At 65.1% G+C, this 43,725-nt stretch carries 45 protein-coding genes and 3 tRNA genes (1 of these 48 running past the window's edge); 23 read left to right on the top strand and 25 right to left on the bottom strand.

The annotated features are described in order from the left end of the window. Nucleotides 1-29: 29 nt before the first annotated feature. Nucleotides 30-1,237 (bottom strand): IS3 family transposase gene (locus tag U1H82_RS15780; protein WP_322962882.1). Its coding sequence is split into 2 segments (ribosomal slippage): nt 30-913 and nt 913-1,237, totalling 1,209 coding nucleotides; the frame shifts between segments, so codons are not numbered across the junction. A 56-nt stretch (nt 1,238-1,293) separates the two neighbouring features. Continuing rightward, nucleotides 1,294-1,596 (bottom strand): hypothetical protein, encoded by a 303-nt coding sequence (locus U1H82_RS15775; RefSeq protein ID WP_322965877.1) that lies wholly within the window; start codon nt 1,594-1,596, stop codon nt 1,294-1,296. A 359-nt stretch (nt 1,597-1,955) separates the two neighbouring features. Between U1H82_RS15775 and U1H82_RS15770 the strand changes: the two genes are divergently transcribed. The 3 genes from U1H82_RS15770 to U1H82_RS15760 all read left to right on the top strand — a co-directional run bounded on the left by U1H82_RS15770 (nt 1,956) and on the right by U1H82_RS15760 (nt 3,355). Then, nucleotides 1,956-2,141: a helix-turn-helix transcriptional regulator gene (locus U1H82_RS15770; RefSeq protein ID WP_322965876.1), complete on the top strand. Its 186-nt coding sequence runs from the start codon at nt 1,956-1,958 to the stop codon at nt 2,139-2,141. Next, the gene (locus U1H82_RS15765) at nt 2,138-2,599 is read left to right on the top strand and encodes a hypothetical protein (RefSeq protein ID WP_322965875.1); all 462 of its coding nucleotides are present in this window, start codon (nt 2,138-2,140) and stop codon (nt 2,597-2,599) included. The genes U1H82_RS15770 and U1H82_RS15765 overlap by 4 nt, the downstream gene beginning before the upstream one ends. A gap of 171 nt (nt 2,600-2,770) precedes the next feature. Continuing rightward, the gene (locus tag U1H82_RS15760; protein WP_322965874.1) at nt 2,771-3,355 is read left to right on the top strand and encodes a hypothetical protein; all 585 of its coding nucleotides are present in this window, start codon (nt 2,771-2,773) and stop codon (nt 3,353-3,355) included. A 251-nt stretch (nt 3,356-3,606) separates the two neighbouring features. On the opposite strand, the gene U1H82_RS15755 is transcribed toward U1H82_RS15760, so the two are convergent. Further along, nucleotides 3,607-3,990, bottom strand: a complete 384-nt coding sequence (locus U1H82_RS15755) for a GIY-YIG nuclease family protein (protein WP_511073014.1) — start codon at nt 3,988-3,990, stop codon at nt 3,607-3,609. A gap of 213 nt (nt 3,991-4,203) precedes the next feature. Here U1H82_RS15755 and U1H82_RS15750 point away from each other — a divergent pair, with 213 nt between their 5' ends. From U1H82_RS15750 to U1H82_RS15735, 4 genes are read left to right on the top strand one after another with little or no spacing between them, the layout of a single operon-like run. Further along, the gene (locus U1H82_RS15750; RefSeq protein ID WP_322965872.1) at nt 4,204-7,668 is read left to right on the top strand and encodes a class I SAM-dependent DNA methyltransferase; all 3,465 of its coding nucleotides are present in this window, start codon (nt 4,204-4,206) and stop codon (nt 7,666-7,668) included. Further along, nucleotides 7,665-8,120, top strand: a complete 456-nt coding sequence (locus U1H82_RS15745; protein ID WP_322965871.1) for a hypothetical protein — start codon at nt 7,665-7,667, stop codon at nt 8,118-8,120. The genes U1H82_RS15750 and U1H82_RS15745 overlap by 4 nt, the downstream gene beginning before the upstream one ends. Continuing rightward, nucleotides 8,117-8,605, top strand: a complete 489-nt coding sequence (locus U1H82_RS15740) for an ImmA/IrrE family metallo-endopeptidase (RefSeq protein ID WP_322965870.1) — start codon at nt 8,117-8,119, stop codon at nt 8,603-8,605. The genes U1H82_RS15745 and U1H82_RS15740 overlap by 4 nt, the downstream gene beginning before the upstream one ends. Before the next feature lie 15 nt (nt 8,606-8,620). Beyond that, complete coding sequence (locus U1H82_RS15735; protein WP_322965868.1) at nt 8,621-9,679, top strand: beta family protein; 1,059 nt, start codon at nt 8,621-8,623, stop codon at nt 9,677-9,679. Here U1H82_RS15735 and U1H82_RS15730 read toward each other — a convergent pair. From U1H82_RS15730 to dapB, 4 genes are all read right to left on the bottom strand, one after another. Further along, nucleotides 9,671-10,291, bottom strand: a complete 621-nt coding sequence (locus U1H82_RS15730) for a sce7726 family protein (RefSeq protein WP_322965867.1) — start codon at nt 10,289-10,291, stop codon at nt 9,671-9,673. The genes U1H82_RS15735 and U1H82_RS15730 overlap by 9 nt on opposite strands. A 334-nt stretch (nt 10,292-10,625) precedes the next feature. After that, nucleotides 10,626-10,702: transfer RNA gene (locus U1H82_RS15725), tRNA-Arg, on the bottom strand. A 46-nt stretch (nt 10,703-10,748) separates the two neighbouring features. After that, on the bottom strand, nt 10,749-11,417 hold the full coding sequence (gene nth, locus U1H82_RS15720) for an endonuclease III (RefSeq protein ID WP_322965866.1): 669 nt from the start codon (nt 11,415-11,417) through the stop codon (nt 10,749-10,751). Between the two features lie 11 nt (nt 11,418-11,428). After that, entirely contained in the window at nt 11,429-12,157 is a 729-nt protein-coding gene (dapB, locus tag U1H82_RS15715; protein ID WP_322965865.1) for a 4-hydroxy-tetrahydrodipicolinate reductase, read from the bottom strand. Between the two features lie 333 nt (nt 12,158-12,490). Between dapB and U1H82_RS15710 the strand changes: the two genes are divergently transcribed. Both U1H82_RS15710 and U1H82_RS15705 read left to right on the top strand, forming a co-directional pair. Then, the gene (locus tag U1H82_RS15710) at nt 12,491-12,952 is read left to right on the top strand and encodes a GNAT family N-acetyltransferase (RefSeq protein ID WP_322965864.1); all 462 of its coding nucleotides are present in this window, start codon (nt 12,491-12,493) and stop codon (nt 12,950-12,952) included. A gap of 92 nt (nt 12,953-13,044) precedes the next feature. Beyond that, the gene (locus tag U1H82_RS15705) at nt 13,045-13,746 is read left to right on the top strand and encodes an NAD-dependent deacylase (RefSeq protein WP_322965863.1); all 702 of its coding nucleotides are present in this window, start codon (nt 13,045-13,047) and stop codon (nt 13,744-13,746) included. Here U1H82_RS15705 and U1H82_RS15700 read toward each other — a convergent pair. The 3 genes from U1H82_RS15700 to U1H82_RS15690 all read right to left on the bottom strand — a co-directional run bounded on the left by U1H82_RS15700 (nt 13,736) and on the right by U1H82_RS15690 (nt 17,640). Continuing rightward, nucleotides 13,736-14,527: a 3'(2'),5'-bisphosphate nucleotidase CysQ gene (locus tag U1H82_RS15700; protein WP_322965862.1), complete on the bottom strand. Its 792-nt coding sequence runs from the start codon at nt 14,525-14,527 to the stop codon at nt 13,736-13,738. The genes U1H82_RS15705 and U1H82_RS15700 overlap by 11 nt on opposite strands. Beyond that, nucleotides 14,514-15,860 (bottom strand): TldD/PmbA family protein, encoded by a 1,347-nt coding sequence (locus tag U1H82_RS15695; protein WP_322965861.1) that lies wholly within the window; start codon nt 15,858-15,860, stop codon nt 14,514-14,516. Before U1H82_RS15695 ends, U1H82_RS15700 begins: the two co-directional genes overlap by 14 nt. A gap of 73 nt (nt 15,861-15,933) precedes the next feature. After that, nucleotides 15,934-17,640, bottom strand: a complete 1,707-nt coding sequence (locus U1H82_RS15690; RefSeq protein WP_322965859.1) for a methyl-accepting chemotaxis protein — start codon at nt 17,638-17,640, stop codon at nt 15,934-15,936. A gap of 295 nt (nt 17,641-17,935) precedes the next feature. Between U1H82_RS15690 and U1H82_RS15685 the strand changes: the two genes are divergently transcribed. Further along, the gene (locus U1H82_RS15685) at nt 17,936-18,100 is read left to right on the top strand and encodes a hypothetical protein (protein ID WP_322965858.1); all 165 of its coding nucleotides are present in this window, start codon (nt 17,936-17,938) and stop codon (nt 18,098-18,100) included. 3 nt (nt 18,101-18,103) lie between these two features. Here the strand turns inward: U1H82_RS15685 and U1H82_RS15680 are convergent, their stop codons facing one another. Further along, nucleotides 18,104-18,733 carry a DNA-3-methyladenine glycosylase family protein gene (locus U1H82_RS15680; protein ID WP_322965857.1) on the bottom strand — a complete coding sequence of 210 codons (630 nt, stop codon included), beginning with the start codon at nt 18,731-18,733 and terminating at the stop codon, nt 18,104-18,106. Nucleotides 18,734-18,802: 69 nt separating this feature from the next. Between U1H82_RS15680 and U1H82_RS15675 the strand changes: the two genes are divergently transcribed. Beyond that, the gene (locus U1H82_RS15675) at nt 18,803-19,120 is read left to right on the top strand and encodes a 2Fe-2S iron-sulfur cluster-binding protein (RefSeq protein WP_322540123.1); all 318 of its coding nucleotides are present in this window, start codon (nt 18,803-18,805) and stop codon (nt 19,118-19,120) included. Between the two features lie 206 nt (nt 19,121-19,326). Here U1H82_RS15675 and rlmB read toward each other — a convergent pair whose 3' ends face one another. Together rlmB and U1H82_RS15665 are read right to left on the bottom strand one after the other, a co-directional pair. Next, entirely contained in the window at nt 19,327-20,070 is a 744-nt protein-coding gene (gene rlmB / locus U1H82_RS15670; RefSeq protein ID WP_322965856.1) for a 23S rRNA (guanosine(2251)-2'-O)-methyltransferase RlmB, read from the bottom strand. Then, nucleotides 20,070-21,683, bottom strand: coding sequence for a M20/M25/M40 family metallo-hydrolase (locus U1H82_RS15665; protein WP_322965854.1), 1,614 nt, complete (start codon nt 21,681-21,683; stop codon nt 20,070-20,072). The genes rlmB and U1H82_RS15665 overlap by 1 nt, the downstream gene beginning before the upstream one ends. A gap of 171 nt (nt 21,684-21,854) precedes the next feature. On the opposite strand from U1H82_RS15665, the gene U1H82_RS15660 reads away from it, so the two are divergent. From U1H82_RS15660 to uvrB, 7 genes are all read left to right on the top strand, one after another. Then, nucleotides 21,855-21,940: transfer RNA gene (locus tag U1H82_RS15660), tRNA-Tyr, on the top strand. Between the two features lie 43 nt (nt 21,941-21,983). Next, nucleotides 21,984-22,057: transfer RNA gene (locus U1H82_RS15655), tRNA-Gly, on the top strand. Between the two features lie 118 nt (nt 22,058-22,175). Further along, nucleotides 22,176-22,484: a polyhydroxyalkanoic acid system family protein gene (locus U1H82_RS15650; RefSeq protein ID WP_322965853.1), complete on the top strand. Its 309-nt coding sequence runs from the start codon at nt 22,176-22,178 to the stop codon at nt 22,482-22,484. A gap of 102 nt (nt 22,485-22,586) precedes the next feature. Next, nucleotides 22,587-23,039, top strand: coding sequence for a DUF2721 domain-containing protein (locus U1H82_RS15645; protein ID WP_322965852.1), 453 nt, complete (start codon nt 22,587-22,589; stop codon nt 23,037-23,039). Next, nucleotides 23,036-23,437, top strand: a complete 402-nt coding sequence (locus tag U1H82_RS15640) for a DUF4345 domain-containing protein (protein ID WP_322965851.1) — start codon at nt 23,036-23,038, stop codon at nt 23,435-23,437. The genes U1H82_RS15645 and U1H82_RS15640 overlap by 4 nt, the downstream gene beginning before the upstream one ends. 46 nt (nt 23,438-23,483) lie before the next feature. After that, nucleotides 23,484-24,659 (top strand): MBL fold metallo-hydrolase, encoded by a 1,176-nt coding sequence (locus tag U1H82_RS15635; protein ID WP_322965850.1) that lies wholly within the window; start codon nt 23,484-23,486, stop codon nt 24,657-24,659. A 43-nt stretch (nt 24,660-24,702) separates the two neighbouring features. Then, nucleotides 24,703-26,895, top strand: a complete 2,193-nt coding sequence (gene uvrB / locus U1H82_RS15630; protein WP_322965849.1) for an excinuclease ABC subunit UvrB — start codon at nt 24,703-24,705, stop codon at nt 26,893-26,895. 181 nt (nt 26,896-27,076) lie between these two features. Here uvrB and U1H82_RS15625 read toward each other — a convergent pair whose 3' ends face one another. Then, a complete protein-coding gene (locus tag U1H82_RS15625; protein WP_322965848.1) occupies nt 27,077-27,448 on the bottom strand; it encodes a PRC-barrel domain-containing protein in 372 nt (123 codons plus the stop codon). Nucleotides 27,449-27,577: 129 nt separating this feature from the next. Here U1H82_RS15625 and U1H82_RS15620 point away from each other — a divergent pair, with 129 nt between their 5' ends. Continuing rightward, entirely contained in the window at nt 27,578-28,105 is a 528-nt protein-coding gene (locus tag U1H82_RS15620; RefSeq protein ID WP_322965847.1) for a hypothetical protein, read from the top strand. A gap of 475 nt (nt 28,106-28,580) precedes the next feature. Here the strand turns inward: U1H82_RS15620 and U1H82_RS15615 are convergent, their stop codons facing one another. The 4 genes from U1H82_RS15615 to ruvB all read right to left on the bottom strand — a co-directional run bounded on the left by U1H82_RS15615 (nt 28,581) and on the right by ruvB (nt 33,208). Beyond that, nucleotides 28,581-29,873, bottom strand: a complete 1,293-nt coding sequence (locus tag U1H82_RS15615) for a hypothetical protein (RefSeq protein ID WP_322965846.1) — start codon at nt 29,871-29,873, stop codon at nt 28,581-28,583. Continuing rightward, nucleotides 29,870-30,604 (bottom strand): hypothetical protein, encoded by a 735-nt coding sequence (locus U1H82_RS15610; protein ID WP_322965845.1) that lies wholly within the window; start codon nt 30,602-30,604, stop codon nt 29,870-29,872. Before U1H82_RS15610 ends, U1H82_RS15615 begins: the two co-directional genes overlap by 4 nt. A gap of 4 nt (nt 30,605-30,608) precedes the next feature. After that, a complete protein-coding gene (locus tag U1H82_RS15605) occupies nt 30,609-31,823 on the bottom strand; it encodes a toxic anion resistance protein (RefSeq protein WP_322965844.1) in 1,215 nt (404 codons plus the stop codon). A gap of 359 nt (nt 31,824-32,182) precedes the next feature. Continuing rightward, nucleotides 32,183-33,208 (bottom strand): Holliday junction branch migration DNA helicase RuvB, encoded by a 1,026-nt coding sequence (gene ruvB / locus U1H82_RS15600; protein WP_294270815.1) that lies wholly within the window; start codon nt 33,206-33,208, stop codon nt 32,183-32,185. A 143-nt stretch (nt 33,209-33,351) separates the two neighbouring features. Here ruvB and U1H82_RS15595 point away from each other — a divergent pair, with 143 nt between their 5' ends. Beyond that, nucleotides 33,352-34,257, top strand: a complete 906-nt coding sequence (locus tag U1H82_RS15595) for a 2-hydroxyacid dehydrogenase (RefSeq protein WP_322965843.1) — start codon at nt 33,352-33,354, stop codon at nt 34,255-34,257. A 7-nt stretch (nt 34,258-34,264) separates the two neighbouring features. Here the strand turns inward: U1H82_RS15595 and ruvA are convergent, their stop codons facing one another. The 4 genes from ruvA to U1H82_RS15575 form a co-directional block, all read right to left on the bottom strand. Further along, on the bottom strand, nt 34,265-34,864 hold the full coding sequence (gene ruvA / locus U1H82_RS15590) for a Holliday junction branch migration protein RuvA (RefSeq protein WP_322965842.1): 600 nt from the start codon (nt 34,862-34,864) through the stop codon (nt 34,265-34,267). Nucleotides 34,865-35,228: 364 nt separating this feature from the next. Beyond that, nucleotides 35,229-35,747 (bottom strand): crossover junction endodeoxyribonuclease RuvC, encoded by a 519-nt coding sequence (gene ruvC, locus U1H82_RS15585; protein WP_322965841.1) that lies wholly within the window; start codon nt 35,745-35,747, stop codon nt 35,229-35,231. Nucleotides 35,748-35,848: 101 nt separating this feature from the next. Beyond that, nucleotides 35,849-36,592 carry a YebC/PmpR family DNA-binding transcriptional regulator gene (locus U1H82_RS15580; RefSeq protein WP_322965840.1) on the bottom strand — a complete coding sequence of 248 codons (744 nt, stop codon included), beginning with the start codon at nt 36,590-36,592 and terminating at the stop codon, nt 35,849-35,851. Between the two features lie 27 nt (nt 36,593-36,619). After that, nucleotides 36,620-37,159 (bottom strand): DUF1003 domain-containing protein, encoded by a 540-nt coding sequence (locus U1H82_RS15575; RefSeq protein WP_322965839.1) that lies wholly within the window; start codon nt 37,157-37,159, stop codon nt 36,620-36,622. 71 nt (nt 37,160-37,230) lie between these two features. Here U1H82_RS15575 and U1H82_RS15570 point away from each other — a divergent pair, with 71 nt between their 5' ends. Further along, a complete protein-coding gene (locus U1H82_RS15570) occupies nt 37,231-38,694 on the top strand; it encodes a helicase HerA domain-containing protein (RefSeq protein WP_184104788.1) in 1,464 nt (487 codons plus the stop codon). 520 nt (nt 38,695-39,214) lie between these two features. Here the strand turns inward: U1H82_RS15570 and U1H82_RS15565 are convergent. Together U1H82_RS15565 and U1H82_RS15560 are read right to left on the bottom strand one after the other, a co-directional pair. Beyond that, nucleotides 39,215-39,475 carry a DUF2312 domain-containing protein gene (locus tag U1H82_RS15565; protein WP_058746354.1) on the bottom strand — a complete coding sequence of 87 codons (261 nt, stop codon included), beginning with the start codon at nt 39,473-39,475 and terminating at the stop codon, nt 39,215-39,217. Nucleotides 39,476-39,619: 144 nt separating this feature from the next. Then, entirely contained in the window at nt 39,620-39,922 is a 303-nt protein-coding gene (locus tag U1H82_RS15560) for a DUF1244 domain-containing protein (RefSeq protein ID WP_322965838.1), read from the bottom strand. A 72-nt stretch (nt 39,923-39,994) separates the two neighbouring features. Between U1H82_RS15560 and pyk the strand changes: the two genes are divergently transcribed. Next, nucleotides 39,995-41,467 carry a pyruvate kinase gene (pyk, locus tag U1H82_RS15555; RefSeq protein ID WP_322965837.1) on the top strand — a complete coding sequence of 491 codons (1,473 nt, stop codon included), beginning with the start codon at nt 39,995-39,997 and terminating at the stop codon, nt 41,465-41,467. Between the two features lie 83 nt (nt 41,468-41,550). Then, nucleotides 41,551-42,132 carry a GNAT family N-acetyltransferase gene (locus U1H82_RS15550; RefSeq protein WP_322965836.1) on the top strand — a complete coding sequence of 194 codons (582 nt, stop codon included), beginning with the start codon at nt 41,551-41,553 and terminating at the stop codon, nt 42,130-42,132. A gap of 207 nt (nt 42,133-42,339) precedes the next feature. Here the strand turns inward: U1H82_RS15550 and lpdA are convergent, their stop codons facing one another. Beyond that, nucleotides 42,340-43,725, bottom strand: partial view of a dihydrolipoyl dehydrogenase gene (gene lpdA, locus U1H82_RS15545; RefSeq protein WP_322965835.1) — the 3' portion only. It continues 9 nt past the right edge of the window; the window shows 1,386 of its 1,395 coding nt (coding positions 10-1,395); its start codon lies off the right edge, out of view; it ends in the stop codon at nt 42,340-42,342.

The following is a 43,725-nucleotide window of genomic DNA, read 5'->3' as shown; positions in this document are numbered from 1 at the left end:
TGATCTGGCCCCCGTTTGGCCGGACGGATTCAAGCGGTTGCAGAAACCATTGCGCGATGCTCGCGCGGGGAACGCATTTTGAGCCCTGAATGAGGGTGGTTGTCGTTGTAGTCTTCGATCCATCCGGCAAGCGATGTCAACGCGGTGAGTGCATCGGGTAGCGACGAGACGCGGACGTAATCGCGTTTGAGGGTATGCACGAAGGCTTCGGAGATGCCGTTGGATTGCGGGCTGCGGACAGGGGTGAAGCAGGGTTTGAGCCCGAGTTGCCGGGCAAAGGTCCGCGTTTCGCGGGCGGTATAGGCCGAGCCGTTATCGGACAGCATCTCAACCGGCGCGACCGTGCGCATACCGCCGAAGCGGGCCTCCACGGCTTCCAGCATGATGTCGCGCACGTCCGAACCGCTGATGCCGGCATTGGTGACGGCGTGCCAGGCGATGATCTCGCGGTCGTGGGCGTCGATGATAAAGGCGCCGCGCACGACCTCGCCGTTCCAGCAGGTGAACTCGAACCCGTCCGAGCACCAGCGCAGGTTCGAGCGGATCGCCACCACGACGCCGTCATGACCGTAATCGGTTCGCTCGGTATAGCGCCGCGCCAGCAGCAGGCGGTTGGCTGCCATGATGCGGTAGACGCGTTTGTGGTTGACCGGCACCAGTCCTTCGGCGCGCTGCTGTCGATTGAGGACCGCCGCGATGCGGCGGTAGCCGTATGTTGGCCGCTGCGCGGCGATCTGGCGAATGCGGGGCAACAGGTCCGCGTCGTCGGCCTTCGTGTATGGCCCGCGCGTCTTGGTGCTGCCGGTCAGGCGGTCGTACACCGTCGAGCGTCCGACGCCGAGCGTGCTGGCGACCAGGCTCACCGGATAGTCTCCGGCAGCGGCGAGTGCATGAGCAAGCTCGCTTTTTTTGGGCGCGAGCGCTCCAGCGCCTCCTTCAGTATCTCGACCTCCAGCGTCTTGCGGCCGAGCTGGCGCTCCAGTTCGCGGATGCGGGCTTCCATCTCACGGACCTGACGGTTGCTGGTTACGTCATCGTCGCCGACGATCGCGACGCTTCCGCCTTCCAGCATCAGCCGCCGCCAGCGGTACAGCAGGTTCGGGGCCACGCCATTGCGGCGCGCCACCACCGATATGCTCTCGCGACCATCGAGCGTTTCCTCAACGATCCTCAGCTTCTCGGTGGAACCCCAGTGACGACGCCGACCGCCGTCGGTGATGATCTCGGACACGGACATAAGCCTATGCTCAGGGGATAGCCCCAAGCCTCCTTCTTAGGCTTGAATCCGTCCGGTCAAAACGGGGGCCAGCTCACAGCAAAGATCACGGCGTCGGCACCCATTTTCCTGCCACGCTCCCACAGTTCTTTATAAACCTTTTGTTCCGAGACGCGCTTTCCGAAAACGCCGTTCTTTTGGACGGTGGTGCGAATAGGCCCAAGGACCATATACGGCCGATCGACAATATCACCGGCCGTCACCGGAAATGGCCTCGCCAGCACAACGGCTGCGGGTTCGGTTGTGCGCGGTGTCACGTCTTGCGCCGCCGCTGGAGCAGCGGCGATCAGTAGTACGCTTGGGATAAGCCCTTTTAGCATTTCATGCTCCCAACCATTGTTAGGGGCAGCCCGGTCAAAGCCGGGCGTTCGTAACCCAAGCTCTCGCCAAGGCGCATGCGCCTTTACCGGCAAGCCGGTTGGACATGCGCGCATGCCGCCCGGCCGCGAAATCGCGACCGGCCGAGAGCTTTGGGGTTACGACGCCCCGCGCGCGGAATTGGCCGCAGCGCTCCACAGCCGTTGCACATTGAGCCCCGCACATCAACGAAGAACACCACGATGTACAAAGAAATTAACATTCCTCTGCACAACCGCGCACAACCACTAAGAACTTGCTATATCAGTGAAGAACACTGTGGCGTACTGCTCCGTTTAGCACAATGCTTATGGAGTTTGACATGAATACCACACCCTTTCTCACTGAGGCCGCCGCCGCCGAATATCTTGGCCTTTCGCCAACCACTCTTTCACGGTGGCGTTCCTGTGGCGACCGAGGTCCGGCATTCCGCAAGTTTGGTGGCGCAGTTCGTTATGCGCGCATTGATCTTGATGCTTATGCTGATGGCGCGGAGGTCCGGCGATGACCCCCGATCCACGCGGCCCGGTCGAAATCATCCAGCGAGGCACTGATTATTTCAGGCGCTATCGCCAAGGATGTGACAGCGACAGCTTTTACCTGAAGCCTGGGGAAACCGACTGGCACGGCCCCTATCCCTCAGACCCTCACCGGGCGTGGGAGCAGCGAAGCGAACTGAAATGGGCAATCCAGCGCGCCGTCAAAGCAGGCAAGTCAGGTATTTCATTGCAGGTACAGCGTGTCGGGCCATTCATACGCACACGCTGCCTGCCTCAAGGGCCAGCCAAGAAGTTGTCTGACTGGTATCAGCTTCCAACCGGCGTGCCGATGCTCTTAAACCCCCTTGCAACCGCCGAGGACGCCGAACGTGCAAGAGTCCGGGCAGGCTATGTGCGGCACAAGGGGCGGGGTAGCTTTCGTACATGGACCGATGAAGCCGGTGCCCTGTGGGTGGAGCGGCTTTAAGCCGCCCCGCCTACCTTACCGGTGTTCTCTGTACGTTCTTTTCAGGGGGCACTAACTTCATTTCAAGGACAGGTATTTTCCGATTTATCTTCTCTTATTTCTTATATCTGGCCTTCAACTAATAATAATAAGAGAAATAAAATCGGAAAATGAGTCCTTTAGGAACAGAGTTTGATCAAAATAGGAGAAAGAAAATCGGAAACTGATCAGCAAAAGGAGGGGCCGATTGGCGGTGCCCAGCTCGAGGATAACATCATGCGCAAGCGACGCGGCTACTTCGATGACCTGTTCAATTTGTCGGTTGGCGGCGAGCTGGCAATCGCCCCAGAGACCGGCGAGAGTACAGAGCGGGCCTTACGACGCCTTAAAGGATGGGCATCTAAACAAAAGGCGCACGATCGAGCTTATCGAATGAAAATCGACAGCGGAATCATACGGGTGCAGCGAACGCCTATGGGCCGCAACACCGTTCTGTCCGACTGGCTTTTGATGAAAGGGGGTGACCGGCTACTACTTAAGACGAAGCCCACCAAGGTGGATATCAAGCGAGCCTTGGGCACAGTCGATCATCTCGGAAGCCAGACGTACAAGCACCGCCTGCCGGGCCATACAGCGAAAGGGGCGTGGTACACTGGCGTTGACCGACAGGGCAGGCTTATCGCCATGTGCATACAGGACAAGGATGGGAACTATGCACCGCCCGATATCGAGGTCAATGGCCCCTTCGTAGTGGGATGGAATGGCGAATGGCCCTGAGACAGGCTAGGAAGATCGCATAGCGACTTCGGGCTGCCACTGGCCCCATGTGCCCGGCCGCCGCCGATCGCCGCTCCTGAAGAATCTGAGCGGCTTCTAGCATTTAGTCGGCCTCGTCCGCCAGTTCGGCTATTGGAGCGGCACCGAGCTGGGACAGTTTGCCCCCTCATACTCCCAGTAATCCATCCCGCTCACAGCCGACCAATCACACCCGAGATCATGCACCACCGCCAGCGCAGCCGCCGACGGGCTTAACGGAACACGACCTTGCGTGGCTGCGAAACGGTGCAGGTTATGTCCGGTTCGTTGGCGAACGTCAGCGTGGCGCCGATCGGGACGTTCAGACTTGTAAAGGTGCGCACCTCGCGCCGCCGCCGCAACTGCTCAATCTCGCGACGCTCCGCCGAGCCGATCGACTGCTCCACGTCCGTCACATCGACCTTGCTGTCGGCGACCAGCTCGATGATGGCCTTGTCGAGGTCAGGATCGATAGTGAAGAACTCGCGATTGCGGCGCGCCCGCTTTTCGCCGAACACGAAGTGCAGGGTCCGCTCCAGCTTGGCGCAGTCGGGGACATAGGCGGCAAAGTGTACTTCGAACGGCACGGGTATTGACGTCGTGTCGAGCTGGCGCACTCGATCGCCCAAATCGTTCTACCGCGTCAGCCCTATTTTTACATAGTCAGGCATGGCTTCGTTCGTCAGGATATAGACCATTCCAGCGCTCACGCTCCACCCCACCTATGTAGTAGGTGGATTATGTGCGAGGCAGGACATCAATAGCAACGAGCGCTAGTGCAGCGCCGACATATATCGCGCTGAATGCGACTAGGGGATACGCAACGATCTATGGCGACTGACACAGACATCGAAGCGTTCATCGCGCACTGGCGCGAGACTGGTGGGTCAGAGCTAGCAAACACGCAGAGCTTCATTGGCGCGCTATGCAAGCTGGTAGGCGTCGAGCCGCCGCAAGGTAGTCGCGCGGATGATACCCACAATGACTATGTGTTCGAACGCCGCGTGTTTCAGAGCAATGGTGACGGCTCGGTCAGCTTTGGGCGCATAGATGCCTACAAGCGCGGCAAGTTCATCCTCGAAGCAAAGCAGGGTAGCGATGCCGACCGGGCAGCCGCCGAGCGCGGCGAGGACGATCTCGACCTCTTCGGCCAAACCGCGACCGCCCGCATGAAGCGCGGTACCGCACGTCGTGGCACACCGGGTTGGGCAAAGGCGATGGTGCAGGCCAAGGGGCAGGCGGAGCGCTACGCCAAAGCACTTCCAGCGGACCATGGCTGGCCACCGTTCCTGCTCGTTGCGGATATCGGCTACTGTATTGAAGTATATGCCGACTTCTCCGGCACAGGTAAGTCATACGCCCAGTTTCCCGATCGCTCCCGCTACCGCATCATGCTCGACGACCTGCGCGACCAAAACGTGCGCGAGCGGCTCGCGGCGATTTGGGAAGCTCCTGCCAGCCTTGACCCCGCCGCTCGTGCTGCCCGCGTAACCCGCGACATCGCCGACCTGCTCGCCACCGTTGCCCGCCGGCTGGAAAAGCGTGGTCACACCGCCGAGCACACCAGCGGCTTCCTCATGCGCCTGCTCTTTACGATGTTTGCCGAAGACAGCGGGCTGATCCCGGAGAAGAGCTTTACCAACCTGCTCAAGAATCAGCGGGCGGCGCCGCAGCACCTAGAGTACCAGCTCACCGCCTTGTGGGCGGCGATGGACCGGGGCGAGTTTTCCCCTGCGCTTGGCGTCCCGCTAAAGCGGTTCAACGGTTATCTATTCAAGGATCGCACCGCGATCGCCCTCGAGGCCGAGGAGCTGGAGGTGCTAATCCGGGCGGCTGAGCATCGCTGGACAGAGGTCGAGCCCGCCATCTTCGGCACGCTGCTTGAGCGCGCGCTCAACCCCAAAGAGCGCGCCAAGCTCGGTGCTCACTACACGCCCCGAGCATATGTCGAGCGGCTGGTGGGGCCGACGATCACCGAACCGTTGCGCGCCGACTGGGCGGGCGTGCGCGTCGCCGCATCAGAGCTGATCGACCAAGAAAAGGCGGAGGAAGCGCGCCGCACGGTGGAGAAATTTCATACCCGGCTCGCCCAAACCCGCGTGCTCGATCCCGCCTGCGGTACAGGCAACTTCCTCTATGTTGCGATGGCGCGGATGAAGGAGCTGGAAGGCGAGGTGCTCGACCTTCTCGTAGACCTCGGCGATGATCAGTATCTCGCGGAGCTTACCGGGCACACGATCACGCCGGAGAATTTCCTCGGCATCGAAATCAACCCGCGTGCCGCCGCCATCGCGCAGCTAGTGCTCTGGATTGGCTATCTCCAATGGCACTTCCGCGTGAACGGCCCCGACCGCTCGCCGCCCGAGCCGATACTGCGCGACATCCGCACTATCGAGAACCGCGACGCGCTGATCGAGTGGGACGAGCGCGTGCTGGAGCGCGACGCATCTGGTGGGTCCGTCACCCGCTGGGACGGCGAAACGATGAAGCCCCATCCAATCACTGGCAAGGCGGTGCCAGACGAGACGGCGCGGGTAGAGATTTACCGCTACGTCAAGCCGCGCGCGGCCAAGTGGCCGAAAGCCGACTTCATCGTCGGTAACCCGCCGTTTATTGGCAAGAAGCAGATCAAGCTTCAGTTAGGTGACGACTACGTCACCGCGCTTCGCCTTGCTTACCCGGATGTGCCGGATGGGGCCGACCTTGTAATGTACTGGTGGGAAGCCGCCGCAAAGCTCACCGCCGCGGGTGATGTCTACCGCTTTGGATTAGTAACGACCAACAGCGTTACGCAGGTCTTCAGTAGACGTGTCTTGTCTAAGTGGCTTGAGGCGCGCCAGCCGGTTTCCGTTCTCTATGCCCTTCCTGACGCACCTTGGGTGGATGTTAAAGATGGAGCGGCGGTTCGGGTGGCGATGACGGTCGCAACGAGCGGGAGCCATGTTGGGCGCCTAGAGATCATCGCGACGAACTCAGGCTCTGCGGAGACAGCAGAAACGGCGACGGTCCGGTTTGGATATATTGGCGCAGATTTGTCGGTAGGCGTGTCGGTCGTGAGTGCACGGCCGCTCCGAGCTAATGAGTCGCTTTGTGCTGTGGGGTATCAGCTAAACGGCACCGGGTTTGCCCTTTCTCCGGAGGTGGCCCTAGCGCTGGCTAAAGATCAAACGATTGATACCCGCCGCATTTTCCCTTTGCGAAATGGAAGCGACATCAATGGCCGATCCCGAAACCTATATTGCATTGATCTTCACGGATTATCGGAAGCTCAAGTTCGAACGGATTATCCACTTATCTACCAGTGGGTCTTAAATCACGTTAAGCCGGAAAGGGACCAGAATAAGGAGGAAAGCCGCCGCCTCAACTGGTGGCTCTACGGGCGGTCGAATGAAACATTGCGAAACGCTATTAGGAGCATCGACCGTATGGTCATCAGCTCAGTGACATCCAAGCACCGCTTCTTTGTTTTCGCGCCCAGTGAAACTCACATTGATAGCACCGCATTCGCGGTTGCCGTCGACGACGCATTCCACCTTGGGGTAATGTCGAGCACGATTTACCTGTCATGGGTTTTGGCTGCGGGCGGCACGCTTGAGGATCGGCCACGTTTTAACAAAGGTAGCTGCTTCGATCCCTTCCCATTTCCCGCCGAGGTCCCCGAGCCGCTCAAAGCCCGCATCCGCTCCGAAGCCGAAGCACTCGACACTCTCCGCAAACGCGTGCTCGCCGAGCATGCCGACCTGACGCTCACCAAGCTCTACAACGTTCTCGAAGCACTGCGCGAAGGCCGCACGCTGACGCCGCAGGAGCGCGACATCCATGATCGCGGGCTCGTGACGCTGATCCGCCAGCATCACAACGCGATCGATGAGGGCGTAGCGGACGCCTACGGCTGGGGAGACGAGCATCGCGCCGGCACGCTGAACGAGGAGACGATCCTCACTCGCCTCGTCGCGCTCAACAAGGAGCGCGCGGCGGAGGAAGCACACGAGTTGGTGCGCTATCTGCGCCCCGAGTTCCAAGATCCCGGCTATCGCGCGCCCGTCGCCACCACGCTTGACCTAGGGGAGGCGGCAGTGGGTTCGATCAGCAACGTCATTCCTTGGCCCGCGACCTTGCCCGAGCAGGTCGGCGCAGTGCAGTCGATCCTCGCTGCCGCGCCCGCGCCGCTTGCGGCGGCAGACGTGGCCCGCAGCTTTAAGGGGAGGCGCGCTACAACCGTTCGACCTGTCCTTGATGCTCTCGCGAGCCTTGGACTGGCGAGACGCCTCAACGATGGACGTTACGCCGCATGACCGACCAACGCCCTTCTGCCTTCCAAAGACTACGCTTCTTCGCCACTGGCGCGTTAGGTGCGATCATAGGCGGCGCGATCGTGTGGATCGGGCAGGCTGGAAGTTTCAGTCTCCGCCCGGTGGGCATGTCATACGCCGATCTGGCCGCGACCCTCCTGTCAGCGGTGGGCGTTATCGTCGCCATCTTCGGCGGCGTGCTGGCCTTGGCTGCCCTCTGGGGCTTCAATCAGCTCAAGCGCGATGCGATTACCGCCGCAGAGAACGCCGGATCAACCGAGATACGCGAACAGATTGAGAACGGCGCAATCCGAGATTATATCAAGGGGGAAATCGAGCGGCTGACCGCTGAGGAAGTCAACTCCGAGCGGATGGATCAGCGGATCAAACAGCGCGTGGACGCTGTGACGTTTGGCCGACCCGATGACGACAGATTGTTGGAGGAAGACGAATGAGTCCGGAATGGAACAGGCTGGACCCTGACGTCCGTGCCCAGATTGAGGCGTTTCAAGATGCACCGCCGGTGAGGCTGCCCGAGCTAGCCCGTGCCTTGGGCGTGCCTGTCAAGGCGGCGACGTTAGGGCCGGGCATATCCGGTGAAATCCGACCTGACGAGGATGGGGGCTTTGTGATCCGGATCAACCGGCACGACCCTGCCAAGCGGCAGCGGTTCACCGTGGCGCACGAGCTTGCGCACTACCTCTTGCACCGAGACGAGATTGGCAACGGGATCGAGGATGACGTGCTGTACCGGTCCAGCCTGTCCGATCGCCGTGAACAACAGGCGAACCGCTTGGCAGCGGACATTCTGATGCCGGGCGATCTATTGGCCGAAGCTCGTGAGGCAGCGGAAGAGAAAGGCGTTGGCGACTTGGTTCTATACCTCGCCGACCTATTTGCGGTTTCCGAAGCCGCGATGCGGATTAAGGTGGGGCAATAACAGGGAGAGAAGCCGGTGCCAGTTGAATGGAGTGATGTCCCTTACCTGCCCTTGCTTTCGATCCGGCCAGCCGAAATGAGAGCGCTTGAAGAGCTACCAAATACGACCAAGGACCGACTTCTACCGATTGTTCATCTTCGGCCTTGGGTTGGCTCGCATCGACTGGAGAACGCAACAGGGCGCATTGCAGAGGCATATGGTGATCGTCGGGTCGTGATAGCGATGGGCGAGCGCGAGCAGCCCAATGAACGCCCCGTTCACGCCGAGCTAGCTACGCTCCGCCAACCGGCCCACGGCTTTCGCGAATGGTGCAACTTCTTCGAGCAGAACGAGAATTACATCCCAGCGATGCAATTCTCACCCGAGGTTCCGGAAGAAGAAGCCCAAATTGCAAGGCTGTTCGGCTTAGAGCGCGGACTTGTCGTTATCATCGAACGCCCAGCGTTCGGCTTCATGGGCGTTATTGCGCGGCGCGTGGGAGAACGCACCGGCGGAGGCCAAGGCGTTTGCTTCGTTATTGATTTTGGTATCGCTAGTCGTGACCACCTACAGGTCGCCGCCATCGCTACCGGCTACATCAACACCATTCGGGAACATGCACCCGCAGCGTATGTCGCTCTTTCCGCTTCATCGTTTCCTGACAGCTTCGTGGGCGTCAGCGATCAACCTATCTATGAACGCCGCTTATTCGACACGATGGCCGAGACCGACCGGTTGATCTACAGTGACCGGGGTAGTGCCCGCGTAGAACGGCAGACGGGCGGCGGTGGCCAGCCCGCGCCACGCATCGACTATCCGTTGTTCGATCTTTGGGACTTCTACCGCTCAGACGACCTCGTGGGCTTTCCCGGCTATCAGCAGCAAGCCATCAATGTCATGGCGGGCGGCAACTGGAATCCTGCATTGCGAGTCTGGGGAACGCAGATGATCGAGCGAACCGCCGCAGGTGATATGTCGGCTATCGGAAGCCCCCAGAAAGCCACCGCCGCCCGGATCAACCTACATCTTCAACTGCAAACGTTCTATGGTGCTCCCGGCGACGCAGAGGACACCGACGAGGATTGGTCAGGCTGACGCCAACGCCAAACCATTTTGAGCCGCCATCCAGCGGCTCCAATATGCCTCACGTTCGTCGGCAAGTTGGCGAGCCTGTGTTCTGGCTTTCGTAAACCGGCTCAACAGCGGCAAGTCTGCGGATCGTATCGACCGCCGGGACACAGCGGCCCAGAACTGGCGGCTAGTAGCGTCGTACCGCGCCGCAACCGCCGTGCCGAAGTCACCCCTGCGCCGTTCGGCCTGCGTCATCAGGTCGATCAACGCTTCGGCAGCGACGATGTTGACCTTTCCCTCGACCAGCGTCTGTAGGGTGCCGCATTCGTCATAGGTCCAAAGCGAACCGCCGTGGAGCGCGTCCGGTGCGATATTCGGCACATGGGATGGCGCCACGATCGCAACCGCATGATTGAAGTATCGGGCATATGCCGCCATCTGCGCTGGCAAGCGACGCAGCGTGTCCCTGGCCGTCTTGATTTCGAATCCAATGGAGGTCTCCGCAAACACCGCGAGGTCCGCACGCACGCCGCTGCTACCCAGCGTGAACTCCGCAGTGACGATCGGCTTTGGACGGCGGCCAGTAGCTTGCCGCACGCGCGTTAGTACCGCAGCCTTGACCTGTCCTTCGTTCATCGGTTCTCCCTCGACGCGGGCGTTTGATAATCTGCCCTTGGACCGTCAAGGCGCAAGCGCCGATGTGAGTCCCAAAAACGACGAAAAATAGAACGCGACCGGCTGGCATACTATTGCATTAGGGGTGGAGTTTATCCGGAAATAAGGGTGTTACCCTTCCGGGCACGCATGGACTGGTCGCCGATTATCGATAATCGGCAGCGAAGAGTCGAGAAGTCACCGACCCGGGACCATCCGCTAGCCCGGCCCGAAGCCACCTACCTGCCGCAACACACCCCAATTTACCGGATTGTTACCGGAGAAGCGGCGAACGGACTGCTAAGTCGTTGATTAATGGCGCACCCGACAGGATTCGAACCTGTGGCCTCTGCCTTCGGAGGGCAGCGCTCTATCCAGCTGAGCTACGGGTGCGTGGGCTGGCCGGTTAGCATCGCCTGCCCTACCGCGCCAGCCCTTTTTATGTCGTCGCGCTATTTCCGGTCTTGGCCGCTGGCGCAGGCGTCTTGGGTCGGTAGGCGCACAGATCCTCGACCGGGCAGCGCCAGCATTCGGGGCGGCGCGCCTTGCAGATATAGCGGCCGTGCAGGATCAGCCAGTGATGCGCATGGACGCGAAACGGCGCGGGCGTCGCCTTGTCGAGCTTCAGTTCGACGGCGAGCACCGTCTTGCCCTTGGCCAGGCCGGTGCGGTTGCACACACGGAAGATATGCGTGTCGACCGCGAAGGTCTCCTGTCCGAAGGCGACGTTGAGCACGACGTTAGCGGTCTTGCGCCCGACGCCGGGCAGGCGTTCCAGCGCTTCGCGGTCCTGCGGCACCTCGCCGCCATAGTCGTCGACCAGCATCTGCGACAGGGCGATGACGTTCTTGGCCTTGGTGTTGAACAGGCCGATCGTCTTGATATGCGCCTTGAGCCCCTCTTCGCCCAGCGCCAGCATCTTTTCGGGCGTGTCGACCTCGGCGAACAAGGCGCGGGTGGCCTTGTTCACGCCGACATCGGTCGCCTGCGCAGACAGCGCCACGGCGACGACGAGCGTATAGGGATTGCGATATTCCAACTCGGTCTCGGGATGCGGGTTCGCCTCCGCCAGCCGGTGGTAGAATTCGACGATATCGGCCTTTTTCATGCGCGCCGCCTTTACAGACCCAGCACGTCGCCCATGCGATAGCGCCCCGGCGCCTGTCCCGCGAGCCACAGCGCCGCGCGCACTGCCCCGCGTGCGAAGATGGTGCGGTCCTGTGCGAAATGCCCCAGGGTCAGCCGCTCGCCCTCGCCCGCGAAGATCACCTCATGGTCGCCGATCACCGAGCCGCCGCGCAGCGCCGCCATGCCGATCGTTCCCTCGGTCCGCGCACCGACCAGCCCCGCGCGGCCATCGACCCGCAGTTCGGACAGCGAATGCCCCCGCCCCGCCGCCGCCGCCTCGCCCAGCAGCAGCGCGGTGCCCGAGGGCGCATCGACCTTGTGCCGGTGATGCATCTCGGTGATCTCGATATCCCAGTCGCTGCCAAGCCGCGCCGCCGCCTCCCGCACCAGATTGGCGAGCAGCGTGATGCCGAGCGAGGTGTTGCCGGTCTGGAGCACCGCGATCTCGGTCGCCGCCGCGTCGATCGCTGCATGCTGGGCCGGGGACAGGCCGGTGGTGCCGATCACGATAGGCGTCCGCGCCGCCCGGGCCGCCGCCAGATGTGAATCGAGCGCGCCTGCGATCGAGAAGTCGACCAGCACATCCGCGGCCTTCGCCAGCGCATCGGGATCGTCCCGCGAGTCGCATCCGCCCGCCAGGGTTCCGCCCTCGCCCTCGATCAGGTCTGCAATGGCCCGGCCCATGCGCCCGGCGCTGCCGTAAATGCCGATGGCGGTCATGCGGGGGCCTTGGGCGACAGGAGGGCGTGGGTATTCATACGATGTTCCTTTACACAGGTTGCGGCCGGGGGAAACCGGCCGCGATATGTTCGGTCCAACGACCAGCGGACCGTTCCGGGCCATCGCTGCGCCGCTTGCCGATATCGATCCGATCGCCGTCCGGGTCGGCGAGGATGAGGGCGCATGGGAACCATGGGAGCGCTATGCGGCGGGGCGGTTCTGGCGGCCGGCTTTTCCGCTGATCGTTATCGCCCGGACACGGCCCTCGTCCGGCGTTGCGCCCTGCATCGGAAGCAGACATGCTGCCGCCATTCCTATTCCGGGAGGTGATGGATGATCGAGGTGCGTGAGGGCGGTCTGTCCCATGACCAGACCCGAGAATTGCTGGCGATCCACCTCGCCGGAATGCACGCGAACTCGCCACCGGGTCATGTCTTCGCCCTCGACCTCTCCGGTCTACAGACGCCGGATGTGACGGTGTGGACGGCCTGGTGCGGGGAGCATGTGGCCGCGATCGGCGCCTTGAAGATGTTATCGAGCGACACGGCCGAGATTAAGTCGATGCGAACGCACCCTGATTTCCTGCGGAGGGGAGCCGGGTCCGCAATTCTGGAGACGATCATCGCAGCCGCTGCCGCCCGGGGCGTGCGCCGGATCAGCTTGGAAACGGGAACGGGCGCATCGTTCGAACCGGCACTGGCGCTCTACCGGCAGCGGGGCTCCGCCAACGGCCCTGCGTTCGGAGGGTATGAACCGAGCGACTTCAACCAATTCCTGCATTTGTCCCTTGCCTGAAACGGCGTCGGCTTGACCGGTTTGCGAACCGGAACGGCCCGTCCGCTTTTCCACCCATTCCAGACGACGATTGCAAAGCCCATCTTAGCGCCATGACCGACACCCGAAACATCGTCATCCTGACCGGCGCAGGGATTTCGGCCGAGTCCGGCATCGCCACCTTTCGTGGGCCCGGCGGGCTGTGGGAGGGGCACCGGGTCGAGGATGTCTGCACGCCGGAAGCGCTCGCGGCCGATCCAGACCTCGTTCACCGCTTCTACGACCTGCGGCGGGCGGCGCTCGCCGGTGTCATGCCCAATGCGGCGCATGCGGCGTTGGCGCGGCTGGACCGGGAATGGCCGGGGGAGTTGCTCATCGTCACGCAGAATGTCGACGACCTGCATGAGCGTGCCGGGGCCACGCGCTTGCTCCATATGCATGGCGCGTTGAAGCAGGCCTTGTGTGCCGCCTGCGGGGCGCGGTTCGACTGGCGGGACGACCTGCCGCCCGGCACCAGCTGCCCCGCCTGTACCGCACCGGCACTTCGGCCCGATATCGTGTTCTTCGGCGAGATCCCCTATCATATGGAGCGGATCGAGGCGGCGTTGGCGCAGGCCGATCTGTTCGTGTCGATCGGCACGTCGGGTGCGGTCTATCCGGCGGCCGGGTTCGTGCGGATAGCACGTGCGTATGGCGCAACGACGCTTGAGCTGAATCTCGATCGATCGGAGGGAAGCGGCTGGTTCGACGAAAGTCGATTGGGTCCGGCGGGTCAGCGGGTGCCCGAATGGGTGGAGCAGATGCTCAGCGTGTGACGGGGACAATGACCTCGCGGGCGCGGGGGGCGAGCCGCGCGACCGCCGGGTCCAGAAGCCCGCGCGCCGTCACCAACACGCCGAAGGCGCGCGGGTCGGGCTTGTTGAAGAGCAAGGGCTGGCCCAGCGCATCGGCGACCCCTGCCCCCGCTTCCGACGCGATCAGCGCGGCGGCGGCGATGTCCCACTCATTGCCCCAGCGCAAGGTGGCGACCAGGTCCGCCTCGTCGGCGGCGACCATGGCGATACGGAGTGCGATCGAGTTGGGCTTGAACACCGCGACCAGATCGCGATCGGCCTTGGGCAGCGCATCGACCGGCACGCGCGCACCGGGCATCTGGTGGCAATAGCCCGCACTCAGCGCGCTGCCGTTGCGGGTCGCGCCATGCCCCGCCTGCGCCAGCCATAATTCTCCGCGCGCGGGCGCGGCCAGCACGCCGATCACCGGCACCCCGTCCTCGACCAGCGCGACCGACACCGCCCAGCCCTCGCGCCCGCGGATATAGTCGCGCGTGCCGTCGATCGGATCGACCACCCAGACGCGCCGCGCCGCCAGACGGTCGGGCTTGTCCGCCGTCTCCTCCGACAGCCAGCCCGCATCGGGGATCAGCGCGTGGAGCCGCGCATAGAGCATCCGGTCGACATCCAGATCGACCTCGCATACCGGGCTGCCCGGCGTCTTTTCCCATTGGCGGAAATCGGTGCGCCAACGGGCGAGCGCCATCGCCGCCGCCTCACGCGCCGCCGCGACGACAGCGGGGATCAGCTCAGCCGCTAGCAATCGTCATTCCATCGATGCGCAGCGTCGGCACGTTGACGCCATAGCGGAACTCGAGGTCGTTGGCCGGGGTCATGCCGAGGAACATATCCTTCAGATTGCCTGCCACGGTGAACTCCGCAACCGGCTCTGCGATCCGTCCGTCCACGATCCGAAAGCCCGCCGCGCCCCGGCTATAGTCGCCAGTGACCGGATTCACGCCGCTGCCGATCAGTTCGGTGACATAGACGCCCTCGGCAATGTCGGCGATCAGCGTCTCGACCGGCACGCGGCCCGGCGCCATGAACAGGTTGCTGGTCGACACGCCCGGCCCGCCGCCGGTGCCGCGCGCGGCATGACCGGTCGGCTCCAGCCCCAGCTGGCGCGCGGAGGCCGAGTCGAGCAGCCAGGTCTCCAGCACCCCGTCCTCGACGATGGCGGTCGGCGATACTGCCAGCCCCTCGCCGTCGAAGGGCCGCGAGCGCAGGCCGTGCGGGCGATGGGGATCATCCTCGATCCGGATGCCCGCCGCCATCACCTGCTCGCCCAGACGATCGAGCAGGAAGCTGGTCCGCCGCGTGATCGCCGCCCCCGCGATCGCCGAGACGAGATGCCCGACCAGCGACGATCCGACACGCGGGTCATAGACGACCGGCATGGCGCCGCTCGCCAGCTTGCCCGGATTGAGCCGCGCCACGGTCCGCTCGCCCGCGCGGGTGCCGATCGCCTCGGGGCTTTCGAGCAGGCGACGCAGGCGTGCGCCGTGATGGGCATAGTCGCGCTGCATGCCGGCACCCTCGCCCGCCACCACGCTGACCGACAGGCCGTATCCGGTGGCGGCATAGCCCGCCGCGAAGCCATGGCTGGTCGCCAGGGCGGAGACGACGCGCGAGGCGGACGCGCCCGCCCCTTCGGAATTGGTCACGCCCGCGACGGCACGCGCGGCCTCTTCGGCCTCCAGGGCAGCGGCGCGCAACGCCTCGGGCGCGACCTCGCCACCGTCATCCAGGTCGAGCATCGGCGGCGCGCCGTGCAGCAGGCGTTCTTCGGGGGCCAACCCCGCCCAGCGATCCTCGGGTGCCTCACGCGCCATGGCGATAGCGCGCTCGACGGCGCGGTCCATCGCATCGCCCGACAGGTCCGAGGTCGAGACGCTGGCCGAGCGCCGCCCGACGAACACGCGCAGGCCCAGTTCCTCGCTCTCCGACCGGCCGACATCCTCCAGCGCGCCGAGGCGCACCGACACCTCCAGCGCGGCATCCGCGGCAAAGACCGCGTCGGCGGCGTCGGCTCCGGCGGCGCGGGCACGGGCAACGATATCGGCGGCCCGGTCGCGGGCCTGTTCGGGGGTCAGCATGGCTCAGGACTTAAGGACGCTTGGCCGGGGATGCCAGTCCCTGTCGCATCGCCGTGATGACTTCCCCGCTCCCTCAGGCGACCAGCGCCAGGTTGGGCGGCGTCACCGCGCGATATTCGGTCGCCTCCAGCCGGAACTGCACGACTTCGCTGGCCAGCACTTCCGCCTCCGCCGCAAGATGGCGGGCGGCAGCCGTCGCCTCTTCGACCATCGCCGCATTCTGCTGGGTCGAGCCGTCCATGTCGGCGACCGCGATATTGACCTGTTGAAGCCCGGTCGCCTGATGCTCCGCCGAGGAGGCGATCTGCGATACCAGCGTGCTGATTTCGGTGATGCGGGCGGCGATGGCCTCCAGCGTGCGTCCAGTCTCGTTGACCAGATCGACGCCGATGCCGACCTGCGAGGTCGAGCTTTGAATGCGCGTCTTCACGTCGCGCGCCGCATCGGCCGAACGCTGGGCGAGCGCACGCACTTCGGAGGCGACCACGGCAAAACCCTTGCCCGCATCGCCCGCCCGTGCCGCCTCGACGCCGGCGTTGAGCGCAAGCAGGTTGGTCTGAAAGGCGATGCCGTCGATCACCGAGATGATTTCGGAGATTTCGGTCGAGGACCGCTCGATCGCGCCCATCGCCTCGACCGCACGACGGACCACCGCACCGGACTCCTCGGTTTCCTGACGGGCGGCCACGACGATCGCGTTGACGCGGGCCGCGCCCCCGGCCGTCTTGCGGACCCCGCCGGTGATCTCGTCCATCGCCGCGGCCGTTTCCTCCAGATTGGCGGCCTGTTGTTCGGTACGTTGCGACAGGTCGTCGGATGCGGCGCGGACTTCGGCGGCCCCGGTCTTCACATGGCCCGCCGCACGGGCGATCCGGGTCAGGGTGCGCGACAGCCGTTCCATGCTGGTGTCGAACGACCGCGCCAGACCGCGATATTCGTCCGGCAGGGTATCGCCGACACGATGGGCGATATTGCCCTCGCCCAGTTCATCCAGCGCCGCGGCCAGTTCGCGCACGACGACGTGCTGCTTTTCGGCATTGCTCACCTGCGCCTGGGCCGCGATGCGGAATATCTCGACCGCCGAGACCATGGTGCCGATCTCGTCGGCGCGGTCACGCCCGTCCAGCTTCAGGGTCAGGTCGCCGTCCGCCATGCGCCGCATGGCATCGGCCGTCGCGCCGATCGGGTGCAGGACACGCCGCATCAGATAGAAGAGCCCACCCGCCAGCAGACCTGCAACGACCAGCCCCATCACGACCAGAATCGCGATCGTCATATGCAGCTTGGCCAGACTGTCTTCGCTCACCCGCGTCCGTGCTTCATCGGCCGCCGTCACCAGCGCGTCGATGTCCCGCCGATGCGCGGCGTACAGCGCCGAAAGCCGGGCATAGCTGGCCTGCGCCGCCGCCTGGTCCCCCCGCCGGATCGCAGGAAGCGTAACCGTGTCGAGTTCGCGCCAGAAACCATCCGCCTCACGGGCAGCCTTGTCGATCAGCATCGACTTCAGCCCGTCTTGCAGCGCCGACACCTTCCATTTGTCGATGCTGGCCCGGAAATCCTTTTCCAGCCGCGCCAGCGCCGCCTGACGATCGCCGAGCGTCGCAGGCTGCTCGACCAGCAGCGTCGCCTCCAGATAGGGCTCGATGATATAGGCGGGCGGCGGCAGGATATCGGCCTGAAGATCGCTGATCCGCTGATTGGCGGCGGACAGCGGGCCGCCGATGCGGATAGTGTCGATCTTATATCCGGTCAGTGCCGCGCCCGTGATGAGGACGGCCATGACAATCATTCCGCCAGCACGGCATTTCTTATGTATGCTCAAGAGATTATCCCCCCCGTCATTCTCTTATACCCGACAGGTGATAACTAACCGTTATTGGCGATATTACAGTTTCATATTTGATTGTTGCGGATGGATATTTCGGCGCGATCGCATGTACTTGGATGGAAAAACAGGTGCCGTTTCGTCAGATCGCCGATCGGACAGGCATCCTCCTGAACCGTTGGACGGCAGGGACGTTGGGAACGCCATGACGCCACATCCCCCTCGCCCGCCATTGACCTATCAGAAGGCCATGCTTCGTGTTTCGGCGGGGCGGGCCATCGACGTGCGGGCGAAGGTACGTATCACCAGCGGCGGGCTGCTGGCGATCGGCGGCCTCGTCTCGTCGATCCTCTTGTCGACGGCCGTGCTGGTCGGGGTCGCGACCCGGCACCTGCCCCGTCGCGACCAGTCCTAGCCGTCACACCGGCGCGGCGTCGGCGCCTGCGCCGTAATGATGCCAGGTGAAGATGGCCAGGGCGCTGCGGTGCGGGCGAAAGCCTTCGGCGAGTTCGCGCACCCGCTTCTCCGAGGGCCGCGCGTCATGGCCCAGGATGCGCCCCATCTCGATCTGCACCGCCAGGTCGCCTGCGGGCCAGATATCGGTCCGCCCCTCCGCGAACAGCAGATAGACCTCCGCCGACCAACGGCCGATGCCCTTTACCCGGACGAGTTGCGCAATCGCCTCTTCGTCATCCTGGGGCAGGTCGGACAGGTTCAGGCGACCGCTCGTCACCTCCTCGGCCAGGCTGCGCAGATAACCCGCCTTTTGCCGGGAAATGCCCGCGCCGCGCAGCTCTTCGTCGGTGACGCCGTCCAGGCGGGTCGGATCGGTCGCATCGCCCAGCAATTCGTGCAACCGCCGCCAATGCGCATCGGCCGAGGCGACCGAGACTTGCTGGCCCAGGATCGTGCGGACCAGGGTCGCATAGCCCCGCGCGCGGATGCGCGGCGCAGGATAGCCGATCCGCTGCAACGCGGCGGCGATGGCGGGCTCGACGGCGGCGAGCGCATCCAGGCTTTCGCGAATCTGTTCGGCGCTCAGCCCCATGATGCTTGATCCGCGCGTTCAGGCCCGGCAGAGCCGCTTCCAACAACAGGGCCGACAAGGAGAATGGACATGCCCAAGCTTATCGTCGTGACCCGCGACGGGGAAGAACGCGAAATCGACGGCGAGGCCGGTTTGTCGGTGATGGAGGTCATCCGCGACGCCGGCGTGGACGAGCTGCTCGCACTGTGCGGCGGGTGCTGTTCCTGTGCGACCTGCCATGTGCATGTCGATCCGGCCTTTGCCGACACGCTGCCCGCGATCGGCCCGGACGAGGATGACCTGCTCGATTCGACCAGCGACCGGGATGCGACCTCGCGCCTGTCTTGCCAGCTGCCGTTCGGCGAGGCGCAGGACGGGATGCGGGTGCGGATCGCGGCGGAGGACTGATCGGGCATTGCCCGTGAACGTCGGAAGGCGGGGTTTCGGCCCCGCCTTTTTTTCTGCGCGGAGACGCGGAGGCGCGGAGATGGTGTATACGGCCGCAAGACCAGTTCGCGATCATCAACTGCTACCACACGTCTGCCGGTCGCGAGAACGGGGTGAGATCGCGGCGAACCGGACATCTCCGCGTCTCCGCGCGAACCGATAGCCCGTTAGCGCGCCGCCACCGCGTACAGCGCGATCGCCGCCGCGTTGGAGACGTTCAGGCTCTCCACCTTCGGGCTGATCGGCAGCTTGGCGAGTTCGTCGCAATGCGCCTCGGTATTCTGACGCATCCCCTCGCCCTCGGCGCCCAACACGATGCAGATGCGCTGCGTGCCCATCGCCTGGGCGAGCGTCTGGCTGGCATGGCCGGTCAGGCCGATGCGCCAGAACCCGGCTTCGGCGATTTCGTCGAGTGCGCGCGACAGGTTTACCACGCGAACCCAGGGCACCGTCTCCAGCGCGCCGCTGGCCGATCGGGCGACCGTGCCCGATTCGGGCGGCGCATGCCGATCCTGGGTCACGATGCCCACCGCGTCGAACGCGGCGGCCGAGCGCAGGATCGCGCCGACATTGTGCGGGTCGGTCACCTGGTCCAGCACGACCAGCGGCCGCTGATTATCCTGCACCTCGTGCAGCAGGTCGCCCAGCCAGATATCCTCCAGCGGATCGACCTCTGCCACCAGGCCCTGATGCGGCGCGTCAGCGGGGACCAGGCGGCCCAGATCGGCGGCATCGGCAAAGGTGACCGGCAGGATCGGCGGCAGGTCGAGCGCGGCCAGCGCCTCGCGCGTGCCCCAAATCTTGCGCACCGTCCGGTTGGGGTTGGCGAGCGCCGCCGTCACCGCATGCCGTCCCCAGAAGCGGGGGCGGTTGGATGAAGCCTGGCTGGGGCGATGTCCTCGGCGTGCCATCAGTCGTCGGTATCCGTAAAATCAAAGGGTCTGGTCGTCGCCGGTTGCGTCGGCACCGGCGGGCGCGGCAATGCCTTGTCCGCATTCGCCGCCGCGAGCAAGACCCCGGCGAGCACGACCGAGGCCTGACGCATGTCGTCGGCCTTCAGATGATCGAAAGTATCGGCCGAGCTGTGGTGCGTCCGGCTGCCATAATCCAGCGGGTCCTGGATGAACTGGAAGCCCTGCAAGCCGACCGCCTGCATGAAGACATGGTCGGTGCCGCCGGTCGTCCGCTGCACGACATTGCCCGCCCCCAGCGAGGCATAGGGCGACAGCCATTCCTTCAGCATCGGCACCGCCGCCGGATTGTTCTCGGCATAGAGCCCACGCAGCTTGCCCGAGCCATTGTCGATGTTGAAGTAGGCGGCCAGGTCGCCATAACCGGGCTTGGGTGTGATCGGCCAGCGATTGGTCCAGCCATAATAGCGCTTCAGGCCGGTCTGCGGCGCGTCGCCTGGCCGCCCGCGCGACGCCAGATGCTGCTCGACATAGGCCATCGAGCCCAAAATGCCCTGTTCCTCGCCCGACCAGAGCGCGAAGCGGATGGTACGCTTGGGCCGCTGGCCGGTGGCGGTTAGGATGCGCGCGGCCTCCATCACCATCGCGCTGCCCGCCGCATTGTCGGTCGCGCCGTCGCCCGCGACCCAGCTGTCGAGATGCGCGCCCGCCATCACATAGCCCGCCTTGGGGTCGGTGCCGGGGATTTCGGCGATGATATTGTAGGCGTTGACGTCACTGTCGTCGTAACGGACATCGCTCAGCACCTCGATCGTCGGCGCCGGGCCGGTCTTGGTCAGGCGGGCGAGGCGGCGATAATCCTCGGCCGCCAGTTCGATGCCGGGGACGGCGGGCGTCTCGCCGCGCCCGAACAGATAGCCTTCGCCGTGCACCAGCTTGCCGTCGCGATAGCTCTGGGTGACGTACGCCACCGCCCCCTCGGCCTTCAGGAAGGCGTCGAGCTTCTGCGCGAAGTCCAGCCGCTTCATGCGGCGATCCGCGCTGTCCGGGTCATGTTCGGGCTGGACGTACAGGTCGAGCTTGCCGATGTCCTCGCCCGACAGGCGGCGGAAGGGCGCAGCGGTCTGCTCGTCGCCGGTGCCGGGCATCGACACCATCACGATCTTGCCGCGCAAAGCCCCACGCCACTTGTCGAAATCACGCTCGCGCTTCATCGGCGCGACGATGACCGGGGCGGTCACCGCGCCGTTGGTGGCGGGTGTCCAGGCGATCGGGATCGCCGTCAGTTGCAGCGGACGGGGCGAGACCATGCGCACGCTCGCCCGCTCGATCGACCAGCCGCGTCCGAAGGCGAAGCCCTCCTTATGGACATTCTTCAGGCCCCATTTGGCGAACTGCTCGGCGGTCCAGCCCTCGGCGGTGCGCATCGCCGGGCTGTTGGTCATGCGCGGGCCGATCACGTCGGTCAGATGCTGCGCGGTCTGCATCACCTGGCTGTGGTTCATGCCCTCGTCGATCAGCCGGTTGGCGGCGACCCGGTCCTGCGCGAGCGCGCTGGTGACGGGCAACAGGGCAACCGCCGCGGCGGCGGCGGCGAGACAGTGAACGCGCATGATCGTCGAGAACCCCCGGAATATTCGGTTATGGGTCAGAGGCTATGTCCCGATTGGCCGACATGCAAGCAACCGGATCAAGCCCGACTTGCGGAAATCGCACAAAACGGCGTTGACAGCCGCGTTCGGCTTCGGCATTGGGCGCGCCTCGCTCCGATGGAGTGACACCCCGGAAGGGTGGCCGAGTGGTTAAAGGCAGCAGACTGTAAATCTGCCCGCGTGAGCGTACACTGGTTCGAATCCAGTCCCTTCCACCATCCCCGCCAATCGGCTAGGGTCGATCAGCGGCGCTGGACTTGAGCGGGTATAGCACAATGGTAGTGCAGCAGCCTTCCAAGCTGAATACACGGGTTCGATTCCCGTTACCCGCTCCATTCCTCTGACGGCAAAGCCGCCCCTTTGAGCGATGGATTTCGTCACAACCTGCTTGACCATCAGGACAATCCGCGCCACGCGGGCCTTACTTTTACTAATGAGATAAGGTATCGCGTTATGGCATCGGTCAATTTCGACATCCCCCATAATCTGGGTCATGCCGAAGCGCGCCGCCGCATCGAACAGGGCCTGCCCAAGCTGGAAGCGCATATCCCCGGCGGCGGCCAGGTGACGTCGGAATGGCCCGCCGAAGACCGGCTGATGCTGACCATCATCGCCATGGGCCAGACGGTGAAGGCCGATATGGCGATCGCCGACGACGCGCTGCGCGGCACGGTCGCGATCCCGATGATGCTGTCGATGATGGCCGGACCGATCGGCGACTTCGTGAAGACCAGCGCCGAAAAGATGCTGGCCAAGGCGTAACGCCTTCTCTTCCTCCCCTGCAAGGCGAGGAAGAGCGCCCATTCCCGCAAAGGCCACTTCGCCCTTGCCCCGCCCGGCGCGACGCGTCACCATTTCGGCGTCATGCCCACTTTGCCCGCCGTCGCCACCATCGCCCAGACCATCCAGCTGTCGCTGGCCCCGGTCTTCCTGCTCGCCGCGATCGGGCAGTTGCTGAACGTGCTGGCCGGGCGGCTGGCGCGGGTGATCGACCGGGCGCGCGGGCTGGAGATGATGATCCACAAGATCGACCATGGCCCCGACCTGCTGCGCCACAAATGGGAGCTGCGGCTGCTCGACCGGCGCATGTCGATCATCAACGCCGCCCTGTTCCTGGCGGTGTCGAGCGCGGTGATGGCCTGCATCGTCATCGCGGTGCTGTTCATCGCCAATATCGGCAAATTCCATATCGGCACCTGGATCGCGCTGGCCTTCATCCTGTCGGTCAGCCTGCTGACCCTGTGCCTGATCGCCTTCATGGTCGAGGTGCGCATTTCGCTGCGCGCGATCCATGTCCGCAAGGAAATCCTGAATTGAGCGTCACGCCGACCGAGCGGCGCGCGTTGCAGGGCGTCGTCGCCATCGCCTGTCTGGTCCCGCTGACGATCGGGGGGATCAGCATCCTGCACGGTCCCGGCTGGCTGGGCCATGCGCCGTCGATCCCGACCGATCTGGACAGCCAGTTCCGGTACGTCTCGGGCATCTTCTTCGCGCTCGGCCTGGCCTTTACGACCTGCATTCCCGGTATCGCGCGCAAGGGGGCGCGGTTCCGGTTGCTCGGCCTGCTGGTGGTGGCGGGGGGCCTTGCGCGGGCGCTGTCCTGGGCGACGGTCGGCGCGCCATCGGTCGGCCACCGGCTGGGCCTGGTGATGGAACTGGGCGTCGTGCCGCTTCTTATGCTCTGGCAGGCCCGCATCGCGCGCGGTCGTTGCTGACCATCAGGAGCTTTGCGATGCGCTTTACCGACCGGGTTGCTCCCGCATGACGATCGTCCGCCGGATCGCCAAGGGGCTGGCGCTGATCCTCATTGTGGTCGGGCTCGCCGCGACGATCGTGCCGCATTATCTCGACCGGCTCTATTATGAAGGGCCGGAAAGCGGCCATTATGACGGCGCACGCTTCTTCAACCCCGATGGCGATAGCGACACCTTTCGGATGCCGACCCGCGGCGGGCGTAGCGGTTTCCTGTGGCGGCAGCTGACCGGCGATGACGGCCGCCCCGTCTGGCCCGAAACGGTGGCCGTCCAGCCCTCCAAACCCCAGCCGCGCGTCGAGGGACAGCGCATGGTCGCGACCTGGATCGGCCATGCGACCGTGCTGGTCCAGACCCAGGGGCTGAACATCCTGACCGACCCCATCTATGCCGAACGCGCAGGGCCGTTCGGCTTCGGTCCGAAGCGGGTAGCCATGCCCGGCGTGGCACTGGACGACCTGCCCCGGATCGACCTGATCCTGATCAGCCACAATCATTACGACCATCTCGACCAGGCGACGCTGAAGAAGCTGTGGGCCCGCGACCGACCGCTGATCGTCACCAGCCTGGGCAATGACAGCGTGATTGGCCAGGTCGGCGTACCCGCCACCGCGCTCGACTGGGGGCGTGAGAAGGTGATCCGGCCGGGCGTTTCGGTGGCCGTGACCCGCAACCATCATTGGGGCAGCCGCTGGTTCGCCGATCGCAACCGCGCGCTCTGGTCGAGCTTTGTCGTGCGCTTGCCCGGCGGCAATATCTTCTTCGCCGGGGACACCGGCATGGGTGACGGGCGCTGGCCCGAGGAAGCCGCCAGGCTCGGCCCGGTGCGCCTTGCGCTCCTGCCGATCGGGGCGTTCCGCTTCGTGCCCGGCCAGATGGCGTCGGGCAGCCATGTCGGCCCGCCGCAAGCGGTGCAGATTTTCGAGCGGCTGGGCGCCTCCACCGCGATCCCGATCCATTGGGGCACGTTCCGCCTGTCCTATGAGGGGTATGATACGCCGCCCAGGCTGCTCGACGCCGCGATGCACTGTTCGGCGGCGCGGCCGGGTGCGCGCTTCGCGGCGGTCCGGCTGGGCGAACCGGTGAGCATCGGGCCGGTCCTGGCCGCGCCTGCGTCCGGACGGACGGACGACGCGACCATGCGCAGCTGCCTCGACACGCCGCAGGTTCGCGCGCTTCGCTGACGACCTCTGGAACAAAAGCGCAACCGGACCCATATTCACCCCCATGGCGATCCAGATCCGCACCACCCTCGACGAGCCCGAAACCGGGGTCAGCTTCATCCCCCACCGCCCGTCGCGCCCCGAAAAGGCCGAAGGGGGCAAACGGTTCGAACTGGTCACCGAATATACGCCCAGCGGCGACCAGCCCGCCGCGATCAAAGAGCTGACGGCGGCGGCGCGCGCAGGCGACAAGGATCAGGTGCTGCTCGGCGTCACCGGCTCTGGCAAGACCTTCACCATGGCCAAGGTCATCGAGGAGTTGCAGCGTCCCGCGCTGATCCTCGCGCCCAACAAGATTCTAGCCGCGCAGCTATACGGGGAGTTCAAGAACTTCTTCCCCAACAACGCGGTCGAATATTTCGTCAGCTATTACGATTATTACCAGCCCGAAGCCTATGTGCCCCGGTCCGACACCTATATCGAGAAGGAAAGCTCGATCAACGAGTCGATCGACCGGATGCGCCATTCGGCGACGCGCGCGCTGCTGGAGCGTGACGACGTCATCATCGTCGCCTCGGTATCGTGCCTCTATGGTATCGGCTCGGTCGAAACCTATTCGGCGATGATCTTCGACCTGAAAAAAGGCCAGAGCGTCGACCAGCGCGAGATCATCCGCAAGCTCGTTGCGCTTCAGTACAAGCGCAACGACGCCGCCTTCATGCGCGGCAATTTCCGGGTCAAGGGCGACAATCTCGAAATCTTCCCCTCCCACTATGAGGACTCCGCCTGGCGCGTGTCCTTCTTCGGCGACGAGATCGAGGAGATCGTCGAGTTCGATCCGCTGACCGGCAAGAAGGTCGCTAGCCTGAACTCGGTGCGCATCTACGCCAACAGCCACTATGTGACGCCGGGGCCGACGATGAAACAGGCGGTCGAGGCGATCAAGTTCGAGCTGGCCGAGCGGCTGAAGGAGCTGGAGATCGAGGGCAAGCTGCTGGAGCGTCAGCGGCTGGAGCAGCGGACGAACTTCGACCTGGAGATGATCGCGGCCACCGGCAGCTGCAACGGCATCGAGAATTACAGCCGCTTCCTCACCGGCCGCCTGCCCGGCGAGCCGCCGCCCACCTTGTTCGAGTACCTTCCCGAAAACGCCGTGCTGTTCGTCGACGAGAGCCATGTCACCATCGGCCAGATCAACGGCATGTCGCGCGGCGACCATCGGCGCAAGATCACGCTGGCCGAATATGGCTTCCGGCTCCCGTCGGCGATCGACAACCGGCCGCTGCGCTTCAACGAATGGGACGCGATGCGCCCGCAGACGGTCAGCGTCTCGGCCACGCCCGGCCATTGGGAGATGGAGCAAACCGGCGGCGTCTTCGTCGAACAGGTCATCCGCCCCACCGGCCTGATCGACCCGCCGGTCGAGATCAAGCCGGTCGAGGAACAGGTGCAGGACCTGATCATCGAGGCGCGCAAGACGACCGAGCTCGGTTACCGCACCCTCGTCACCACGCTGACCAAGCGGATGGCCGAGGACCTGACCGAATATATGCACGAGGCGGGGATCAAGGTCCGCTACATGCATTCCGACGTCGAGACGCTGGAGCGTATCGAGCTGATCCGCGACCTGCGGCTGGGCGTGTACGACGTGCTGATCGGCATCAACCTGTTGCGCGAGGGGTTGGACATTCCCGAATGCGGGCTGGTCGCGATCCTCGACGCGGACAAGGAAGGCTTTCTGCGCTCCGAAACCTCGCTGATCCAGACGATCGGGCGCGCGGCACGCAATGTCGACGGGCGCGTGATCCTGTACGCCGACCGGATCACCGGGTCGATGGAGCGCGCCATGTCCGAGACGTCACGGCGTCGCGAAAAGCAGATGGCGTACAACACCGAACACGGCATCACGCCGCAGACGATCCGCCGCCAGATCGGCGACATCATCGCGCATGTCGCCAGCGGCGATCAGGTGACAGTGCCGATCGACGAGGACCGTCCGCACATGGTCGGCCATAACTTACGCGCCTATATCGAGGAGCTTGAGAAGAAGATGCGCAAGGCCGCCGCCGACCTCGAATTCGAGGAAGCGGGCCGGTTGCGCGATGAAATCCGGCAGTTGGAGAATGAGGAACTCGGCCTGCCCGTCCATGAGCAGAAGGCACCGATCATGGGGCGCTCGAACGAGGGCAAGCCGGGAACGCGCAAGACGCGGTTCGGGAAGAGCAAGAAGTTCGCGAGTGGGCGCAAGGCGAATTGATCGTTGGGGTGGACTGCTTGGCGGTGGCCCTCCCCCATCCCCTCCCGCCTGCGGGAGGGGTGGGTTACTTGGCGATTGTCAGGGCATTATCTCCGAGAGATCCTAACGCTGCGCTAGGCACGCCCCTCCCGCAGGCGGGAGGGGATGGGGGAGGGAAAGCCCAAGGGCCACCCTCAAAAAATCACCCCAAATCCAAATTCTCGGTCGTAACCCCGTAATAACCCGCCACCCGGTCGGCATAGGCCTGGTCGAAGATCGGCGCGTTGTTGGCCCAGCTCGGTCCTCCCTCCAGCAAGCGACGATCGACGGTGATGACATATTGGTCGTTCACCGGATCGAACTGCAACAGGCTGAACGGCACCGGGTAGAAGCTCTTGCCCATGCCCAGGAACCCGCCCAGCGCCAGCACCGCATGGGTCGCGCGGCCCGATCGCTTATGGACCATGAAGGAATAGACGCTGCCGATCGTGTCGCCGTCGCGGCTCTCGATCTTCAGGGTGCCCGAGACATTGGACTGGACCAGGATCAGGGTCGGCGTGTCGTGATCGGCCATTCTTAACCTCCGTTTATCGCGATCAAAACCCGCCAGAGCGAGGCGCGGTTCCGATGCCCGCCGCATCGGCACGTCCCGTCGCACCACGGGGTTGAGCGCGAGCGCCCCCTCCCCCATAGGCTGAGCGCGATGCGTCGCCTGTCCCTTGCTTCCCTCGCCCCGATCGTCGGGGCCGCCGCCCTGTCGGGCTGTATCCCCGCCGCCCCGCGCCCCGAAGCGCCGCCCCCGCCGCGCCAGGAGCCCCGTCCGGTCGCCCCGGCGCCGCGCCCGATATTGGGGGCGGACTGGCGCGACTGGCCGCTGACGCCGGGCGACTGGCGGTATCAGCGGACCGCGACGGGATCGGTAGCGACCTTCGGCACCGGCGGCGTCACCCGCCTGACTCTGGCGTGCGATCTGCGGACGCGGCAGGTTCGCCTCGGCCGCCCCGCCTCGGTCGCGGGGACGGTCACGATCCGCACCTCCAGCACGACCAAGGCCGTCGCCGCCCGCGCGGTCGCCTCGGGTGCGGAACTGGTGCTGCCCGCTGCCGATCCACTGCTCGACGCGATGGCGTTCAGCCGTGGACGGTTCACCCTCGAACAGCAGGGCCAGGTGCCGCTCGTCATCCCCGCTTATGCGGAGATCGGGCGGGTGATCGAGGATTGCCGGGGGTAAGTCCCGCCATTTGGCGGGCGCAAGATGCTCGGCCAAACATCGTCGCATTACAAGTCTTGTTTATCGCTCTTTGACTGCGCACATTGTGGATGCGTTCTTCAAAGGGCGCGTTGGCTATCCACTAGCGAAAGGAGGTGATCCGATGTCTCATGGTTCAGCAATGGGGTCGGTTCAGTTCGTTCGGGGGACCGGCTTCTGACATCGATGGACGCGGTTCGGGGGGTATCCTCCCCCAATCAACGGTCGCGTCTGATGTCATGAGGCCCGCATGGCCTCCCGGGCTGGAGCTCTCCGGCCGCTGACCATGTTTAGGGGTTGCCGGGGCCGTCGCGATGACGTCCCGGCAGCCTCTTTTCATATCTAGAGATGGTCGCGGCTTCATGCCCCATCGTCCTTACCAGCGCAGCGAAGCAATCCAGGGTTACGGGCAAGACGCCCTGGATTGCTTCGCTGCGCTCGCAATGACGGTCGCGTGTCAGGGCTTGGCGGGGACCCCATTGGACGATGGGCTCGGGTCCTGCATTACCAGCCGCAGCGGCTTGTCCCCCGGCACCATCAGCGAGGGCACCTCCTCGCCCGCACGGACCAGAACCTGATCGACCGGAATCGCATCGTCGCTCTCGCCCGCGATGAACGCCTGCACCAGCCGCTCGCCCTTTTTCGGCAGGAACCCCGCCGGGATCGCCATTGCCCGCCGGTTCATGGCCGCGAGCCAATCGGGGCGACCTTTCACCCAGTGGGTGACGGGATGATACACTTGAAGGTCGACCGCACCGGCATATTGGCCGAACGCGAGGGGCTGATCGCCGTCGAACATCACCACCGAGCGGCTAAAATTCCTGGCCGCCAAGGCCCGACGCGCAAGCCCGTTATAACCGCTGGCACTTTGCCCCAATGTGGTCTGGTCGATGGTCAGCGGGTCGATGCCGGTCTTGGCCTTCAGCAGGGTCGCCATCCAGCTTTGCTTGGCACCTCCTCGGCCATCGATCGGCTGCTCGGCGACATGGCTATGGCCGACATAGACGAACATCTTGGTCTTGGGATCGGCGGCCAGCACCTGCGCCAGATGGCTCGATTGGGCGTCTTCGCGGCGGGATATGCTATCGGCCCGGCTCGAACCGCCGCCCCCGCTTTCCTTCTCCATCTGTTCATAGGCCACGGGACGATAGCCCATGGCCAGCGACTGACGGACGAAGTCACCGAACACCGGGTCTTGGGTATAATGACCCGAACTGTGGATCGGATAGCCATCCTTTGCCAGTCGCACCATCGGCGCCCGATCGTCCGTGTTCCAGAAGGTTTCCGCGGCCAGCACGGAGTATCCCAGCGGACGCAAGGCCCGCGCGACTTCCAGCGCAAAGGCACGGTCGCGCGGCAGGCCGTGATCCTCGTTGAGGATGACCACACGGGTCTTGGCCGCCCGCGCGACGATCTCGGTAATTGCATCACGGGGCGTCGCGGCCGCCAGACGCTCGGCGGCCGCCTTGACTTCCGGGTTATCCGACGGTTGCGGTTCGGGACCGACGGGCTCGGCCGTCATGCGCGTCCGGGCCTCTTGCCATTGGCTGTGGAAAATGCCGGCCTTGGGCTTGCCCGCCGCGTCGAAGGCCAGCGGCCGCAATATGTTCGCCGCGTCGAGATAGCGCCCATTCTCGAGCTGCTTCAGGGACCCGTTGATCGCGTCCCAATCCGCCTTGCTCGGCCCGTCCTGCGCCGTCGCGGCGGTGGAGAGCATCATCAACACCACCACCGCCGCGCGCACGTTCATTCCGTTTTTTCCTCGCGATATTTCATTTCCAGAAATCGCCCGCGCGTCGACAGGCTGTCAAGATCGGCTTGCGCCAGCCGCTGGGTCATGTCGCCGATCTCCTGCTCGATCAGCTTCAGGCCGTCGACCAGTTGCGCATCCGGGGTCCGGCCATTGCGCTCCACCCGGCGCAAGGGTTCCGGCACGCGTTCATAATCGCGCAGAAAGGCGGGAAGCTGCTCGCCGATCAGGCGGCGGACCTCCATCGCCTCGGGCGTCTCGTTGTCGACCCCCGCCAGCTGCGGCGACAGCGTGTCGAGACGCCGTCCGATCCGGTCGACCAGTTGCACGGCGGGTGCGGGCAACAAGGGACGCTGCGCCTCCAGCCAGCGCTCGGTCTGCGCGGGCAGCGCCTTGATATCGACCTGCGCCAGCTTGGCGGGGGTCGGGGCGCGTGGCGCGGGCGCCAGTGCGATGGCGAGCGTCGCCGCCAGCATCAGCATCATCGCCGCCAGCGCGCCGAAAATGCCGATGCCACCGGGCAGAATCAGGCCCGTCACCATCGCCGCAATCAGGATCAGGGCATTGGCGATGGCGATCAGGATCACCCGCTGCATCGCCGAGCGCGCGCGTCGCCGCACCCGCTTGACCGTTTGCTGGGCTTGCCCACGATAATCCTGCGAGATGCGCGCCATGACTTCGCGCGCACGCTCGATCTGGGCATCGACCTCGTTCGAGCGGGGGGTGGTCACGGGCTTACAGCGCCTCCAGCTTGAACGACGAGGCGGCCGACCCGCCGGTCAGCTGCGGGTTCTGCGCACCCTCGGCACGGGCGATATAGCCCTTCGACTTCTCGACCTCGTTGCCCAGCGTCGTGACCGTGGTCTTCATCGAATCGAGCGCCTTCAGCTTGAAGCTGTCGATCGCATCCATCGTGTCATAGATATTCTGGAAGGCGCGTTGCAGCGTCTCCAGCGGGATGGTCGAGGCCGCCGCCTGCTCATGGATCTGCGCGGTCTGGCTGCGCAGCAGCTTGCCGGTCGAGTCGATGATGTTGGCAGTAGTCGAGTTGAGCGCGGTGATCTGGTCCAGCACCAGCTTCTGGTTGGCCAGCGCCTGTGCCACGGTGACGGCGGTGCGCAGGGCCGAGACGGTGGTGGTCGAGGCGCGGTCGACGCCCTTCACCAGCTCGACATTGTTCTTCTTGACCAGATCGAGCGCGAGATAGCCCTGCACCGTGACCGCCATCTGGGTCAGCAGGTCCTGAGTCCGCTGGCGGGTATAGAACAAAGCGGTTTCGCGGATCGCCTTGGCCTTGGCGGGATCGGTGTGATCCAGCTCGTTGGCGGTATCCTCAAGCTTGGCGTCCATCGTCTTGGACAGATGGATCATCTGCTCCAGCCGCCCCATGGCCGACCAGAGGTTCGCGCGCTCGGTGTCGATCGCGGCATTGTCCATCAGCAGTTCGTCGCGGCCCGAGGACAGGCTCTTCAGGATCGCGGCGATATGCGTCTGCGACGAACGATAGCCGTCGAAATAGTCGCGCATCTTGTTGCCGAAGGGCAGGATGCCGAGCAGCTTGCGCGGCGCCGAGAGATTGCCCTGGCGGCCGGGGTCGAGGCTTTCGACGACACGGCGCAGCTCGGTCAGGTCCTTGCCCACCCCCGTCTCACCGTCCATCGCCTTTACGGGTCGATCGAGAAAGCGGTTGGACTGGCTGGCCGCCTCGCGGATTTCCTTTTGCCCCATGGCGGTGATCGCATCGACGCGGCGGCCGAATTCGGGGCTGTTCACGTCCTGCGCGATCAATTCGGCGACGAAGCCGTCGACCTTCTGCTCCAGCTGGGTGCGCGTCTTGTCGTCGACCGGCACCAGCCCGGCGGCCTGGGCGGGCGCGACCGTGGGCACGGGATCGGGCGGCGTCAGCGTCAGTCCTTTTGCCTCGGTCGCAGTATCGGCGGTCGTGGCCATCGTCAAAACTCTCCAAATGCGTGTGTCTAGTGTGGAGGGGATGGCCGCACGGTTCAAGTGTATTATAGGGATAATACTATCCGGGACAGCCGACATTCCTCCCCTGCCAGGGGCGGAATGGATGGGAAATTGATCGGCCGCCACGCGCAACCGAAGCCAAGGGGGTTCGTTACCCGAACTCGGCCTTGCCTCTCCGGATGGTCCGATCATCCCCAAAACCCATGCCCCGTGCTTTCGCGTGCGGAATCATGCGGTTGCGATGCGGTGATTACCCGAACGCCGATGCCGGGCCGAACGCAGCAGACAGAGATACCCGCCTGCCCCCTTGCCGGTTGAAAGCCGACAGGGGGCCTTTTTGCTCAGCCGTCGAACAAGCCGTCCTGCGACCCGATCGGCGGGTTCAGGCCCAGATGCTTCCACCCGCCCGGATTGAGGATGCGCCCGCGCGCGGTGCGGGCGAGCAGGCCGAGCTGGATCAGGAACGGCTCGATCACCTCCTCGATCGTGTCGCGCGGTTCGGACAGGCCAGCGGCGAGCGTCTCCACCCCCACCGGGCCGCCGCGATAGACATCGGCGATCATCGTCAGATAGCGCCGGTCCATCGCGTCCAGCCCCAGCGCGTCGACCTCCAGCCGGTTGAGCGCCTGGTCGGCCGCCGCCGCATGGACGATCTCATGCCCCGCAACGCTGGCGAAATCGCGCACCCGGCGCAGCAGCCGCCCCGCGATACGCGGCGTCCCCCGCGACCGGCGCGCGACCTCGACCGCGCCGTCCTCGGCAATGGGCAGGTCGAGCAGGCGGGCGGCGCGGGTGACGACGCGGGTCAGTTCCTCGACCGTGTAGAATTGCAGGCGAACCGGAATGCCGAAGCGGTCGCGCAACGGCGTCGTCAACAGCCCCTGCCGCGTCGTCGCCCCGACCAGGGTAAAGCGCGGCAGGTCGATCCGCACCGAGCGCGCCGACGGCCCCTCGCCGATCATCAGGTCGAGGACGCGATCCTCCATCGCCGGGTACAGGACTTCCTCGACCGCGGGTTGCAGGCGGTGGATTTCGTCGATGAACAGGACGTCGCCATCTTCCAAATTGGTCAGCAGCGCGGCCAGGTCGCCCGACTTGGCGATGACCGGGCCGGACGTCGCACGAAAGCCAACGCCCATCTCGCGCGCGATGATCTGCGCCAGCGTGGTCTTGCCGAGCCCCGGCGGGCCGAAGAACAGCACATGGTCCAGCGCATCGCCGCGCCCACGTGCCGCCTGGATGAAGACTCGTAGGTTGTCGCGCGCGGCCTGCTGCCCGACAAATTCGTCCAGGCTCTTGGGGCGGAGCGCGGCGTCAACATCCTCGGGACGGCGACTGGCGGATAACAGGCGGTCTTGGTCGGTCACGCGCAGAGCCCTAGCGGCTGGGGGGCATGGCTGTCGAGGCGGCATGCGAACATTGCACGAACATAGCAGCAATTGGCTGCCCATGACAGCCGCGTCTCGGGCTCGCTTAACCCGAGTGGCGGACTCTGCGGCCAAAGCGCGCTATGATCCTGGCCATGCCGCACGACCTCTTCCTCGCCACCGCCGTCCCGCCAGCCCTGGACATCGCGCTGGCCGAACGCTTCACCCTCCACCGCGATACGCCGCCGCCGACCACGCGAGCGATCGTGGGCGGGGGTATGATGACGGTCGATGCCGCACTGCTCGATCGCCTGCCCGAGCTGGAGATCATCGCGGTCCACGGCGTCGGCCATGACGGGATCGACCGCGACGCCGTCGCCGCGCGCGGCATCCGCATTGCAATCACGCCCGATGCCCTGACCGAGGATGTCGCGGACCAGGCCATCGCCTTGTGGCTGGCGGTCGATCGGCGGATCGCGGCGAACGACCGGGCGATGCGAATGGGCAACTGGACCGTGCCGCTGGGCCGTCGCGCCAGCGGGCGGCGGATTGGTATTTTCGGGCTGGGGCGGATCGGGCAGGCGATTGCGCGGCGCGCCGAACCGTTCGGCGGCGAGATCCGCTATACCGCGCGCTCGGCGAAATCGGTGGCGTGGCGTTTCGTCCCCGATCTGGCGACGCTGGCCGAGGAGAGCGATGTGCTGTTCCTGGCCGCGCCGGGTGGGGCGGAGACGCATGGCGCGGTGACGGCGGCGGTGCTGGACCGGCTGGGGCCGGACGGCGTGCTGGTCAATATCGCGCGTGGCAGCCTGGTCGATGAGGAGGCGCTGATCGCCGCGCTGGAATCGCATCGGATCGCGGGCGCAGGGCTGGACGTATTCGCCGACGAACCGGACGTGCCCTATGCGCTACGCCGGATGAACCATGTCGTGCTCGCCCCGCATCAGGGTAGCGCCACCCGCGAAGGCCGGGCGGCCATGGCGGAGATGGTGATCGCCAATCTGGACGCCCATTTCGCCGGGCGGGCGCCGCCCGGATTGCTGGAGTAACGGGGCCCTATTTCGCCGCCTTGCGCAGCGCCAGCCGGACCAACGCGTCGAGCGAGGCATTCGCCCCCAATTCCTCTTCCGCCGAGGCGACCGCCGCACTCGCCTCGGCCGGGCGGAAGCCCAGGTTGAGCAGCGCCGACACCGCATCGGCCCCCGCCCCGACCGGCGCGGCGATACCGCCGCCCGATCCAGGCGCCAGCACGATCCCGCCGACCTTGTCCTTCAACTCCATCACGATCCGCTGGGCGAGCTTGGGCCCCACGCCATTGGCGCGCGCGACCATCGCCTTGTCACCGCTGGCGATCGCACGCATCAGGTCCGCAGGCTCCAGCGCCGACAGAATGGCCAGCGCCACACGCGCACCGACCCCCTGCACGCCGGTCAACAGCCGGAACCAGTCGCGCTCGTCGGCGCTGGCGAACCCGACCAGCCGGATCGAGTCCTCGGACACCAGCATCTCGGTATGCAGCATCGCCGCCTCGCCCACCGGGCCGATCGAAGACAAGGTCCGCGCCGAAGCACCGACCAGATAACCGACGCCGCCCACATCGATCACCGCATGGTCGATGCCGGTGGAGTCCAAACGTCCCTTGAGATGCGCGATCATGGCGGTGGGTTAGAACAAAAGGGGGGGTTCGTCACGCCCTTCGGCGGGCGGGAAATTTGGTTCACGCGAAGCCGCGACGGCGCGAAGCGGGATAAATTTGTTCGCGCGGAGACGCGGAGGCGCGGAGATGCTGTCCTGCTGGACGACATGCGGCCTTGACCAACGGTGGAGATAAGAGGGCCGCTGACGCGGCGAGCGACGGATGACATGAGATGGATTCGTCATTGCGAGCGTAGCGAAGCAATCCAGAGCGTCTTGCCCGGACACTGGATTGCTTCGCTACGCCCGCAATGACGGATCGGGTCAAACTGACGTCATCGCGCGCAAGCGACACATCTCCGCGCCTCCGCGCGAACATTTCCTCTCAGATGGCCGAAGCCCGCCGCTGCATCGCCCGCGCGCTCGCCAGGTGATGGGCATGGGTGATCGCCACCGCCAGTGCATCGGCGGCATCCGGGCCGGTCAGCTTCACGCCCGGCAGCAGATGGCCGACCATCGCCTGAACCTGCTTCTTGTCCGCGCCGCCGGTACCGACCGTCGCCTTCTTGACGATGCTGGGGTGATATTCGCCGACGATCAGCCCCGCCTGCGCTGCCGACAGCAGGACGATGCCACGCGCCTGGCCCAGCTTCAGCGTCGATTGTGCGTTGCTGTTGCCCAGCACCTCCTCGACCGCCGCGCCGTCCGGTTGTTGCTGGCGGATCACGTCATACAGCGCGGCGTGCAGATTGGCGAGGCGACGCGGCAGTGGCATCGACGGCTCGGTCTTGATCTGGCCGTTGGCGATGTGGCGAAGCCGGTTGCCCTCCACCGCGATCACCCCCCAGCCGGTGGTGCCGAGACCGGGATCGAGCCCGAGGATGATGGCAGGGGGTGGTGTCATGTCAGGCTTTCGGGGGAGACTATCGCGAGCGTTGCCTGCCCCTCCACCACCGGGCTTGCCCGGCGGTCCCCTCCCCAGGCCCAGCCCGGGGAGGATTGGGTTTAGGCCAGCTTTTCCATCACTTCGTCGGAGACTTCGTAATTGCCCCAGACGGTCTGGACGTCGTCGTCGTCGTCCAGCGTGTCGATCAGCTTGAACAGCGTCGCCGCCGCCGCTTCATCGACCGCAACCATGGTCTGCGGCCGCCAGGCCAGCTTGGCGCCTTCCGCCTCGCCCAGCACAGGCTCCAGCGCCTTGGCGACTTCGTGCAGATCGGCCTGCGCAGTCCAGATTTCGTGGCCGTCTTCCGACGAGGTCACGTCTTCCGCACCCGCTTCCAGCGCCGCCTCGAATATCTTTTCGGCGTCACCGGCACTCGCGGGATAGTTGATCAGGCCCATCCGGTCGAAACCATGGCTGACCGAACCGCCCGCGCCCAGATTGCCGCCATTCTTCGACACGGCGGTGCGAACGTTCGTCGCGGTGCGGTTGCGGTTGTCGGTCAGCGCCTCGATGATCAGGCTGACGCCGCCGGGGCCGAAGCCCTCATAGCGGACTTCCTCGTAATTCTCCCCGTCGCCGCGCGAGGCCTTGTCGATCGCGCGGGCGATATTGTCCTTGGGCATCGAGGCCGCCTTGGCCGCGTTGACGGCAGCGCGCAAACGCGGATTCATGTCCGGGTCGGGCGTGCCCATCTTCGCCGCGACGGTGATTTCGCGGGAGAGCTTGGAAAATGCTGCCGAGCGCTTCTTATCCTGCGCGCCCTTGCGGTGCATGATGTTCTTGAATTTGCTGTGGCCTGCCATCGGTGCCTCTTGAGATGATCGGGCTCTTTACGACCGCGCAAGGGCCTTTGCCAACCCGTCGATCTTCGCCTCCAGCGTATCGAGCCGCTCGGTGACTCCATTGTCCAGCTTGTGGTGCAGCCGGAGGATGTCGATCTCGGCGCGCAAATTGGTGCGATAGTCCAGGCTGGCGGCCAGCCGGTCCTTGGCCGATTGCCGGTTCTGGCTCATCATGATGACCGGCGCCTGGATCGCCGCGAGCGTCGAGAGCATCAGGTTCAGAAAGATGTAAGGGTACGGATCGAACGCCATGCCGAAATGGCTGAGCACGTCCGAATTGAGCAGCATCCACCCGAGCAGGATCACCGAAAAGGTGATGATGAAGCCCCAGCTGCCGCCGATCGCCGCCACCCGATCGGCCAGCTTCTCGCCCCAGGTCGAGGTTTCGTCCGCGACATCGGCGGCGTCGCGCGCGCTGAGCTGGCCCGACTCGATATCGGCGATGACCTGGCGTTCTTCCTCGTCCAGTTCGTGGGCGGGCTTGCCCAGCGTGCGGCGGGCGATTTCGGCGGCGGTCGACAGGGCCATGAGCTTGGGGCTCCGCTGGAGGAATCAAATGCCTTGCTCCTTGGGGCGTTGATCGGCCAAACGCCAGAGTCATGACGGTACGCGTGGATATGGGAACCGATGAGCGCGGCTCGTCGGTGCCGATCGATCTTGAGGAACTGCTGGCGACCCGCCTGCTGGTGCAGGGCAATTCGGGGTCGGGAAAGTCGCATCTGCTGCGCCGGTTGCTGGAGAAGTCGGCGGGCCAGGTGCAACAGGTGGTCATCGATCCCGAGGGCGATTTCGTCACTTTGTCGAAGGCGTACGGCCATGTCGTGATCGAGGCGGGCGACTATGCCGAGCGCGAGGTCGGGCGTTTCGCCTCGCGGATTCGCGAACACCGTGCCTCGGTGGTCCTCAGCCTGGAGGGGCTGGAGATCGAAGGGCAGATGCGCTGCGCCGCGACCTTCCTGAATGCGCTGTTCGATGCGCCACGCGAACATTGGTATCCCGCGCTCGTCGTGGTGGACGAGGCGCAGCTCTTCGCCCCCACCACCGGCGGCGAAGTGACCGAAGAAGTCCGCCGCGCCTCGCTGTCCGCCATGACCAACCTGATGTGTCGCGGGCGCAAGCGCGGTCTTGCGGGCGTGATCGCGACCCAGCGACTCGCTAAGCTCGCCAAGAACGTCGCGGCGGAGGCGTCCAACTTCCTGATGGGCCGCACCTTCCTCGACATCGACATGGCGCGCGCCGCCGATCTGCTCGGCATGGAGCGGCGGCAGGCCGACTCGATCCGCGATCTGGCACGCGGCACCTTCCTGGCGCTCGGCCCCGCCGTCTCGCGGCGGCCGATCACGGTGAAGATTGGCGCGGTCGAGACCTCGGCACGCTCGGGCAGTCCCAAGCTGACCCCCCTGCCCGACGCGCCGCCGCCCGATCTGCAGGAACTGCTCTTCGCGCCGGTCGAGGAAGCCCCGACCCTGCCCATGACCTTCGACCCGCGCCCGCGCCGTGTGCCCGCCGAGGAACTGATGGCCGATCTCGGTCGCCCGCCGCTGCCGACCACCGCCGCGCCCCCCGCGCCGGAGATGGACGAGGGCGAAGTCGAGGCGATCTACGAACAGGTGCTGCGCGCGATCGTCGAGGACCCCGAATCGACCTTCCGCCCCGCCTCAGTTCTGTTCCAGGATTTCCAGGTGCGCTGCCGGATGGCGGGCCTCGCCCGGCCGCCGCTCGACCTGAACGGCTTTGCCCGGCGGCTGTCCTGCGCGCGGGCGGGGATTTTCGATGTGAACGATCCCGACTGGCAGGAAGCGCTGGCGCTGGCCGCGATGCTGCCCGACGATATGCTGGGCGCGTTCCTGCTGGTGGCGCGCGCGGCACGGGAGGGGCTGCCCTGCCCGCCCGATACCAAGATCGCCGAGACCTATGGGACCAGCTCGCTGGGCCGGGTGAAGCGGCTCATCGCCTATATCGAGAGCCGCGACCTGTTCGTGTGCCGCACCGACCTGACGGGCAAGCGGTCGATCACGATTCCGCGGCTGGGCTGGACGACCCAGGCAGCGGAGATGGGGTGAGGGTTTCCCTTGGCCTTCGACTTCGCTCAGGCTGAACGGGGGCGGAAAGGATGCGAGGCGAACAGTGGTCGCAATTGGCTATGATGAGACGCTTTTTGGATGTCTTCAGCTATCATCAGAAAGGCGATTGACGAGCCATCGTACCCCGAAACCGATTGGAGCGGCGACTGCGAATGTTAGCAAGAGGTCTCTAATCAACGAGGATTGATGACAAGGGACGTCTGGTACGCAGTCGCCTAAGCTGGAGACAAGTACCGACAAGAAGAAGACAGGCAGCCCAAACAGGGCAGCCATCGCGCAACCCCATTTGCCGCCAGTAGTTCCCCCGCCCCTGTAACGGCTGTCATCCATGGTGGCAGCATATCGGATTTATCCGTCTCTACAATCTTGAATGAGCAAAACGCTTCACCCCCGTTCAGCCTGAGCGAAGTCGAAGGCCACGCTCCACCACCCGCCACAAAAAAGGGCGACGGAGCCACCAGCCCCGCCGCCCTTCGCATTTCCGAGCCCGAAGCCGGGATCAGATCATGCCCAGCGCCTTCATATACACTTCGAGGATGGCTTCCTCTTCCTGATATTCCTCGCGCTTCTTCTTGCGGATCTGCATGATCTTCTTGATCGCCTTGGGGTCGTAGCCGCGCGCCTTGGCTTCGGCGAAGACATCCTTGATGTCGTCCGAAATGCCCTTCTTCTCTTCTTCCAGCCGCTCGGCCCGCTCGATCAGCAGGCGCAGCTCGTCGGCCGTCACATTGCCGCTGCTGTCGAAATTCTCGTCCGCCATTGTCTCTAACCTTCTGAAAACCTGTATGCCCCCATGGACCCGCCGCCACGACGCAAATCCTCGCCCATGGGCAAGGTCGGTCCGGCGCGGATGTCGGGATCGCGGGCGGTCTAGGCGGTTCCGGGCCCAGGCTCAAGCCGTGCGTTAACGGTTCTTCTTCACGCTTTCGGCCATGCGGGCCAGCTGCTCCGGCGTCGCCTCGGCCTGATGCGCCGCCTTCCACTGGTCATAGGGCATGCCGTAGATCGCTTCACGCGCGGTCGCCTTGTCGACGCCCGCCGCCTCGCCGACCCAGTCGGACAGGCAGTTGCGGCAAAAGCCCGCCAGCCCCATCAGATCGACATTCTGCGCATCGGTCCGGTGGCGCAGGTGCAGCACCAGCCGACGAAAGGCCGCGGCGGCCGCCGCGTCATCGATTGCATTCAACGCATCCAGCGTATCGCCCATATTCGTCGCTCCTAGGTTGATCGTAACGCATTAAGCTTTAGGACACTGGCCGCAAAGAAGCAGGATGTGAACATGACCACGGCCCTCCCACCTCGTTCGCGCAAAGTCCGCGTCCTCGCCACGCTCGGCCCGGCCAGCAGCGATCCCGAAACGATCGCCACCCTGTTTCAGGCAGGGGCCGACGCCTTTCGAATCAATATGAGCCATGGCGACCAGCAGTCGAAGGTGCCGCTGATCCAGGCGATCCGTGGCCTGGAGGAACGGTTCGGCCGTCCGACCACGATCCTCGCCGATCTTCAGGGGCCGAAGCTGCGCGTGGGCAAGTTCGCCGATGGCAAGGTGATGCTGGAAACCGGCAGCACCTTCGTCCTCGACCGCGATCCGACGCCGGGCGACGCCACCCGTGTCGAGCTGCCGCACAAGGAAATCTTCGCCGCGATCGAACCGGGCGCGCGCCTGTTGCTCGATGACGGCAAGCTGGTGCTGCGCGTGGCGTTCCACGACGACCAGAAGATCACGACCCTGGTCGAGGTCGGCGGTGCGCTGTCGAACAACAAGGGGCTGAACGTCCCCGATGTGGTGCTGCCCATGGCCGCGCTGACCGAGAAGGACCGTTCCGACCTGGCCTTCGCGGTCGAGCAGGGCGTCGACTGGATCGCGCTCTCCTTCGTCCAGCGGCCCGAGGATCTGATGGAGGCGCGCGGCCTGATCAAGGGGCGCGCCGCGCTGCTCGCCAAGATCGAGAAGCCGCAGGCGATCGACCGGCTGGAGGAAATCGTCGAGCAGTGCGACGGCGTGATGGTCGCGCGTGGCGACCTGGGCGTCGAACTGCCGCCCCAGGCCGTCCCGCCGCTCCAGAAGCGCATCGTCGAGGTGTCGCGCCGGATGGGCCGCCCGGTGGTCGTCGCCACGCAGATGCTCGAATCGATGATCCAAAGCCCCTCGCCCACCCGCGCCGAGGTGTCGGACGTGGCGACCGCCATCTATGACGGCGCCGACGCGATCATGCTGTCGGCCGAGTCGGCGGCGGGTGCCTGGCCGGTCGAATCGGTGGCGATGATGAACGCGATCGGCGTGTCGGTGGAAAACGACCCCGGCCATGGCGAGCGCATCCACTTCACCGCCATGACCCCCGACCCGACCACCGCCGACGCGCTGGCCGAGGCGGCGGCGAGCATCACCAACACCGTTTCGGCCAAGGCGATCATCTGCTTCACCACCAGCGGCTCGACCCCCCGCCGCGTGGCGCGCGAGCGGCCCTCGGTGCCGATCCTGGTCCTGACCCCGCAGCTGGAGACGGCGCGTCGTCTGGGCCTGCTCTGGGGCTGTCACGCGGTCCATACCCGTGACGTCGAATCCTTCGAGGAGATGGTCGCCAAGTCCAAGCGCATGGCGCTGCGCCACGGCATTGCCGAGGCGGGCAACCAGGTCGTGCTGATGGCGGGCGTCCCCTTCCGCACGCCGGGATCGACCAACGTGCTGCACGTCACCCGCATCATGGGCGACGAACTGGCCAATTACGGCGACCGCAGCGAAGAGGCGTAAGCGCCGATCCCGGTGCGAGAAAGGCGGCGGCGCGAAAGCGTTGGCCGCCTTTTTTTCGTCCAGCCCCGATCCAGCCCAACGTTTTGGCGGGAAACGATCATGCCCCTGTCTCTCGATACCCGCCCCGACCTCGACACCCCCGGCTATCGCTGCGGCGTCCGGCCGAGCGTGATATCGAGGCCATCGTGTCCATCGTCGGGGATTGGGATGTCGCACACCGTCTGGCCCGCGTGCCGCATCCGTACAGCCCGGACGATGCGCGCTTCTTCCTGGAGCGGGTCGTGCCTGCTGAATGGGTCTGGGCGATCACGCTGCGGGGCGAGGACCGGCTGATCGGGGCGGTCGGGCTGACCCCGGAACGCGACGCGGATACCGCAAAGCTGGGCTATTGGCTGTCCCCTGCGCATTGGGGCCAGGGGATCGCGACCGAGGCGGCGCGGGCGCTCGTCGATTTCGGGTTCGAGCGGCTTGGTCTTACCCGCCTGACCTCGGGCTATTTCGAGGGCAATCCGGCGTCCGGTCGCGTGCTTGCCAAGCTCGGCTTTGTCGAGACCGGACGGGTTCTGCGTCCCTGCGTCGCTGCCGGCGGGGATATGCCATCAGTGCGGATGGTATTGGAGCCGTTATCCTCCCCTGCAAGGGGAGGTGGCAGGGCGAAGGCCTGACGGAGGGGTGTCGCGCTATCGAGAGCGAGTGGCAGGCCGGATTGCCCCCGGCAATCCTCGAACCCGCGGGCGGGTTCGACCTGCCACTCCCCTCCACCATGCTTCGCATGGTCCCCCTCCCCTTGCAGGGAGGAATTCCAGAGGCGCGTAACAAAAAGGCGGGCACCTTGCGATGCCCGCCCCTTCGTTAATTCGACAAGAGCCCGATCAGATGTGGATCGGCTTACCCTGCACCGCCATGGCGGCTTCCTTAAGCGCCTCGGCATGGGTCGGGTGCGCGTGGCAGGTGTACGCGATGTCTTCCGACGTCGCACCGAACTCCATCGCCTGCGCGGCCTGCGCGATCATCGTGCCAGCCAAGCTGGAGATGATCCACACGCCGAGCACGCGGTCGGTCTTGGCGTCGGCGATCACCTTCACGAAGCCGTCGGTATCGCGGTTGGTCTTGGCGCGGCTGTTGGCGGCGAAGGGGAACTTGCCGACCTTGACCTCGCCCTTTTCCTTGGCGGCTTCTTCCGACAGGCCGACACCGGCGATCTCGGGCATGGTGTAGACGACGCTGGGGATGACGTCGTGGTTCACGATGCCGGTCTGGCCAGCGATGTTCTCCGCCACCGCGACGCCTTCGTCCTCGGCCTTGTGCGCGAGCATCAGGCCCGGCGCCACGTCGCCGATCGCCCAGATGCCGTCGACATTGGTCGCGAAGTCATGGTCGATCTCTACCTGGCCACGACCGTTCAGCTTCACGCCCGCCGCTTCCAGGTTCAGCCCATCGGTATTGGGCTTGCGGCCGATCGCGACCAGCACGGCATCGGCCGACAGCGTTTCCGCCGCACCACCCGCCGCCGGTTCGACCGACACGGTCGCGCGGTCGCCCTCGACGGTGACGCCGGTCACCTTGGTCGAGGTCTTTAGCTCCATGCCCTGCTTCTTGAACAGCTTGGCCGATTCCTTGCGGACTTCGCCATCGAAGCCGGGCAGGATCTGGTCGAGATATTCGACCACCGTGACCTTGGCCCCCAGACGACGCCAGACCGAACCCAGCTCCAGGCCGATCACGCCGCCGCCGATGACGACGAGATGCTCGGGCACCTTGGGCAGCGCCAGCGCGCCGGTCGAGTCGACCACGACCTTCTGGTCGATTGCGACACCCGGCAGCGGGGTCACGACCGAGCCGGTCGCGATCACGATGTCGCGCGCGGTGACGGTCTGGTCGCCGACCTTGACCGTGCTCGCATCCTGGAACGCGGCCTTGCCCTTCAGCCAGGTGACCTTGTTCTTCTTGAACAGATATTCGATGCCGCCGGTCAGCTCGCCGACCGCCTTGGCCTTTTCAGCGTGCATCTGGTCGAGGTTAAGCTTGGCGCCCTCGATCTCGACACCGAACTTGGCGAGTGCACCGTGCGACGCTTCCTCGAACAGCTCGGATGCGTGGAGCAGCGCCTTGGACGGGATGCAGCCGACATTGAGGCAGGTGCCGCCCAGCGTCTCGCGCGCCTCGGCGCACGCGGTCTTCAGGCCCAGCTGCGCCGCGCGGATCGCCGCGACATAGCCGCCGGGGCCGGCGCCGATCACCAGGACGTCATAGTCATA

The organism is Sphingomonas fuzhouensis, assembly GCF_034659795.1.
Lineage (GTDB): Bacteria > Pseudomonadota > Alphaproteobacteria > Sphingomonadales > Sphingomonadaceae > Sphingomonas > Sphingomonas fuzhouensis.
The sequence above is the reverse complement of the archived record's forward strand: the minus strand, read 5'-3'. Positions and strand labels throughout refer to the sequence as shown.

Coding starts and splice junctions, on each gene's coding strand:
- U1H82_RS15775 (WP_322965877.1), bottom strand. CDS start 1,596: ATGCTAAAAGGGCTTATCCCAAGCGTACTACTGATCGCCGCTGCTCCA.
- U1H82_RS15770 (WP_322965876.1), top strand. CDS start 1,956: ATGAATACCACACCCTTTCTCACTGAGGCCGCCGCCGCCGAATATCTT.
- U1H82_RS15765 (WP_322965875.1), top strand. CDS start 2,138: ATGACCCCCGATCCACGCGGCCCGGTCGAAATCATCCAGCGAGGCACT.
- U1H82_RS15750 (WP_322965872.1), top strand. CDS start 4,204: ATGGCGACTGACACAGACATCGAAGCGTTCATCGCGCACTGGCGCGAG.
- U1H82_RS15745 (WP_322965871.1), top strand. CDS start 7,665: ATGACCGACCAACGCCCTTCTGCCTTCCAAAGACTACGCTTCTTCGCC.
- U1H82_RS15740 (WP_322965870.1), top strand. CDS start 8,117: ATGAGTCCGGAATGGAACAGGCTGGACCCTGACGTCCGTGCCCAGATT.
- U1H82_RS15730 (WP_322965867.1), bottom strand. CDS start 10,291: ATGAACGAAGGACAGGTCAAGGCTGCGGTACTAACGCGCGTGCGGCAA.
- nth (WP_322965866.1), bottom strand. CDS start 11,417: ATGAAAAAGGCCGATATCGTCGAATTCTACCACCGGCTGGCGGAGGCG.
- dapB (WP_322965865.1), bottom strand. CDS start 12,157: ATGACCGCCATCGGCATTTACGGCAGCGCCGGGCGCATGGGCCGGGCC.
- U1H82_RS15710 (WP_322965864.1), top strand. CDS start 12,491: ATGATCGAGGTGCGTGAGGGCGGTCTGTCCCATGACCAGACCCGAGAA.
- U1H82_RS15705 (WP_322965863.1), top strand. CDS start 13,045: ATGACCGACACCCGAAACATCGTCATCCTGACCGGCGCAGGGATTTCG.
- U1H82_RS15695 (WP_322965861.1), bottom strand. CDS start 15,860: ATGCTGACCCCCGAACAGGCCCGCGACCGGGCCGCCGATATCGTTGCC.
- U1H82_RS15690 (WP_322965859.1), bottom strand. CDS start 17,640: ATGGCCGTCCTCATCACGGGCGCGGCACTGACCGGATATAAGATCGAC.
- U1H82_RS15685 (WP_322965858.1), top strand. CDS start 17,936: ATGCTTCGTGTTTCGGCGGGGCGGGCCATCGACGTGCGGGCGAAGGTA.
- U1H82_RS15680 (WP_322965857.1), bottom strand. CDS start 18,733: ATGGGGCTGAGCGCCGAACAGATTCGCGAAAGCCTGGATGCGCTCGCC.
- U1H82_RS15675 (WP_322540123.1), top strand. CDS start 18,803: ATGCCCAAGCTTATCGTCGTGACCCGCGACGGGGAAGAACGCGAAATC.
- rlmB (WP_322965856.1), bottom strand. CDS start 20,070: ATGGCACGCCGAGGACATCGCCCCAGCCAGGCTTCATCCAACCGCCCC.
- U1H82_RS15665 (WP_322965854.1), bottom strand. CDS start 21,683: ATGCGCGTTCACTGTCTCGCCGCCGCCGCCGCGGCGGTTGCCCTGTTG.
- U1H82_RS15650 (WP_322965853.1), top strand. CDS start 22,176: ATGGCATCGGTCAATTTCGACATCCCCCATAATCTGGGTCATGCCGAA.
- U1H82_RS15645 (WP_322965852.1), top strand. CDS start 22,587: ATGCCCACTTTGCCCGCCGTCGCCACCATCGCCCAGACCATCCAGCTG.
- U1H82_RS15635 (WP_322965850.1), top strand. CDS start 23,484: ATGACGATCGTCCGCCGGATCGCCAAGGGGCTGGCGCTGATCCTCATT.
- uvrB (WP_322965849.1), top strand. CDS start 24,703: ATGGCGATCCAGATCCGCACCACCCTCGACGAGCCCGAAACCGGGGTC.
- U1H82_RS15625 (WP_322965848.1), bottom strand. CDS start 27,448: ATGGCCGATCACGACACGCCGACCCTGATCCTGGTCCAGTCCAATGTC.
- U1H82_RS15620 (WP_322965847.1), top strand. CDS start 27,578: ATGCGTCGCCTGTCCCTTGCTTCCCTCGCCCCGATCGTCGGGGCCGCC.
- U1H82_RS15615 (WP_322965846.1), bottom strand. CDS start 29,873: ATGAACGTGCGCGCGGCGGTGGTGGTGTTGATGATGCTCTCCACCGCC.
- U1H82_RS15605 (WP_322965844.1), bottom strand. CDS start 31,823: ATGGCCACGACCGCCGATACTGCGACCGAGGCAAAAGGACTGACGCTG.
- U1H82_RS15595 (WP_322965843.1), top strand. CDS start 33,352: ATGATCCTGGCCATGCCGCACGACCTCTTCCTCGCCACCGCCGTCCCG.
- ruvA (WP_322965842.1), bottom strand. CDS start 34,864: ATGATCGCGCATCTCAAGGGACGTTTGGACTCCACCGGCATCGACCAT.
- ruvC (WP_322965841.1), bottom strand. CDS start 35,747: ATGACACCACCCCCTGCCATCATCCTCGGGCTCGATCCCGGTCTCGGC.
- U1H82_RS15580 (WP_322965840.1), bottom strand. CDS start 36,592: ATGGCAGGCCACAGCAAATTCAAGAACATCATGCACCGCAAGGGCGCG.
- U1H82_RS15575 (WP_322965839.1), bottom strand. CDS start 37,159: ATGGCCCTGTCGACCGCCGCCGAAATCGCCCGCCGCACGCTGGGCAAG.
- U1H82_RS15570 (WP_184104788.1), top strand. CDS start 37,231: ATGACGGTACGCGTGGATATGGGAACCGATGAGCGCGGCTCGTCGGTG.
- U1H82_RS15565 (WP_058746354.1), bottom strand. CDS start 39,475: ATGGCGGACGAGAATTTCGACAGCAGCGGCAATGTGACGGCCGACGAG.
- U1H82_RS15560 (WP_322965838.1), bottom strand. CDS start 39,922: ATGGGCGATACGCTGGATGCGTTGAATGCAATCGATGACGCGGCGGCC.
- pyk (WP_322965837.1), top strand. CDS start 39,995: ATGACCACGGCCCTCCCACCTCGTTCGCGCAAAGTCCGCGTCCTCGCC.